Source organism: Mycobacterium sp. D16R24, from assembly GCF_002013385.1.
Taxonomy (GTDB): domain Bacteria; phylum Actinomycetota; class Actinomycetes; order Mycobacteriales; family Mycobacteriaceae; genus Mycobacterium.
This window is the reverse complement of record NZ_MAEV01000001.1, coordinates 115343-171636: the sequence shown is the minus strand read 5'-3', so window position 1 is coordinate 171636 and position 56294 is coordinate 115343. Positions and strand designations below refer to the sequence as shown.

Sequence of the window (56294 nt, the reverse complement as noted above, 5' to 3'; positions counted from 1 at the left end):
CGTGCGCGAAGTATCGGGCACTCTGCCCTGGCAAACCACCCTGCGCACGGGGCAGCTCACCATCCCCACCGGCGTGGTCGCCCAGTCCACCACGGGCCAGATGTCTTGCAGCATCACGATCAACGGCGAGGTCCGCGACGAAAAGTCTTCCGACTCATCGGCCGTCTCCTGCCAGGTGGTGGTGGCGTGAACTCTCAGAACAACCTCGCCGGAAAACGCCGTCCCCTGCTCGCCCGGCTCATGTACCGGTTCTCCTTGCCCGTCATCGTGCTGTGGCTCGCCGCCGCCGGAGCACTCAATCTCGCAGTCCCCCAGCTAGAAACGGTGATCAAAGGGCACGCCCGCTCATTCCTGCCCGATGATGCTGCCTCGGTTCAGGCGATTGTCAAGATGGGCAACTACTTCGGCGGGGCGGGCACCAACAACTTCGTCTACCTGCTCCTTGAAGGCGATGCCCCGCTGGGAACCGAAGCACACCAGTATTACTCGTCGATTCTGGACCGGATCAACCAAGACAAGAAGCACGTCAACTCGTCCATGGACCTGTGGTCCAACCCGCAGTTCGCCCCGGCCAATGAGAGCGCGGACGGTAAGGCCGCCTATGTCCTGATCAACCTGTCCGGCAACATGGGTACGGCGCTGGCCATGGAATCCACCCAGGCCATTCGCGACATCATCGCTGAATATCCTCCACCCAAAGGGATTACCGCACACCTGACCGGACCCTCCGCGGTGGTCAACGACGAGCTGGTCTCGATCAACGATTCCATCCTGCTGTTGTTGATCTCGTGCGGCCTGTTGGTTGGCGCCATTTTGCTACTGGTGTATCGCAACCCGATAACCATCGCCATGCCACTACTGGTCGCGGGCGCGGGGCTCGGCGTCGGGCGTCCCATCGTCGCGTTCCTCGGCGAGCATCAAGTCATCGGGGTGTCGATCTTTGCTTCCGCACTCCTGGCAGTGATCGTGCTGGGAGCCGGAATCGATTACGGCATATTCCTTCTCGGCAGATACCAAGAAGCGCGCCGTGCTGGGGAGGATCCGGAATCCGCCTACTACTCGGCATTGGCCGGGGTCCAGCACATCATCATTGCGTCGGGGCTCACCGTCGCCGGGGCCACCGCGTGCATGTTGTTCACCCGCTTGGCGATCTTCAGCACCTCAGGGCTGCCGTGCACCATCGCGGTCATTGTCACGTTGGCCGCGGCACTGACTCTCGGGCCCGCGCTCCTGGGCCTAGGCAGTCGGCTCGGGTACTTCGAGCCGCGCCAAGAGAAGTCCCAGCGCCGGTGGCGACGCATCGCCACCTATGTGGTGCGCTGGCCGGGCCCGGTGCTCGCGGGCAGCTTGGCCGTGCTCGCGCTCGCGCTGTTGGTCATTCCAGGATTTCGGCCCAGCTTCAACGAGCAGGCCGCGCAGCCCAGTGACTCTCCCGCGAATCTCGGCTTTGCCGCGTCGGACCGCCACCTACCGCCAAATATCATGGCCCCCAGTCTCTTCTTGATCGAGTCAGACCATGACATGCGCAATTCAGGGGACATGATCGCGCTGGCGAAGCTGTCCAATGCGGTGCTGAACATCCCCGGTATCAACAATGTGCAAGGCATCACCCGCCCGCTCGGCGCCCCGCTGGAGCAAGGGGCGCTTACCTCGCAGGCGGGATACATCGGTGGGCGGCTGACCCAGATGACCAATCTGCTCAACCAGCGCATCACCGATCTCACTGCACTCAGCGGCCGGGTTGGGCAACTCTCGCTCACCGTTAAGGGCCTAGAACAGGCGCTGCAGAACGGGACCCGCGGTGCAACCCAGATCCAAGCGGGTGCAACCGAATTGCGCACCAGCCTGGCCGCCGTTGTACAGAAGGTGGACACCCTGCGCCAGACCGCCAGGCCCGCCGAGGACTTCGTGGGCTCGATTCCGAACTGCCGGGATAACGAGTATTGCCAGGCCGCACTCACCGGGTTCTCACTGTTCGATGACTTGCACCGTTTCGACAGTCTCGTTGGCAATCTGGTGAACGGAACCGGGGCCCTGGCACAGACGTTGCCTCAACTCGGTGCTCAGCTTTCGGGATTGAAGGCCTTCATCGCGCAAGTCAATGCGGTTACCGTCCCGCTGCAGAGCACGTTGCAGGTCTTGGTCCCGCAGGTCACCGAGATCACGCAATTCACCGACGAGCTCAGCAAGAGCTTCGCGGCGGGTGACCCGGGGTCGTCGTTCTTCCTGCCCAGTCAGGCATTTGACAATCCACTCTTCAAGAACGCGATGCCGTTCTTCTTCTCCACCGACGGCAAGGTGACCCGGATGATCGTCACACCGGACATGGAAGGGTTCAGCCGAGAGGCAATGGACCTGAGTGCCAAGATCATTCCGACCGCACTGCAGGCCATGAAGAACACCTCGCTGGCCGGGAGCACGGTGAGCATCGGTGGCCCGGGTGGCACCCTGCTGAACATCGAGGCATTCACGCGCGAGGACTTCATCACCAGTGTGGTGGCCGCATTCGCCTTCGTGTTCTGCGTAGTGCTGATCCTGCTGCGCAGTCTCGTTGCCGCGGTCGCAGTCATCGGCACAGTGGCGCTGTCTTACCTATCTGCGTTGGGCCTAGCCATATTCGTCTGGCAGGACATCATCGGCAATCCGCTGCACTGGTCGGTGGCACCGCTGTCGTTTGTCTTCCTTGTCGCGGTGGGTGCTGACTACAACATGCTATTGGTGGCCAGGTTCCGCGAGGAGATGCACGCCGGGATCAAGACAGGCATCATCCGCTCGATGGCCAACACCGGCGGTGTGGTCACCATCGCAGGATTGGTGTTCGGATTCACCATGTTCGCGATGATTGCCGGCTATGCACATAACATCGCCCAGCTCGGCACGACCGTCGGTCTGGGGCTGCTGCTGGATACGTTGATCGTGCGATCGTTCGTGATCCCTTCCATCGCAACACTGCTGGGGCGTTGGTTCTGGTGGCCCCTGGTGGTACACGACCGAGCCACCAGTCGCGACGCGATACCGCACAGCACTGACTCCGCGGATGTGCCTGATCATGGTCGGCTCGTGACCGCCGGCGGCAGGTGACCCGCACATGTGCGGCTTTGACCCCCTTAAGGTTTGCGTCCTCACACCGCACGCTTCGAATCGCGGGTAACTGCCATGCCCACGGGAGCCGGGTTCGCCGCAGTGCTTCTGTTTTTGGTGGTGGTAGCGCTGTGGGCGGCTGGCGGTAACGGAGGGTCGATGAGCTACTACCAGCGCGAGGTAGACCGCATGATGCGCAAGCAATCACGGCAGGAAAAGGCGAGTCTGGCAGCGAGAACCCGCCCCACCCGACGACGACACTGGACAAGTCAAGTCAATCCCACCCGGATCTGCCGATGGAGAAAGAAGCCACGCGATGCCGCGTGACCCCGTTACGCCCGCGGGTGTGCCTGATCGTGGACGGCCCGTAGACGCGCCACGGTGACATGGGTGTACAGCTGAGTGGTGGCCAGGGTGGAGTGCCCGAGTAGCTCCTGAACCACACGCAAGTCCGCGCCGCCCTCGAGCAGATGCGTTGCAGCGCTGTGCCGTAAACCGTGTGGGCCGATATCGGGGGCACCGGGCACGGCGGACATAGTCTGGTGCACCACGGTGCGGACCTGGCGCGGATCGATGCGCCGCCCACGCGCGCCGAGGAGAACCGCCGCACCAGAACCCGAGTTGGCAAGATGTGCTCGACCGCGGTCCAACCAGGCGGTCAGAGCATCGGCGGCTGGGTCCCCGAATGGCACGGTGCGCTCCTTGTCGCCCTTGCCCAAGACGCGCAACACTTTTCGCGACCTGTCGATATCGTCGATATCCAGGCCGCACAGCTCGCTGACGCGGATCCCCGTGGCGTAGAGCATCTCGACGATCAGCCGATCCCTCAATGCCATCGGATCGTCTTGTTCCGCACCCGAATGCGCTGCTTCCATCGCCGCGACGGCCTGATCTTGTCGCAGCACCGCGGGCAACGTACGGCGAGATTTAGGCTGTTGCAGGCGAATCGCGGGATCTGTCTGCAACAGCCCACGGCGGGTCGCCCAGGCGGTGAAGATCTTCACCGCCGAGGTGCGCCGTGCGACGGTGGAACGTGCCGCACCCTGCCGGGCCTGAGCGCCAAGCCATGACCGCAGCACCGGCAGCGAGAGATCAGCCAGGGTCGCTTCCGGATCGACCGCCGAGAGGTGATCGAACAATGAGGTGAGATCTCCCCGATAGGCGCGCTGCGTGTGCACCGACCGCCCGCGCTCCAGCGCCAGATACTCGGCGAACTCGTCGAGAATCGCGGTCAGCTGCGGTGTCACTCCCTCACGGTAGCTTCGGTAGCTGCCAGCTCCTGTTTCCACACGCGGAAAGACTCCTCGGTACGACCGCGCCGCCAATATCCCGAAATCGAGGCGGCCCATTTTGGTGCGACCCCACGCTCCTTGCGGATGTATGGCCGCAAACTGTGCATGACGGTCTGAGCCTCGCCGTGGATGAACACCTGTACCTGCCCGGGCAGCCACTCCGCAGAGCGCACTGCGTCGACCAATGGGGCGTTATCGCCCGCCAGGTTTTCGTCGACCTCGTCGGCACCCGCGCCGCGGTGGACCCAGATGATCTCGACATCACCGCGGGTATCGAAGGTGATCTCGTCCTGCGGACCGGCCACCTCGATGAACACCTTGGCGCGAGCACCCTTCGCAAGTGCCTGCAGCGCGACGGTGATCGCCGGGATGGCCGACTCGTCACCTGCCAGCAGGTGCCAGTCCGCAGCGGGATCGGGCGAGTAAGCGCCGTGCGAATCGGTGACGTAGAGCCTGTCTCCGGGCGTGGCCCGCGCTGCCCACGGGCCGGCCACACCGGTGTCACCGTGCACTACGAAGTCGATGGCGATCTCGCGACGGTCGATATCCACAGAGCGGATGGTGTACGTGCGGACGGTGGCCTGCATGTCGCGCGCCTGGTCAATATCCCGTGGACCTGGCCCTTCGTGGCCCTGCGGAAGGAATATCAGCTTGGCATAACTGTCGGTCTCTGGGGTGGCCTCAAAACCATCAAAACCGTTACCGCCGAGCACCACCCGGGTGATATGCGGAGTCACCCGCTCTGTCCGAACTACCTGCAACTCATGTAGCGGGCGTGCCATATCGCCTCCTGCGTCGAATCCTCTATGTCAATTGCCTTGACTATACGGAGGAACAGCCGCCAATGGGCGCCCCCGTCACGGCAACATGCCCCTGACGATCAGCTCAGCGGCGGCTTCGGCGTGAGCCTGAACTTGCTCTGGATCGAATACAGCATCCCCGAACACGGCACGTGCCAGCGCTCCGCTGCTGAACAAGGCGGCGGTGCCGGACGTGATGAGAAAGAAGCTGGTCTGGAGCGGTACATCACGCAGCTCCCCCGCCTTGACCGCCTCCTCGTAGACCGGGCCGAGCCGTTCCTGCATGGGAATGACGTAGGCCTGACAGATGTGCTGCAGCCGGTCGCTATCCTGGCCCGCCTCGATGTCCATGATGCGGATCAACTCGGGATGTTCAGCGGCGAAGATGACAAACATCTTGATGAATCGTTTGATCCGCTCGGAGGAACTCAAGCTCTCATCGTCGTCTGCGAGAACCTTCTCGACGATCGCCTGGAAGCCCCAGTCAACGGCGGCGTACCAGAGCTGTTCCTTGGACGAAAACCGTTGATGCAGCAGGTTATGGCTCACTCCCAGCTCACGGTTGAGGGTGCGCATCGACATGCCCTGATAGCCATGGGTGGCGAAGGCTTGTAGCGCCGCGGTGAAGATAGCGTCGGCTGACACTCCTTCCCCGCCTTTGCGCGGCCGGCCACGAGGGCGCCGCGTCAGCTCACTGGCATCAGTCACGAAATCCGCCACATCCTTCCTCCTCAACCATCATCCCCCCACCTACGGGCAATCGCGCTGAGGACTTCCGCATACCGGTCATGATCTTTATCGGGATCGCCGAACATCACTGTTACGGCCGGGCATACTGACGCGATGGAGACCTGGTTGTGGATCAGTGCCGGCGTGCTCGCCGCGGTGCACCTCGGCGCGGGTGCGTTCAAACTGCTCACCCCGTACGAAAAGATCGCAGCCAATCCCAACCTCGCCTGGGCCACCGATTTCACTCCCAACGTCGTCAAGGCGATCGGCGGATTGGAAGTGCTCGGCGCAATCGGCGTAGTGCTCCCCCACGCAACTGGGATCGTCCCGGTGCTCAGCCCGCTTGCGGCTGCCGGACTCGCGGTGCTGCAGGCCGGAGCCTTCGGTGTTCACGTGCGTCGCAACGAATGGAAGTTGACTCCCGTCAACGTGATCCTGATCGTACTTGCGGTGTTCGTCGCGTTCGAGTGGTACGGCTGATCGACGGCCGAGCAGCGACTACGGCGCGCCCACGAGATTGCCCTCGGCGCCGCATAATTCGCTGACATATGCGGCGAAGGCCTCCGCTTCCAGCGTCGCACCCTTTACCCTCCACACAAGTGCGAGGCGCCCTCGCATCACCCGATCAGATATGTCAATCTGTCGGATTCGGTCCAGACGGTCGGGTGAAAGCCCGGGAGCTACGGCGACGCCGAGGTCCCGAGTGACCAGGTGGCCCATCATGTCCACTGAGCTCGTCTCAAAAGCGATGTGTGGTACGAATCCCGCTGCCATGCAGGCCCGATCGAGGATTGTCCGAATCCCGGACCCCTGCGGATGACTGATGAGCGCACGGTCCCGCAGGTCCTCGACAGTGATCGACGCGCGGCCCGCGAGAGGGTCGTCGCCATGGACTATCGCCACGATGTTCTGCGGGGCGAGGAGCTGCTCGCACAGCTGCGGGGGCAACGTCGCGGCCCGCCCGACCACAGCCATATCGAGTTGGCGTTCGAGCACCGCCGCGATGAGTTGGTCAGATCTTGCTTCGGTCAGGGTGATTGATACCGCGGGGTGAATCAGATGGAACGCAGCCAAAGCGTCCGCAAGCAGAGGCAGCGGGTGAGCCACCGCCCCTATTGCCAAACGCCCGCACAGCTCTCCTGCCATGGAGTCGGCGGCCAACCGAATCTTGTCGACGGTCTCCAGTGCCATTTCGGCGAGCGGTCGCAACGCCTTGCCGAACTCGGTCAGATTGAGCGCCCTACTCGAACGATCGAACAGCTCGTGGCCGAGTTCGCGTTCCAATCGCCGGACCTGAGCGCTCACCCATGGTTGGGCGACGTGCAGAGCTTCGGCGGCGCGCGTGAAGCTCGCGTGGTCGGCCACCGCGCGAAAGTACTCGAGCTGCCTCAGCTCCACAGCGGATCACCCACGGCCTCAACAGAGGAGACAGTGCTTACCAACGCAATCGTCAGTAGTTGACGAGCCAGAGAGGCCCGAACTTGGCTATCCCCAAACCGATGAACAGGACCGCAATGATCGTCGCGGTGGCGAGGTCGTTCATGTGCTCGATGGGACTGTTCGACTCAGCCTTGTGGGGCTCGTAAATCTGAAATCCGGGCTCCATGACGTGCTTCCTTCCCTACTTTGATTGAACAACTGTTCTGAAAACATCGATCTGGTGATGCAACCGGCAAGGATCGCCACACCACTCAACCGAGAATGGTCTTTCGGTCGGAGTGGAAAAAGGTGATCAGAGTTGTTGCACCGCATATCAACCCGACGGTGAGTATCACCTTGGACCCGCTATAGAGCGAGGCTATGCCCCCACCGATGGCAGCGCCCAGGATGAAGGACAGGTAAAGCATGGCGTACCCGATCCATTCAAAAACAGAACCCTTGCCAAAGAGATGCCGCTCGAGACCCTGGCCCAGTTTGACGACTGTCCCCGTGACATAGCTCAACGGAATGGCCGTCTCGCCCTTCTTCACGAACGACGTGTTCAAGGCCCCGATCGCGAAGGCCAATAAGAGGATTGGTGTGAAGTGCACGTCGATGTTCGCCGTGAAACTCCGGTCCTGATAAAAGTCGACCGCCGCAGCAGCGAGGAGACCCACAGTGGTCAGTACGGTCGCCCCGTGCGGGTGATTCTTCCAGAATTTTCGCCTGCAATAGGACGCCACCATGACCCCGAACAGGAAGGCACCGATCATCGAGATAGCGGCAATCGGACCCGCACCGGCCACTTGCTGTTTGTCGGTGACCTTGAACCATGTCAGCACCGCGCGCTCGGTGTTTCCGGTCATGAATGTCACGAAATAGCCTGCGCTGTGCAGGAAGGCGACCGCACCGACCATTCCCGCGAGCCCGGAAAGCAGCCAGGAAAGCCGAGCCTCGCTGCCGATCGCGGCCTCACGAGTTATGACCGCGTCGGCAGATTTGGATGCCGCGGCATCACCACTGCGATTATCGAGTTCCATGTCGTCCTGGGATCTGTTCTCTACAGCCACGGAACCGCTACCGCTCTTCCTGTTCATGACGGCCAACTCAGGGCTTATCGATGTCGCCGACGTGGCCGTGCAAGACAACGAGCCCGTCGGCAAGTTTGTAGGTCAGGTACACGATGGCCAGCGTGTTGGCCTCGACGGCATCGGCCACCACCTGCGAGCGCTGCAGCAGTTTGATGCCCGTCTCTTCCACATGGCGGGCCTCGAACTCATCAATCCGGGTCAGGCCGTCCTTACGACCACCCAGTATCGAAGGCATGACCCGCACCACCAGATCCCGGATGTACCCGCCCGGCACCTCACCGGTGTCCAGAGCCTGCACGGTGGCACCCACGGCGCCACAGGAATCATGGCCAAGGATCGCGATCAACGGCACACCCAACACCGCCACCGCATACTCAATGGACCCCAGCACCGCCGAGTCGATCACCTGACCCGCAGTGCGCACGATAAACATGTCGCCTAGGCCCTGATCGAAAATGATCTCCGCGGCGACCCGACTATCGGAGCAGCCGAACAACATCACCTGCGGGTTCTGGCCGTTAGCAAGTTCTGTCCGACGCGCCACGCTCTGACTCGGATGCTGCGGAAGACCGCCGACAAAACGCTGGTTACCCTCTTTGAGTGCCGTCCACGCGGACTTCGGATCAGATCTCATATTTCCTTCATACCCTACCGGGGTATAGCATAGCTGTGAACTTCAACACACAGTTGACTTAATTCAACCATAGGTTGACTTCCGAAGCGATCGGAGCACTTCCCGTTGCGCATCGAGACACGGACTGCTGGAAGCGAATACGTCGGATCGCAGATTCGATAGCCGACAGTGACAGCCCTGGCAGATCTCTCCGATGGGCGTCGCAGTCATTGAAAGCACCCGAGTCCAATATGCCTGGAATCAGTGGATGCCGCAACGCCAATCCGCAATCAGTTGGCAATCATCCACCGCCACAACACACTCGAATGCCCCTCACCTCGCTGGACTACGGATACCCCCCATCACCGAACGGCGCAGCAGCGCAGGCTATTTCACCTTCTGGCTGGTGCGACGATGCGCAGGGCTGAGTAAGCCCAAATATTCACAGGAAATGCTCAGACTGTGCCACTTCATAACAAATCGTTCTAGCTGCCAGACAAAGTCGATGATGGCATTGGCAACCCGCTTCGCTGCACCATGGAAGGAGCCACCGGATTTGCAGCTCCACGGAGACGAGAGATAAGTGAAAATGTCACGCACACAAGAGGAATCGATGGTCAATATCCACTATGGGCCGCTGTGGAAGTACGAAGGAAGAACCGGATACGCCGAATACGTGGAGACCAGCGCCGTGGCAGGCACTCTCTACATATCAGGCCAGGCCGGGTACTCATCGTCCGGCGAGCTCCCTAAAAAGGACATGCGCGCCCAAATCCGCAATACGTTCGCGAACATCGCGGGGCTGCTGAAAACCGCCAACTACCCCACCAACCAAGTGATCAAGATTCACATCTATGTCACCGATATGGAACGTGCGCTGGAGGCCTACGACGAAGTCACCGAGGGCCTTCAACAGTGGGGCGCGGCACCGACATCGGTCATGACAGAGGTCAGCAGGCTGGCGTCAGCTGACATGCTCTGCGAAATCGAAGCGGTGGCCGTCAGATGAGCAATCCCCCGCTTATCGATGTCCATCACCACGCCCTACCCGTGGTGTACACCGCCGCACTTGCGCAGCACGGCATCACCGAGGCAATACCCGGGCAGGAGTTCCCGGCCTGGAGCCCGGAACTAAGCCTGCGATTCATGGACGCTCACAATATTCAGAAGGCGTATCTATCGGTCACGGCACCGGGATTCGCCGGACTCACCGGCCGCGAGGCGATCACGCTGGCACATGACGTCAATGCGTGGCTGTCCACGTTGTCGAGCGAATCGACCGGCCGGTTCGGGGCGTTCGCGATGATCCCGCTCGACTCTGCCGACACCGCCCGTGCGGCAGCCGTGACTGCGATTGAGGATATGCAGCTCGCCGGTGTGGGCCTGTACACCAGCACTGCGGGGCAATACCTGGGCTCATCGGATCTAGACCCCCTCTGGGAGTACCTTGAGGCACAGCAGGTTCCGGTGTTCATCCACCCTGTGGTGGGCCCGGGTGGGGTCCCCAATTTTGGCCTTCCGGCTTCAATCCTCGAATTCCCCATCGAAACGGCAAGGGCCGTCGCAAGCTTTCTGTTCAGCGGAAGGCTCGATCGGTTTTGCAACCTCAAGCTGATTTTCACCCACGCCGGGGGTGCGTTGCCGATACTCCTACATCGGTTGAGCCTGCGATGCAGCGTGGATCCGGCGCTGGCCGCCAGACCCCCAATAGACCTGATGGCCAGCATTGGTCACCTGTACTTCGATCTGGCGATGTCGGCGGCACCGGGGAACCTGGAAGCCTTGCGTTCGTTGATATCCGCTGACCAACTGCTGTTCGGCAGCGACTTTCCCCTGCAGGACGAGTTCTATGCCGGTGAGAACGCCGATGTCGTCTACTCCATGGATCTGGCACGCAGTACCACCGCCAATGCGCACGCTGTCTTTGCGCGCCACCTGGCCAGCCCAGCATGAACTTTGACAGCCAACCAACCGGCCCGATTGTCGTGCTGGGTAGCTCGGGGCAGACTGGGCGCGGAGTCGCAGACATGCTTGAGGCGCGAGGCTGCGTAGTTCGGAGGGCCTCCCGACGGTCCCAATGGATGTTCGACTGGGATGACGAGAGAACATGGGCACGCGTCCTCACTGGTGTCCGTCGCATCTACGTTGTGTTACCCGAACAGCGTTTTGACTGGACGGGATTCCTTGGGGCGGTGTCGTCTTCGGGGATCGAAAGTGTAGTGATACTCACCGCCCGCAATCCGGGTGCCAGCGGTGACGGCATCGCTGACGGCGCCGAGGATGCCTTCGCCGAATCATCACTTGACACGACGTTTGTCCGACAGTCCTGGTTCAGCCAGAACTTCATTGCCGGCCTGTTCTCACGGCAGCTCGATGCGACCGGCGAACTGCGCCTCCCCGTTGGTGACGGTAAGGAGCCATTCATCGACTACCGAGATATCTCTAATGTTGCCGTCCATGCGCTGCTTGCCAAGGACTCCACGCCCCACAGCATTGAGGTGTCCGGTCCAATTACTCAGCTTTGATCAAGCCGTCTCGATAGTGGGTAATGCCACCGGCCGCGAATTGTCTTATGTGCCAATATCCCTCGATGAATGGCGCCATAATGCTAGGTGGGCGGGGATTCCCAGTCCATTCGTCGACGCCCTCGCCAGCCTCTTTCAGGCGATCGCCGAGCATCGCGACGAGTACCTGTCACCCGGGGTCATGGAACACACCGGAAGCCCGCCGCGTTCATTGCGCCAGACCATCGCCGATATGACCACCGAGCCTCAGCTCTGCAGCCCCCTGCCACGGTGAGTGATCTTCCAGTCACCGCCCACGTCCGCTCCCGGGCTCACTAACGCGGCAAATAGTTGCTTTGATGAGCCCGTGCTGGCCGCACCCATCACGGCCGCCGGACGAGCCACCTAAAGCGGATATCCTGCGAATCCCGCACTGTTCCTCCCTACTTCGCGCACAGTGCCGTAGCGCTTCACAACCGGTGGTCGACCCCTCGACGGCCACCGGCACCCACAACCCCACGTACTCCCATCCGACTGTGGTCGCGAAGCTCACCCGAGTCAGAAATATCAGTTTCCATCCAGTGCGTCAAGGCGAAACTCAAAGCTGACAGAGCATGTAACTGACCAGCTCGTCGACGATGGGCTGGGGGTGCGGGGGATTCGAAGTACTGTAATGTCAGTTTCCGTCAGGACGGTTGGACCGAAACTGGGGGTTGATGGGAATGAGCGGTTCCGCACACCCCGGCGGCGAGATAGACGGCTCTGACCTCGCCGCAAAGGTCAATGAGTTGTTCGACACGATGCATAAGAAAAGCAAGGCTCAGCTGTCGAACTATGCCGCGGCCAAGGGCATTGAGGAATTAACCAAGGTATCGATCACCCCGCAATACTTGTCTCAGATCCGCGCGGGCGAGAAGACCAATATTTCGGTCGTCAAGCTTCGAGCGATCGCCGAGTACTTCGGTATCCCGGCGAGCTACCTCATTGAATCTGGCACTGACGAACGGATTAAGTCTCAGCTAGAGATGCTGAGAGTCTTCCGTGATGCGGGTGTCGTCGATATCGCCACTCGGGTTGCCGGACTGTCTCCGCAGGCCCTTGTGAACGTCGCGGCGATCGCCGACGGTTTGCGGGCTCTTGAGGAGCTCCCACCTGTAGAGCCGCCTGGCAATTCGGGCTCATCTGAGGGTCTGTGACATGACTCTGTCCGCTGAGGAAATGCTCGAAAGAGCCCGGAAGCTGCCAATCCCTACGCCGTGGGATCTGAACCAGTTCATCGCTAACATTGCTGAAATGCGCGGCCGTCCAATACATCTCATCGGCACAGATACTGTCACCGCCGCGGGAAGCCCATGCGGACTGTGGTTGGTCCGCCCGCATGACGACGTGATCCTCTATGACCAGAACACCTCGGCTTATCACATAGATCAGATTGTCCGCCACGAGGTTGGGCATATGGTCTTAGGCCACGATCTGGCACTCACGGATCAGACCGTGCCAGAAGCGGCCTCCGAGGTGTTCCGTAGTGTTCTGCCCGATATCAACGCCGACACCATCCGAGCAGTTCTGGGACGCACAGACTTCGCCAACGAGCAGGAGCGTGAAGCGGAGACTTTTGCGAGCTTGATCATGTTGGCGGGCCGCGAACAGGAGAAAAAGGCGCCGCGACCCGTGGTGCGTAGCGTGTTCTTCCCCAACGAACGATGACATCGTCGGTTCCTGGTTGGCTCGCGTGGCCCCTGATCGCCGCGATGGCGGCGGCAATCGCGGTGCGCTACCGCTGGTTCAACACCACACTGCCGGAGAACTACTTCAACAACACGCTGCTGCTCATGCTCACGGCTCAGCTATTGCGCGAGCATGCCGTGGAGGAGTTTCTGGCGCGCACAGCGGTGATGACGATCACTATGGCCCAGCACTTGTCGTTAGTGTTGGTGTTCTTCATGGCCGCGGAGTTCATGGGGTTCATCACCTTGTGGGCGCAGCTGTCTCCGGAGGAGACGCGACGCCGGCACCGCTATCACCGTGCTGCTGCTGTCATCCTTTCGGCAGCATTCTTCGCTGTCACCACACGGGCCCGCGTGGACGGTCAGCTGCTGGAGGTCTCAGGCGGGTGGGACAACATCATCGCCTGGGGCCTGTACGCGGTATTGCCGGTTGCCCTGGGTGTGCAGATGGTCAGAATGAGCAGCCGAGAATTCAGGCGACCCGGCGTGAAGCGCCGCGAACTTATGACCGCGGGGTCCATTGCCGTGATCGGAGCGGCGATCGGGGTCACGACGTTGATCGCGATGCTCCTGGAGCTTTTCGAGGAGCTCGGTTGGGTTCACTCGCTGGACTACCGACTCAAGACGCATGCCTACATCTTTTTCTGGGAGGCGATCGGCGCCACGGCTGTCTCAGCCATCCCGATCTCCTTGGCGATCGGGACTTACCTGGGATGGGACTCCTACAGTCGGGATTGGCGACAGTTGCAAGCTCTGCGGTCAGACATGACGACAGCGCTGCCCGACGCGATATTCAAGATCGAGCACACCCAGTCGCGGCGGGCGAACACTGAGTTGAAGTTGCACCAGACGACCATCCAGATCCGCGATGCAATCCTGCAGCTGCGTCCCTACTACGCCGACATCTCCCCCGAGGCCCAGGAGCGGTTCATTCAGAAGCACGCCGTCCCTGATAGCGCCCGCACCGGCGCCATCTACGCCCTACAGCTCGCCGCCGCGGTGCTCGGCAAGGAATCCGGCGCGCCTGCCTCCCCCGATGCCCCACAGATCGTGCGGTCCGAGTCGACGAACCTTGTCGAAGACGCCGCCGAGTTGTTGGCCTTGGCGCGCTGGTGGCCGACATCACGGGCCTACATCTCGCAGCTGGCCGCTGCCCAGCCAACCCCGAAGACTCCTGAATGCGAAAGCGGACAACGATGACTGAAACTCGTACTGGCTCGCAACCTGCTCAATCGTTCCCTCATCCGAAGGGACGGCTTTGGGTCGTCGGGGATCTGCTCAGCGTTGACTTCGCCAGACCTGTGCAGGGCCTCACCCGTGAGGGGCGCCGCCACAACGGTATTTTCGAGCAGCGTATCGGCGACTTCCCCGTCGTCGTGGTGTCTGGCCCAGAGTTGATCGAGGAGATCAACAACGAGCAGTACTGGGAGAAGAACGTCGGCCCGACACTGCACAAGGTGCGCAGCCTTGCCGGCGACGGCATGTTCACCGCTTACAACACCGAAGAGAACTGGCGAAAAGCCCACGACATCCTCGTCCCCGCCTTCACCAAAGAGGCGATGACCAACTACCACGCCAGCATCGTCGACACCGTTCACGAACTCGTCACCGCATGGGGCACCCACGCCGGCAACAAAATGTGGATCAATATCCCCGACGAAGCCAACCGGCTCACCATCGAAATCATCAGCCGCGCAGGGTTTGGATACACCTTCAACAACCTGCGCGACTCCAGTGAAAACCCCTTCATCACAGCGGTTTTGCGTGAATTGCAGTACGCCAACCGACGTACCGACTCTATCCCGTTCTACGAACAGCTCTTCGGCAGTCGTCGTCGTCGGTCGCATGATGCCGACAAGAAATTCATCCGTGCAGAAGTCGACAAGATCATCGCTGCCCGCCGCGACCAGCCCCGTATCGGACAGACTCCCGACATGCTCGACATCATGCTCACCTCCACCGATCCGGTCACCGGTGAGACACTCGACAACAACAACATCGGCAACCAGATCATCACCTTCCTAGTCGCCGGTAGTGAAACCTCGGCCAACGCAATCGCATTCGCGTTGCACTTCCTGTCCGTCCACCCCGACATTGCCGACAAGGTCCGCACTGAGGTCGACCAGGCGTGGCCCGGGCGCACGTTCCCTGATTTCCAGTTCGACCAGATCGCCAAGCTGCGCTACCTGCGTCTAGTCGTCGAGGAGACTCTGCGTCTGTGGCCGGTCGCCCCGGGCTATTTTCGGCAGGCCAAGCAGGACACGACTATCGGCGGCGGACGGTACGCCTTCAAAAAGGACGGCTGGGTGTTCGTGAATCTGGTGGCCGCGCACACCGACCCGTCCTGGGGGCCTGATGCTGACCTGTTCGATCCCGACCGAATGACCACAGAGAACCGTCGCAAGCTGGGTGCGCATATCTATCGCCCATTCGGGGTCGGAGTGCGTCAGTGCATCGGCCGCCAATTCGCCCAGCACGAGATCGTGATCGCACTCGCGGCTATCCTTCATCAGTTCGACCTTGAATCACGTCCCGGCTACAAGCTGCAGGTCGCAGAAACGCTCACTCTCAAGCCCTCGGACCTGCAGCTACGTCTCGCCAAGCGCACCTAGCCGGTGCTCGCCTCCTGCCGGTGGCGCCTATTGGGGAATGAGAGCGCCCGGCAGAGTGACGGGGTGCAGTCCACCGGGGGGTCGTGGGCTGTACTCGAATCAATCTGCCGGGCACCCTCAACTGTAGCGTCGCGCCGCCGGGTATGTGGAGGTTGAAACCTCGCACGACGGAGCGGTGTACAGCGCGTAGCTTCCGTTTGTCAGACAACGCCGGTCGGCGGCGCGTCCGCCGCGCTCATTGCGCCAGAACATCGCCGATATGTCCACCTAGCCTCAGCGCTGCCGCCTCCTGCCACGGCGAGTGATCTTCCAGTCACCGTCCGCGTCCGTCACCAAGTCCTCGAGTTCCAGGATCGCCAACGCACCCTGAACTCGGCTGGTGCTCAACCCCGATTCGACGACCAGCTGTTGGACTGAGGCGCAACCACGGCCGGGCAGCGCCTCGTAGACACGCTGCTCGTCCTCACCGAGCCCGTCGACGACATTGGTGGGCCTTTCCGGGACAGGCGCGAACTCGCCCAATCGACCCGCCAACTCGATCACGTCCTGGGCGCAGCCAATGAGCCGCGCGCCACGCTCGGCTATCTCAATATGCGTACCCGCCGACGCAACCGAGGTGATTGGGCCGGGTACCGCACCAACAGGCCGCCCAAGCCCACGCGCCCAGGCGGCGGTATTGGCGGCTCCGCTGCGTATGCCGGCCTCGACCACCACAGTCGCGCCGGAGAGCGCCGCCACCAACCGATTTCGGGTGAGAAATCGGTATCGCGCGGGCCGCACGCCCGGCGGGTACTCGCTGATCACCATTCCGTGGCGGGCAATTCGGTAGAGCAGCCCAGAGTGACCGGCTGGATAGGGTACGTCCACACCTCCCGCGAGTACTGCGATGGTGATGCCCTCGCACGCCAGTGTCGCCCTATGCGCGACGCCGTCGATCCCGAACGCGCCACCGGAGACCACTGCTACGTCACGGGCCACCAGACCCGTCGCGAGTTCGGCTGTCACATGTTCGCCATAGCCTGTACAGGCACGCGTACCCACGAGTGCCGCGGCCCGGGACGCAACCTCTGGCAGGGAGTGCTCACCAATCACCCAGAGTGCGAGCGGTGCTCGACCACTCGGCATCCGCTTCGTGTCGACCATGGCGAAACTCTGGAACTGCCACTGCGGCCATTCCGGGTCATCGGGTGTCACGAGACGCCCACCAAGGCGACACAAGATCTGCAGATCCTCGCGACTGCGGTCGATATCGTGCCGGGCCCGCACGATGGCCCGCACCCGGTCCGGTACATCCAAGCGCCGGACGCGTTCGGCGGTCTCGTGTGCGCCGAACACCGACACCATGGCCTCGAGTTCCGCACTGGGTGCCTCAGCCACACGTGACAAGTAGGCCCAATCGGCCGGGTCGCCGCTCATCGCTTATCGCGGAAGGTCAACGCGAGCTTCACATCGTCGGCGCCCGGCAGATCACGCCCGGCAAGATCGGCGAGAGTCCACGCGACACGTAGGCAACGATCCAAAGCCCGAACGCTAATGAGCCCGCGTTCCATGGCGTTACGAAGGGGCTCCATGACCGTCCGCGACGGCCGGAACTCCTTGCGCAACAGCGGGCCCGGAGCATCGGCGTTCACGCGAAATCCGTACTCCGACCAACGGCTCGCTGCGCGTTCGCGGGCCAGGACCACGCGCTCACGCACCAGCGCCGTGCCCTCAGCGGCTTCGTTGAGAGCGGTTTGACTGACCGGGTGCATCCTTACCCGAAGATCCACCCGATCAAGAAGTGGCCCCGACAACTTTCCCAGGTACCGACGACGCACCGACGACGGACACGTGCAATCCCGTGGATTCGCCGGTGCACAGGGGCATGGATTGGCTGCCAGCACCAGCTGAAAGCGGGCCGGGTACGCGACGACACCGTCACGTCGCGCCAACCGAATCTCCCCATCCTCCAACGGCGTACGCAACGCCTCCAGCGCAGGGGTCGAGAGTTCAGCACATTCGTCGAGGAACAGCACCCCGCGATGGGCTCGGCTTACAGCGCCAGGTTTGGCCGTGCCGGAGCCGCCGCCGACGAGCGCGGCGACACTCGAGGTGTGGTGCGGCGCCACGAATGGGGGTCGGGTGATCAACGGCTGCTGTGCCGTCAACAGGCCCGCCACCGAGTGGATGGCCGTGACCTCGAGCGCCTCACCGTCCGTCAGCGGCGGCAGCAGACCCGGCAGGCGTTGCGCCAGCATGGTTTTACCGATTCCGGGCGGTCCGGTCAGCATGAGGTGATGTGCGCCCGCCGCCGCCACCTCGACCGCGAATCGCGCATCACCATGCCCGACCACATCCGCCATGTCCGGAATGTCGTTCTCGCATTGCACGTCCAACCGCACTACTGGGTCCAGCTCACCGTCGGAACACAGCCAGGCCGTCAGTTGCCGCAAGGTCTGGGCACCCAACACCTCGATACCGTCGACCAGCCCCGCCTCCCCCAGATTCGCCTCGGGTACCACCACGGTCGGCCACCCGTCACGTTTGGCCGCCAGCACCGCCGGGAGTACACCGCGGATCGGGCGCACCCGCCCATCAAGGGCCAACTCCCCTAGGAGCAGTGTCTTTTCCAACCTTGTCGGCGGGATCGCCTTACTAGCCGACAACACGGCGGTGGCGAGAGCGAGGTCGTACACCGAACCCATCTTCGGCAATGTCGCCGGTGACAAGGCCAAGGTCAGACGCGATGCCGGCCACGTGAACCCGCAGTTGGTGATCGCCGCACGTACACGATCACGAGATTCCTGTAAGGCGGCATCGGGCAGCCCGACAAGGTGTACTCCGGGGAGTCCCGCGCTGATGTCGGCCTCGATCTCCACCGTCTGTCCGGTTACCGCCTTGACCGCAACGGAATACGCTCTCCCCAGTGCCATCTCAGCCCACCCCGTGAATGTGGGTGATCTCGGGCACGGGTCCGCTCAAGCGGATCTCGATGACATCGATACGCACGGCCTGCCACGAACCGCCCTGGGCAGCCAGCCAGATGCCCGCAAGCCTCCGCAGCCTACGCAACTTGGTGTGCGTCACCGCCTCTGCGGGCGTCCCGAACGCGCGGCCGGTGCGGGTCTTCACCTCGACAAAGACCAACACCTCGCCCTCGGTCGCGATGATGTCGAGCTCTCCGTACCTGCACCGCCAATTGCGATCGAGGATCGTGAACCCGTCGCCGCTCAGGTATTCAGCGGCCAGATCCTCTCCGCGGCTACCGATCTGTGCGCGTGTGGTGGTTGTCATGTCGTCACCATCCGCACAGGTACCGACACGGGCGCAGCCGAGGTACCTCAGGGATGAGGGCTATCCACATTCCGGCATTCATCCACAGGATCCGGCCGTGACCGCGCCAGATCAGGCGTATCACAAGGCCAGCATCGTCGAACTAGAGCAATACATTCAGCGCATGGTCGAGCGCCTACTGCGTTAGCGCACTAACCCCACATCTTGACCGGATGAACCACCGGCGCAACCTTGCCAATCGCACCCGACGCGGGCCCCGGCAGGTCCTTCGAGTTGGGAGCTGACTTGATCTCGACATCGTCCCTCGCGGTGCAGACAGCGCTACTCGACTTCGACGGCGCACAGTGCGCCTGCGGCTCGGACACGACCGCACCTGGTGAGTCCACCGGCAGGGCAACGACAATCACCGGTGCGATCATCGCCATCGCCCTCATCAGCAAAATGCCCATCGGCAGAGAATGGGCCACGCACACCACATTCGCAACTCGAACGATGTTCCGCTGGACAGTAATTCCCATCACAGTGCCCAGAATCTGTCAGGTCTAGACAGATAGCAGCAAGGAAATGCCACCACGACCTAGCGCGGTGCGTTGCCCTCAAGCCGATCGAGCAGCGATTCGAGTGCCTCTTCGAACTCTGTCGCGCTGTGATCCTCGCTGAGCTGCTTCTGCATCCGTTGCAGGTTCGGATAGTTCGACAAACTCCGCAGCGTCTTCTCGGGCAGCTCGTCCTCCACCGGGCTCAACGAGACTCCGCGCGCTGACACCTCCAGCAGGAGCTGGCCCAGCAGGAATGTGGTGTACGCGCGATAGGCGGTCACCGCACCGCGATCGTCGAAGCCGTAGGAGATCAGTGTGTCCAAGAAGGTCTCCATCCACTTCATGCTCCGCAGCGGTGGCCGGACCCACGGAGCCTCCGGTGGCCGAGTCGCCAACGTCGGGAAAAGATGCGGATGCTCGATCGCAATCGCGCGCACCCCGTGCGCAAGTCTGACGAGATAGTCCTGCCAACCATCTTCTTGCCGACGCGCGGCGAGTTGGTCGTCGTAGAGCCTCTCGACCAAGTGGTCGACAATTCCACCGAGCAGGTCCTGGCGGCCGTGGACGTGGCGGTACAAGGCCATCGCCTCGACACCGCAGGCGGAACCAAGCCGCCGCATGGTCAGCTGATCCAACCCGTCACGGTCTACCAGGCCGATCGCGGTATCCAGGATCTCAGCACGCGTCAGCGATCGTGGCCGGCGCCCCTCGGGGTTACCTGCACTTGTTCGGTTTTCCGTCTCTTCCACTGCGTCCGTCACTCCCACTGTGCATTTCTGGGCTCAGGCAATGACGGCGTCGCCGTGGCGGCTTCGCCGTCCACACGACGGTACCTCTGCCAGCTAAACGCCTGGCCAGCACCTATTTGTTTACAAAGTAGTTTACGTAGTACACAACCCTTGCTACGGTGGATTTGTCACCTCACGACGAGGTGACATCGAGCGGTTGCACCGCACACGCGCTGAAAAGGAGCGGACACATGAGCGATGACAACAGGGACAGCGGTATCGAGGCCGGCATCAAGGGCGTCGTCGAGGACGTCAAGGGCAAGGCCAAGGAGGCCTTCGGCAAGCTCACGGACGACGAGTCACTGGAGCGCGAAGGCCAGGCACAGCAGGACAAGGCCGAGGCCCAGCGTGAGGTAGCCGCCAAGGAAGCCGAGGCAGAAAAGGCGCGCGCCGAGGCTGCCGTGCACCAGGCTCGCGAAGACGCCGAGAAGTAGCACAGATCGTCATAGCAGCCCGCCCCCACTCCAACGAGAATCAGGAAACCACAAATGATTTCACCTATGGCCGCTGATGTTGCGGCAGCCCACCTTGGCTTTGGCATCGGCTGGATCGGATGGATCGTCATCGGCGGAATCGCCGGCTGGGTGGCCAGCAAGATCATGGGCACCGACGGCCAGCAAGGGCTCCTGCTCAACATCGTGGTGGGGATCGTGGGCGGGCTGCTAGGCGGATTCCTCCTGAACCTGCTCGACGTCGGCACCTATGGCTTCGGCTGGGTTCTGACCTTCGTCACCGCACTGGCGGGCGCATGCATTCTCTTGTTTCTCGTGCGTCTCGTCAGCGGCCGGCGATGAGTGACAAGAGATTCCAGCAGTCCACAACCGAAGGGGCCTTAGTGATTTCGTCCATATCTAAGAAGCTTGCAGTAGCCGTCGGCATGACTGCGACCATCTCGCTGGCGGGCTGTTCCAGCGTGATCAACCAAGGTGGTGACACCACGTGCAAGGAGTACCTCACCCAGGATGAGAGCACGCAGAACGAGGCCGTCATCAAGATGCTGAAGGACGAGAACCAACAAGACCCCACCGGTCTGCAGTCCACTGCAGCACGGACGTCCGCCTTGGCCTACTGCAAGACGCTCGGCAACGAGAACAGCAAGATCAAAGAGGCCCCCCACATCTAGATCGGAAGTACCGGATGAGAACACGAACAGTTAAGCCCACCAAGGTCTTTGCCGGATGTGCCATCGTGCTCGGCACAGCACTGGCCGGATGCGGCGCCAGCACCGACAACGGACCGACAAGCAGCAGTACGACGACGACCACTACGACAACCACCACGACGACCGTCCCCGCGCCCAGCGGCGCACCGGAAGGCACCCCGGCACCCGGCCCGACCGGTAGCGGCGGACCAGAGGGCGGATCCGGCGCCATCCCCGGCGGCCCGACCGGAGGCGGCGGACCCGGAGGCGGGAGCGGCAGCATCCCGGGCGGTCCCACCGGTGGTGGCGGACCCGAGGGCGGCGGAGGCAATATCCCCGGCGTCGGCGGCGGTCACGGCGGCCCGGGTGGCGGCAGTGGATGCGTCGACAACGTCGGTTGCGTCAGCATCCCGTAAATCACGTTCGGCCGAGCTGCGTCTATCGGAGATCTACTCCGGTAGGCGCAGCTCTGGTTTGTCGACCTCTTCAATGTTGACGTCCTTGAAGGTGATCACGCGCACGTGTTTGACGAAGCGCGCCGGCCGGAACAAGTCCCACACCCAGGCATCGGAAAGCCGCAGCTCGAAGTACACCTCGGAGTCGGTGTTCCGCGGAATCACCTCGACGCTATTGGCCAGGTAAAACCGTCGCTCGGTCTCCACGACGTAGCTGAACTGCCCGACGATGTCCTTGTACTCGCGATACAGCGAGAGTTCCATCTCGGTTTCGTACTTTTCGAGGTCTTCAGCGCTCATAGACTTTCCATTATCCCCCCTGTGCTCGATTCTCTTCGCGCAAGCGGCTCATCAACGAACTTTCCCTGCGCCGCATTGCGCACGTTCACGAACGACTGTCGATGCTGAACTGACGGCCCCAGACGCTGCAACGCCTCGGTATGGACCGCCGTGCTGTACCCCTTGTGCACCGCGAATCCGTATCCGGGGTGATCGGCGTCCATGGCCACCATCACCCGGTCCCGGCTCACCTTCGCCAACACACTGGCCGCAGCGATGCACGCCGCCGAGGCGTCACCGCCGATTACGGGCAGAGAGGGCACCGGCAATCCCGGCACCCGGAATCCGTCGGTCAGCACGTAACCCGGCTTGCGGCCCAGACCTGCGACCGCGCGGCGCATTCCCTCGATGTTGGCCACATGCACACCAATGCGGTCCACCTCTTCGGCCGGCACCGACACCACGTGATATGCCTCGGCATACCGGCAGATGAGGGGAAACAACGTCTCGCGCATCTTCTCGCTGAGTTTCTTCGAGTCATCGAGCGCAGCAAGGCTTTTCCGTTGACTTGAGCCCAGCACGCAGGCGGCTATCACCAACGGCCCCGCACAGGCCCCACGTCCTGCCTCGTCGACACCAGCGACCGGCCCCAAACCCACTCGGTCGAGCGTCAATTCGAGGGTGCGCAATCCGGATGCCTTGCGAATCACCGTGCGTGGCGGCCAGCTGGTAGTCATACCGCTAGGGCTACGTCTGGGGATTCACCGATGTGACGCCGCCCCACCGTCCGGGTGGCCAAGCGATGAATCGCGCCTTGCCGATGACGTTATCCACGGGCACGGTGCCGATGTTCGGGTCTCCGGTGCAGTAGACCCGCTGACGTTCATCCATCCCTGGCCTGGCATCTCGTTCGAGACTCTGGCAGTGCGCACGCGAGTCTCCACTGTGCGTCCGGTTGTCCCCCATCATCCACAGCTTGCCCTCCGGCACCTTGACGGGGCCGAACTGGAAACTCCAGCAGGCGTTGGTGGGGTCGATGTCGCTGCCGGGACCGATGGTCTCCGGATCCAGATACGGCTCGTTGAGTTTCTTGCCGTCAACCGTCAGGCCCGTGTCCCAGCGGCATTCCACGGTCTGTCCCCCGGTAGCGATGACCCGTTTCACCAGGTCGTTCTCGTCGGGGGGGACCACACCGATGAAGGACAGGGCGTTCTGCAGGTATCGGACGGCTGTGTTGTCTGACCGGATCGACCGATAATTGCCGTTCCACTCGGACGGGCCCTTGAACACCACAACGTCACCGGGCTCTGGATTCGAGAATCGGAACACCACCTTGTCGACCATGATCCGATCGCCGGTGCAACCACGGCAGCCGTGCAAAGTCGGCTCCATCGACTCCGATGGAATGAGATACGGGCGGGCGATGAAGTTCTGCGTAATGCAGTAGAGCACCAGGGCGATCAGCAGCAGAACGCCGACCTCTTTGAGCATGCCGGAGCCGCTGTCTTCGTCATCGGATTCGTCTTTGGAGGCTTCCGCCGAGTCCCCGGCGTGCTGCTTCTCGGTATCGTCGCGAACGGTCTCGAACTGCCCGAACGCCGCCCGGGACTCATCCAAGGTCACATCGGAGAAAAGCTTCTCGGCCTGCGGATCCCATGCACTCAGCCCGGTCTCTTCTTCGATGATTTTCGCCAACCGCATCAGATGCTCGATGCGTGAGTCGAAATCCGACGATGTTGCCGCGCCATAGGAAACACCCATACCTACGCCGTCAGGTGCGTAATTCACCTGCGCGGTGGTGATCGAGTCGGTGAGCTCCCACTTGCCGTCCGACCCCTCGAACACGTCGGGGGTATTCATATCGGAAATGAGCCGGGAACGCAGATCCGGCGAATCCTTCAGCGGATGTTCGTTCTCCGAAACGTCCTCGTAGCCTTCAGGAGGATGCTGACGTACAAAGTAGACGTCATAGGACACTATGGACGTCCTCTACCGGGGTCGGGACGTGTCCCGACTCGGTCAGCGCTTCTCCTTGATCTTGGCCTTCTTGCCGCGCAGCTCACGCAGGTAGTACAGCTTGGCGCGACGGACCGCACCACGGGTGACGATCTCGACGTGGTCGATGTTCGGGGAGTGCACCGGGAAGGTGCGCTCGACGCCGACGCCGTAGCTCTCCTTGCGGACGGTGAAGGTGGCGCTCACGCCACCGCCGGTGCGGCGCAGCACGGCACCCTTGAAGACCTGGATGCGCTCCTTGGAGCCCTCGATCACCTTGACGTGCACGTTGACGGTGTCGCCGGGACGGAAGTCAGGCACATCCTGGCGCAGCGAAGCCTGATCGACAAAGTCCAACGTGTTCATCGGTGTACTTCCCTCTTGGTCTCTCGACTCAATCGCGCGGCCGGGTCGCATACGGGGCATGCACCTCGGCCGATCAGTAATTGCTTAGTTCTGTCTGGGTTGTGGCCAAGCGGCAGCAGACAGCTAGTCAATTGTGCCAGACAGGGGCCCTTCCAGTGAAATCGCCCACCCGAGCACCCCTTGGGCAGCGACTATCCAGACAGTACTAGTAAGCTACCGAGACCGGAACACCTGCCACACAGGTAACAAAATCAGAGTCTGACCGCATAGGGGGTCTACGTGATGCGCGGCCAGCACCTCTTCGTGGGCTTGACGCTCACCGCGGTGACCACGCTGACCTCGGGATGTGTGGCATCGGTGCGCAGCGATCCGGCCACCCCGGTGCTGGCGGTCGTGAGCGCCCCCGCCGAACCGGCGCCGGTCTTCGAGGTGGAAAGCCCCCCTTCCTTCGAGACCCTGCCCGAGCGCACCACTGCGGCAACCGCCCAGGCCAAGAGCGCCGGCGCCGTGCTCACCGCGGTGATCAAGGATCGCGCTTCCGGCGCCGTGGTCTCCAACGGCAACAACAGCACCATTGCCATCGCCTCGGTGGCAAAGCTGTTCATCGCCGACGACCTGCTGATGAGGGAATCGACTGGCGACGTCACCCTGACACCCGCAGATCGCATCTCCTTTGACCGGATGCTGCAGTCCTCTGATGACAGCGCAGCCGAGATCTTCTGGCAGCGCGGCGGCGGAAACTCGATCATCACCCGCGTCGCCGCGCGGTACGGGCTTGCCTCCACCAACGTGCCCTCCGACGGCATGTGGTGGAACACCATCAGCACCGCCAACGACCTGGTCCAGTACTACGACATGCTGCTCTCCGGCGCGGGGGGCTTACCTCCCGAGCGCGCGAACATCATCATGGACGACCTTGCCCGCTCGACGCCCAATGGCATCGACGGCTACCCCCAGCGTTTCGGGATTCCGGACGGCATTCCCGGTGAGCCCGTCGCGGTGAAGCAGGGCTGGATGTGTTGTGTCGGATCCGCATGGATGCACCTTTCGACGGGCGTGGTGGGCCCCGATCGGCGATTCATCGTGGTGGTGTCATCCCTGCAGACCGCCAACGATGCGACGGCGCGCAACACGCTAACTCAGGCCGTCGCCGCCATGTTCCCCGGCGGACGAATCGAAGCCGAGTAGGTCAGGGCGCCGCTGCGCCGTCCGATCGCGTGACTGTTCGGCCCGCCAGGCCGCAATCTTGGCGTGATCACCAGAGAGCAGCACCTGCGGTACATCGATCCCCCGCCAACTCGGCGGCCGGGTGTATGACGGCCCCTCCAAGAGCCCGTCGGAGTGTGAATCTTCTTGCGCGGAAAGCGCATTGCCCAGCACGCCGGGAACCAGCCGCAGTACCGCCTCGATGATCACCAGCGCTGCTGATTCCCCGCCATTGAGCACGTAATCCCCGATCGACACCTCGCGCACCCGCATCCGGGTCGCGGCGTCGTCGGCAACCCGCTGATCGATTCCCTCATAGCGTCCACACGCGATCACCAGATGGTCTTCGGTGGACCAGTGCCGGGCGGTCTCCTGCGTGAAGGGATATCCGGCCGGCGTCGGCACCACCAAAAGCGTTTCCGGTGTGCAGATCTCATCCAGCGCATCACCCCAGACGGTCGGCTTCATCACCATGCCGGGCCCACCGCCATAAGGCGAATCATCGACCGACTTATGCACGTCATGTGTCCAGCGCCGCAGATCGTGCACGGCGACATCAACCAGCCCTGCGTCGATGGCCTTGCCAGGCAAGGACTGCCGCACTGGCTGCAGATAGTCCGGGAAGATCGTGATGACGTCTATCTTCATGCCGGGCTTCTCACGACAGGTCCAACAGGCCTTCTGGCGGATCGATCACGATCACCTTGTCCGCCAGGGAGATCGACGTGACGATCGCGGAGACGAACGGCACGAGAATCTCGGGCTGCTTGTCGCTGCTCGGAGGCTTCACCGAAAGGAGCTCACCACCTGGGGTGTGCAACACCTCAGAAACGGTCCCGATGTCCGTACCGTCCTGAGTCCGCACCGTAAGCCCCTCGAGCTGATGGTCGTAGAACTCATCGGGATCCTCGATGGCAGGCAGATCGGCGGTGTTCACCGTGAAAAGGGTGCCGCGCAACGCATCTGCCGCGTCACGATCAGACACTCCGGTAAATCTGATCAGCAGCCGCCCGCTGTGCTCACGCACCGATTCGATGACAAACTCACGGCTGCCGCCACCACGGGGCAGTCGACCGTTCAGCACCGAACCGGCGGCGAAACGTTCGTCTGGATCGTCGGTGCGGATCTCCACCGCCAATTCGCCGGTGACGCCGTGCGCCTTGGCGATACGCCCGACCACAAGCTCCATCGGAGCTACCGGTCTGTATCCACCACGTCGACCCGGATGCCGCGGCCACCAACACCCGCGACCAGGGTGCGCAGCGCAGTGGCGGTACGCCCGCCCCGACCGATCACCTTTCCGAGATCGTCGGGGTGGACGTGAACCTCTACCGTGCGGCCGCGACGATTCGTCACCAGGTCAACGCGTACATCGTCGGGGTTATCGACGATTCCTCGTACCAGATGCTCGACGGCGTCGACCACGACAGAACTCATCCGAGGTCCTATTCGCTTGCGGCGTCAGCAGATTCGGCAGGAGACTCGGCGGCTTCCGCGGCCGGAGCCTCGGCATCGGCGGCCTCAGCCTTCTCGTCTTTCTTGGGGGCCTTCTTCTTTTTCTGCTGAATGGCCTCGCCAGTGGGGGCGCCGTCGGCCTCGGCCAGGGCGGCGTTGAACAGCTCCAGCTTGCTGGGCTTGGGCTCCTTGACCTTCAGGGTTCCCTCGGCGCCCGGGAGGCCCTTGAACTTCTGCCAGTCACCGGTGATCTTCAGCAGAGCCAACACCGGGTCGGTCGGCTGCGCGCCAACGGACAGCCAGTGCTGCGCGCGCTCGGAGTCGATCTCGATGAGGCTGGGCTCTTCCTTCGGGTGGTACCGGCCGATCACCTCGATGGCGCGACCTTCACGGCGGGTGCGCGCATCGGCGACCTGGATGCGGTACTGCGGGTTGCGGATCTTCCCGAGGCGGGTGAGCTTGATCTTGACAGCCATGACTACAACTTCTCCTTGAGGTATCACGCGGCAATTCGGCGATACGTGCGGACATGCACGATCCGGTTTTGCCTCGCGTGGGTCTGACCGCCGACGGCTGGCGATGAGCGCTTACGCGAAGAGCATCAACACTGCCGTGCAACGGACGGTTTGCCATTGTGCCAGAGCATGGCCTACCTGCCCAAATCTCACCGGCGGGCCTAGACCAACCTGTTGAAGCACTTCGTCTCGACGCGCCGCGTCAGCCGCCAGCCGTGCCGTGTCCGCACCACCGTGTCGTCGTACCAAAGCCCAAGGAAAAGCACCTGTTCGGTGTCCCCGCCCGGAACCATCGGGTTGAAACACAAGCTGCGCACGGTGGCCGAGCTCCGCTCAGCGCCGCCTTCGGAGTCGAAGCGGATCGAGATGTTTCCCAGCATGTGTGCGTACATCGGGAACGCCGGCAGCACCTGCGCCAACCACGCCTTGACGTCCGGATAGTCGCCATCGACGCCACCCATCGCGCGGTAGTCGATGTACGCGTCATTCGTGAACACCTCGTCCAGATCGTCGAACTGACGGGTGTCGATGGCGGTCGCGTAATCGACCAACAGCTGCTGGATCTGCAGGCGGTCGGAAACTTCGTCGAGGGTCCAAGCGGATGTCATAGCTTGTGAGCATGCCCACTCGGACCGAAATCATCACGCAATTCGTCCCGAACTCCCCGCTGTGTCAGCATCTCGGCATCGCCCTGACCGAAATCGGCAGCGATCGCGCGGTGCTGAACATGCCATTCAAGCCCCAGCTGGCAACCATGGGCCACACCGTGCACGGCGGCGCGATCGCGACCCTCGCCGACACCGCGGCTATGGCGGCGGCGTGGGCCGACGATGCGGTACCCGAAAAGCTCGGTGGCTCAACGGCTTCGTTAACCGTCAATTACGTCGCTGCCGCCGACGCCGCCGACCTCACCGCGGTGGGCCAGGTGGTCCGCCGCGGCAAGCGGCTCTCCCATATCGAGGTCACCGTGTCCGATGCCGCCGGCCGGGTGATTGCAAAGGCCTTGGCCACCTACAACTTCGCTTAGGCGGCTCCAAGCTCGTCGCTGGCCAGCAGCTTCCGAACGCGGGGAATGACCTCGGTGCCGTACAACTCGACGTTCTGCATGCCCAGCCCTGGCTGCGCGGCCTGGTACACCATGCTGAACCGGTCAGCACCGAGACCGCGAATGGTCTTGGCCATCTTGGCCGCCACGGTGTCGGGCGAACCGACATACAGCGAGCCGGACTTCACTTCGGCCAGATACTCCTCGTAACGCGGGGGCTGCCAGCCACGTTCACGCCCGATGGTGGTGCGCAATTCCCGGAATCCCGGCCAGTACTGCGCGATCGCCTCCTCATCGGATTCGGCGATATGCCCGGGACTGTGAATGCCCAACGGCATCGGCTCGGTGACTCCGAGCTGGTCCTGCGCACGCCGGTAGAGGTCCACGTAGGGCTCGAATCGCATGGGATTGCCGCCGATGATCGCCAGGATCATCGGTATGCGATACCGCACGCTACGAACCACCGATTCCGGCGATCCGCCCACACCCACCCATGCCCGCAGACCATCGGCTGTTTTCGGGAACACATCCACGCCGTCCAACGACGATCGCAGCTTCCCCGACCAGGTCACCGGATCGCCCGGCAGCAGCTTGGCCAAGAGATCGAACTTCTCCTCGAAGAGTTCGTCGTAGTCGGCCAGGTCGTATCCGAACAGCGGAAAGGAATCCGTGAACGATCCCCGACCGAGCACGACCTCAGCACGGCCATTCGAGATGCCGTCGAGGGTCGCGAACCGCTGATACACCCGCACCGGGTCGTCGGTGCTGAGCACTGTGACGGCGGTCGCGAGCGTGATCCGCTCGGTACGGGCGGCAATCGCGGCCAGCATCATCTCCGGGGACTCCCCAACAAATTCAGTGCGGTGATGCTCCCCGATGGCAAAGATGTCAACGCCGACCTCGTCGGCACGCACCCCTTCCTCCACCACGGCACGGATTGCTTCCGGATTGGTCATCCCCGCGGGGACGTCGGCGAAGGTGTCCAAACCCAACTTCACTTCATTCGTCATAATGACATAAACGGACCGCAGTCCGGTTATGTTCCCGATACTCGCCGCGCTAGTGTCGGAGCCGATGTCTTCCTTGCCGCCGCCCCTTGGCTACCGCGTATTCGCCGTGCTCAGCGCCCTGTTTCTCGCCCTCACGATCCCCGGCCTGGCCCACGCGGATACGGCTGCACCGCCACCTGAGGGTCCGGCGCAGGCATGGTTGGTCGCAGATCTGGACTCCGGCCAGATCCTCGCCGCCCGCGACCCGTACGCCACGCATGCACCCGCGAGCACCATCAAGGTTCTCCTGGCCCTGGTGGCACTCGACGAGTTGCCCCTGGACGCCACCGTGGTCGCAGATGCCGCCGACTCCCACGCCGAATGCAATTGCGTCGGTATCAAGGCCGGACAGGTCTACACCACCCACGATCTGCTCGCGGGCGCGCTGCTGGAATCCGGTAACGACGCCGCCAACACGCTCGCCCACATGCTGGGCGGCCGCGAGGTGGCCGTCGAGAAGATGAACGCGAAGGCAGCGGCGCTCGGTGCGACCGGGACACACACCGCCTCCCCCTCCGGGCTCGACGCACCGGGCATGGACATGCGTACCACCCCACACGATCTGGCCGTCATCTTCCGTGCGGCACTGGCCAATCCGGTGTTCGCGGAGATCACCCACCAGCCGGCGGCCGACTTCCCCGGTCGCGTCCTGCACAACCAGAACGAGCTGATGTATCGCTATCCGGGAGTGATCGGCGGTAAGACGGGCTTCACCGATATCGCCCGCAAGACCTACGTTGTGGCCGCCGAGCGCGACGGCAAGCGACTCGTCGTGGTGATGATGTACGGCCTGGTGCACGAGGGCGGCCCGACCTACTGGGATCAAGCCGCCAGCCTCTTCGACTGGGGCTTCGCCAACGACGGTCAGGTCACCGTCGGTTCGCTTTAAGCCTTGGAATTGAGCACCTGAAGCACTGTTTCGCCCGCGCGCACCCGGCACATGGCAATCGCCAGCGCGACGGCGTCCTTGGGTGAGATCTGGGCCACCGCATTGCCACCCGCGGCCGCTTCCTGAACCGCCGCCAACTTTCCGGCGTCATCCATCGTGTTGAAGTCCCCGCAGAGAGTGTCGGCGTGAGCAGTTGCCGGAATCGCAACCGACAGAACCAACACGGTCACCAAAACCCCCACGGTTCGCATGGCCGAACTCTAGCGAATCTGACCGCGCAGCACGACGAGATCAGGTCGCGACAGCACATGCGGACCGGTGCGCGGGTCTTCGTGATATCCGACAAGATCGGCGGGTGCGCCGTGCTCCAGTCCCGGCCGCCCCAGCCATTCCCGTGCCCGCCACGACGCCGCACCCAGCGCATCGGTGGGGCTCATGCCAATGCGTGTGAGCGCCGCGACCTCATCGGAGATGCGACCGTGTGCAATTCCGCCGCCGGCATCGGTGCCCGCGTAGATCGGCACTCCGGCGTCATACGCGTTCCCGAAGGTCGTGTGCAGCCCTGCGTACAGGTCGCGCATGTGTTGGGCGTAGACCGGGTACTTCGCCGCGGAGTCGGCGATTCCAGGGAAGTTCTCGATGTTGATGACGGTCGGAACGAGCGCGGTGCCGTGCTCGACCATCAGGGCGATGGTGTCATCGGTGAGTCCGGTGCCGTGCTCGATGCAGTCGATCCCGGCGCGAATCAAACCGGGCAGCGCGTCCTCACCGAAGACGTGCGCGGTGACGCGCGCGCCGTGGGCATGCGCGGCCTCAATGGCCTGTTCGAGAATCTGGTCCGACCACAGTGGCGCCAGGTCGCCGACGGAGCGATCGATCCAGTCCCCCACCAACTTCACCCAGCCGTCGCCCCAACGCGCTTGCAGGGCCACGGCTTCCGGAAGCTGCGATTCGTCCTCGATATCGATGGGTAATCCGGGGATGTAGCGTTTGGGCTTGGCCAGGTGCCTGCCCGCGCGGATGATGCGCGGCAGGTCTTCTCGCTCGTCGAAACTGCGGGTGTCCACCGGGGATCCTGCATCGCGCAACAGCAGTGCGCCCACATCACGCTCGGCTTCGGCCTGCGTAACCGCCTCTTCCAGCGAGGTGGGGCCGTGCGGCCCGACACCGACATGACAGTGCGCGTCGACAAGTCCGGGCAGCAGCCAGCCGCCGTCGAAGATGGTGTCGGCACCCGAGATCGGTTCGCGGCTTATGACGCCGTCGTACACCCACAGATCGATCTGCTCTTCGGACGGAAGAGTTCGGCCCCGCAGGTGCAAGCGCATCGGCTCAGTTCTTGGGGAACTTCAGCTTCGAGATGTCGATATCGGCCAGACCGGGTGGCAATTCGCCGAGGCCCTCCGGCATCCCGGAGAGATCGGGGAATCCGGCCGGCATGCCCGGAGGCATCCCCGGGAATCCGCCCCGAATCTTCGGCTGTGTCGGACCCCGTGAGCCCTTCTTGCCCTTTTTGGCGTTCTTGGCGCCCTTGCGGTTGCTCTTGCGACTGATGGCGCCCATACCCATCCGACCCGCCATCGACGCCATCATCTTGCGCGCCTCGAAGAAGCGGTCCACAAGCTGATTGACCTCCGAGACCGCGACCCCGGAACCGTTGGCTATCCGCAGTCGCCGCGAGGCGTTGATGATCTTCGGGTCGGTTCGCTCGGCGGGTGTCATCCCGCGAATGATGGCCTGCACCCTGTCGAGCTGCTTGTCGTCGACGGCGGCCAACGCATCCTTCATCTGGCCGGCGCCGGGCAGCATGCCCAGCAAGTTGCCGATGGGTCCCATCTTGCGGATCGCGAGCATCTGCTCCAGGAAGTCCTCGAGCGTGAGCTCTCCCGAGGTGATCTTCTCGGCGGCGGCCAGGGACTGTTCGGCATCGAAATGCTGTTCGGCCTGCTCGATGAGGGACAGCAGGTCGCCCATGCCCAGGATGCGGCTAGCCATCCGATCGGGGTGGAAGACGTCGAAGTCCTCCAGCTTTTCGCCGGTCGACGCGAACAGGATCGGGGTGCCGGTGATCTCACGCACCGAGAGGGCGGCACCACCGCGGGCGTCGCCGTCGAGCTTGGTCAAGACCACACCGGTGAATCCGACACCCGCGCGGAACGCCTCGGCGGTGCTCACCGCGTCCTGACCGATCATGGCGTCGAGGACGAAGAGCACCTCGTCGGGGTCGACGGCGTCACGGATGCGTGCCGCCTGGTCCATCAGTTCGGCATCGATACCGAGACGGCCGGCGGTGTCGACGAGCACCACATCGAAGTGCTGAGCCTTGGCGTGTGCGAGACCGTCGCGGGCCACCGCGACCGGATCGCCGACAAGTGAGCCGACCTCTAACCCGCCGGGCGCGGCACCCGGGTGCGGTGCGTAGACGGCGACTCCGGCGCGCTCTCCAACCACCTGCAGCTGGTTCACCGCGCCGGGGCGCTGCAGGTCGCAGGCCACGAGAAGTGGCGTATGCCCTTGTCCCTTAAGCCATTTCGCGAGTTTACCGGCAAGGGTCGTCTTACCGGCACCTTGCAGACCGGCGAGCATGACAACGGTCGGCGGGGTCTTGGCGAAGGCCAGCTGACGGGTTTCCCCGCCGAGGATGCCGATCAGCTCCTCGTTGACGATCTTGACGACCTGCTGCGCCGGGTTCAGCGCACCGGAAACCTCGGCTCCGTTGGCGCGTTCCTTGATGCGACCGATGAAGGTACGCACGACGGGCAGCGCGACATCGGCCTCCAGCAGCGCCAGCCGGATGGTCCGGCAGGTCGCCTCGATATCGGCGTCGGACAGACGTCCCTTACCCCGTAGGCCAGCAAGGGCATCGGTCAACCGGTCAGACAGCGATTCAAACACGTCGACCAGCCTAGCTGGCGGCCCCTTCGGCTCCTGCGCCTTACCCGACGGCCGGAGGTTGCGGGCGCAGTCGCGGAATGAGGATGCCGACGAGACCGCGCAGGCTCCACCCTATGAGGCTGAGGTAGTCGATGCTGTCCTGCCAGAAGACGACTTTGTCATCGACGAACTTCATGGTGGCCTTGATCCGGAACCGGACCCACAATGGCCCCAGCTTGGCGATGTCGACGCGGTCGCTGATCACTTCGTTGCCCTGCTCGACGACGCTGAGCGGCGACACGGTGAGCCCGGAGACACACGCCTGGAAGCCGCGCGCCAACGCAGGTCTGAGATTCTCCTTGCCCTTGATCTTCGGAACGGGTGCGAGCACGTGCTCGACGTCGTCCGAGAAGAACATCAGATAGCCGTCGAGATCCAGCTCCGCCATCGTGGCGAAGGCGTCTTTCACAAGCTCTACGCGTGTCTGCGCGCCCGGCGTGTGCCCACCGCACTTTCGATCCTCAAGAAATGCCATGCCCCGACAATCCCCTGTGACCTGCTGCCATCACTATCCTCAGCGCTGCCAACCACTGCCACACCGCTTGTGTGAGCTAGCTGGCCGCCTTCTTCGGCTCGGGCGCCGCCGCCGGCAGCACCGAGGCGATGGCCGCCTCCAGCACCGCTTGCTCCGGCCCGGTGCTCAGACAGAAGGTGTCGACCACCGAGGAACCCAGCGTGTTGACTCTGGCCCACGCGATATCCACGCCGTGCCGCTCCAGGGTCGCGGTGATGCGCGCCAGCAGCCCGGGTGCATCGGAGGTGCGGATCTCCACGATCTGCTGATCAGCGTTGCCGGCCGGCTCGAACCAACGGATGCGCGGCGGCGCGGGCGCGTAATTGGTGGGGACCGCAGGTGTCGCATCCCCCACGAGGCCGGTTCCGAACTGCGCGGACTCGCGTTCGCGCTCGTCGAGTGCCGCGATGATGTCGGTATCGCCGTCCAGAGCCGAGATCAGCTGCTGACGCAGCAGACCGGCCGCCGGAGGCGAACCGAACCGCGGTGAAACCTCGAAAGTGTTGATGGCCGATCCGGCATGGCTCGCCACCGAGGCCGAGTACACGCGCAGTGAGTTCAGCGAGAGCACCCCGGCGGCCTTGGACAGCAGCCCGCGCTGATCGGGCGCGATCATGCTCACGGTGTACATATGGGGCGATCCCGCGGGCAGCAGCCGTACCTGTACTCCCCCATCGGTTGCCAACGAAAGTAATTCCGGGTCAATAGGATCGGGTTCGGGAAGCTGTTCACCGCGCATCACCATCCGGCATTTGCGCACCAGCTCCCCGATCAGCGACGACTTCCAATCGCCCCACACCCCGGGGCCGGTAGCCAGCGAGTCCGCCTCGGCGAGCTGTTGCAGCAGCTCCAGGAGCAGTAGATCACCGCCGAGCGTGTTGACCACGGTCTCAATGGTTTCCGGGTCGGCGAGGTCACGCCGGGTCGCGGTGTTGGGCAGCAGCAGGTGATAGCGCACCATCTTGGACAGCAGCTCAACGTCGGAGGGCCACAGACCCAGCCGGGTGCCGATCTGCACGGCCAGATCCGCGCCGACGACGCTGTGATCACCGCCGCGGCCCTTGCCGATGTCGTGCACCAGCGCACCGAGAATCAGTAGATCGGGTCGAGAGACTCTGGTGGTGAACGCGCTCGCCTGCGCGACCGTCTCGACCAGATGCCTATCCACGGTCCAGATGTGCACGATATCGCGCGGCGGCAGGTCTCGCACCGGGCCCCACTCGGGGAAAAGCCTGCCCCACAACCCGGTTCGATCCAGTGCCTCGATGGTGGCCACCGCATGACGACCGGCCTCCAGGAGCACCAGCAGATCCTTGAGCGCCTCCCGAGGCCATGGTGCACGAAGTTCGGGAGCGGATTCGGCAAGACGACCCAAGGTGGACGCGGAGATCGGTAAGCCGGTGGTCGCCGACGCCGCTGCCACACGCAAGATCAGCGACGGGTCACGCTCCGGGCGGGCGTCACGTGCAAGCACCACCTCGCCGGCATGCTCCACCACCCCTTCGTCGATCGGACGTCGGACCGTGCGCCGCAGCACCGAAATACCCCGTCGTGGAATTGCATTGGCGGCTACCCGCAGCCCGACATCCACCGAGTAACTGATGGTGCGGGCCGCGTCGGACAGCATCCTGGCCAGGTCGAACCGATCGCCAACACGCAGCGCCGCACCGATTTCGTCGGCGAACTGAGCCAGCAGCTGATCGCGCTCTCGCCCGGCGACCCGATGTAATTCGGTGCGGACATCCAGGATGACCGAATGTGCGCCGTCAAACGACTTCGCCAGACCGCTGTCGGTGAGCTGAGCAATGGCCAACGCGCGCAATAGCTGAACATCACGCAGACCGCCGCGGCCGGACTTCAGATCCGGCTCGGCCCGGTGTGCGATCTCGCCGCTGCGCCGCCATCGCGCTTGCGTGTATTCGATCAGTTCGTCGAGTCGAGTCCGGATCTGCGAACGCCATTGCTGGCGGACGCCGCCGATCATCAGGCTGGACAGCTGCGCATCCCCGGCGATGTGCCTGGCATCGAGCAGCGACAGCGCCGCTGACATCTCCTGCCCGGCGACATGCAAGGTGTCGGCGACCGTGCGGACACTGTGATCGAGCCGAATATTGGCGTCCCACAACGGATACCACAAGCCGTCGGCGACCTCACTGAGAGTCTCCGGCGCGATGTTCTCGTCGTGCAGGAGCACCAGATCCAGATCCGAGTGCGGCAGCATCTCGCGTCGCCCCAGGCCGCCGAGTGCCACGATGGCGAATCCACTGGAGTCGGTGATGCCGACCTCGGCGGCCTTGGTCGTCAGCCACAGCTCATTGAGGTCGGTCATCGCCTCACGAATCGCACCGGCGTTGAGCCGGCCGCTCTCACCGAGCAGCTGCGCCCTGGCGGCCACGAGGTCCGTTGCGGCGCCCATGTGATTACCGTCCTAAGCGGTTAGAGGGCCCTAGCCCTACAAAGCGTCGGTCCCCCGCTCGCCGGTGCGTACCCGCACCACCGAGTCAACCGGGCTCACCCATACCTTGCCGTCGCCGATCTTGCCGGTGCGTGCGGCGGTCACGATGACCTCCACCACCTTGTCGACGGCGCTGTCGTCCACCACTACTTCGACACGAACCTTCGGCACGAAGTCCACCGAGTACTCGGCGCCGCGGTACACCTCGGTGTGACCCTTCTGCCGGCCGTAGCCCTGCACCTCGCTGACCGTCATGCCGAGGATGCCGGCCTGCTCCAGACCAGTCTTGACATCTTCCAGCGTGAACGGTTTGACGATCGCGGTGACCAGCTTCATGTCCCTCATTCCTCCCTGCCGCTGCTGTGGCGGCCGATGACCGAACCACTTCCCAGTGCGACAAAGTCGTATGCGCCTTCAGCGTGTTGGGATTCGTCGGCGCCTGCCGCCTCTCCCTCGTCGCTGATGCGCAGGCCAATGGTGTACTTCACGATGACAGCAACGATAGCGGTGCCTATCGCCGAATAGAGCAGAACCGCCCCCGCGCCAACGGCTTGGCGCCACAGCTGTTCTAGTCCACCGCCATAGAACAGACCGGCCACAGCCGCGCCGGTCTGGGGCGCGGCGAACAAACCGATGAGCAAGGTGCCGACAATACCGCCGACAAGGTGCACACCGACAACGTCGAGCGAATCATCAAATCCCAGCTTGTACTTCAAACCCACCGCCAAAGCGCACAGAATGCCGGCGATGACGCCGATAGCAAGAGCGCCAAGCACATTCACCGAGGAGCACGACGGCGTGATGGCCACCAGGCCGGCCACGATTCCCGAGGCCGCACCCAGTGAGGTGGCGTGCCCATCACGGATGCGCTCAGTGAGTAGCCAGCCGAGCATCGCCGCGCCGGTGGCCACGGTGGTGGTCACAAACGTCGAGCCCGCCAAACCGTTGGAGCTCGTTGCCGACCCGGCGTTGAACCCATACCAACCGAACCACAGCAGACCGGCACCAAGCATCACGAACGGCAGATTGTGCGGGCGCATCGGCGTACCGGGCCAGCCCTTGCGTTTGCCCAAGATCAGCGCCAGCACCAGACCCGCGGTACCGGCATTGATATGCACCGCGGTACCACCGGCGAAGTCGATTGCCTTGAGCTGGTTGGCAATCCAACCGCCCTTCTCGGCGGCCGCGCCATCGAATGCGAAAACCCAATGCGCCACCGGGAAGTACACGACGGTGACCCACAGGCCCGCGAACAGCAGCCAGGAACCGAACTTCAACCGATCGGCCACCGCACCGGAGATCAGAGCAACGGTGATGATCGCGAACATCAACTGGAAAGCCACGAACACCGTGGCCGGAATGCTACCCACCAACGGGATGTTGACCGCAGCGACCGCATCAACGGCATTGGCCGGGTCGGCCGCCACCGCCTCGGCCCCATTGCCGCCGATCAGACCCTTGAGCCCGAAGAATTGCGTCGGGTTACCGAACAGGCCCGACACGTCGTTTCCGAACGCCAGCGAGTACCCGTAAAGCACCCAGAGCACCGTCACCAGACCCATCGCACTGATGCTCATCATGATCATGTTGAGCACGTTCTTCGCGCGGACCATGCCGCCGTAGAAGAAGGCCAGACCAGGTGTCATCAATAACACCAGCGCGGCGCTGGCCAGCATCCACGCAGTGTCCCCAGTATTCGGGACACCCATTGTTGGGAAACCATCCACTAGCGGCATTCCTCTCGGGGATCTTGAAGCTTGAACTCTGCCCATGCAGAGTGCGCAGCGGATGTTTCCGAGAGGGCGCGCGTGTGTTTCGCGTCTGTTACCGGTTTGGGCGGGCTGGAGGAACCTCCCGCTCGCGGGGGCAACCCAAGCGACCCGGGAGGAACGGCGAGCTATCCCAGCAGTGCGTCAACGAAGGCAGGCGGCTCGAACGGGGCGAGATCGTCCGGCCCCTCCCCGAGGCCAACAAGCTTCACCGGGACGCCGAGTTCGCGCTGCACGTGAAAAACGATGCCGCCCTTGGCTGTTCCGTCAAGCTTGGTGAGCACCACACCGGTGATGTCCACCACGTCAGCGAACACACGTGCCTGCGCCAGACCGTTCTGCCCGATGGTGGAATCGAGAACCAGTAGCACCTCGTCCACCTCGGCGCGACGTTCCACGACGCGTTTGATCTTGCCGAGCTCGTCCATGAGACCGGTCTTCGTGTGCAGTCGCCCGGCGGTATCGACCACCACGACGTCGGCGCCCTCCCGGATCCCGGCGTCGACGGCGTCGAAGGCGACCGACGCGGGATCGGCACCCTCGGCACCGCGCACCACCTGGGCACCCACTCGCTGCCCCCAGGCCTGCAGCTGATCGGCCGCGGCCGCACGGAAGGTGTCGGCGGCCCCGAGCACGACCCGGCGTCCATCGGCGACCAGCACGCGGGCCAACTTGCCGACGGTGGTGGTCTTACCCGTGCCGTTCACCCCGACGATGAGCAACACCGACGGTTTGTCGTTGTGTGGCAGCGCCTTGATCGACCGGTCGAGGTCCGGCCGCAGCTCGTCGATGAGTACCTCGCGCAGCAGTGCCCGAGCCTGCGACTCGGTGCGCACGCTGCGTGCCGCCATCTCGCTGCGCAATCTGTCCACGATCGAGGTGGTGACTGCGGTGCCGAGGTCGGCGATCAGCAGGGTGTCCTCGACCTCCTCCCACGATTCCTCATCGAGGTCTCCGGCGCCCAGCAACCCGAGCAGACCCCGACCCACGGCGTTCTGCGAGCTGGCCAGCCGCCCCCGCAACCGATCGAGTCGTCCCGCCACCGGCGCGATCTCATCGAGTACCGGCGCGGGCTCCAGTTCCGGCTCAGGAGCGGGCTCGGGCTCGGTGACCGGTTCCGGTTCGGGCTCAGCCACCGGTTCAGGCGCCACGACGGGCTCCGGTTCCGGGGCCGGCTCAGGTAGCTCGACATTGGAAATACTGCGCCGGGGCGCGTCCCGCGGAACTTCGGCGTCATCGCCCACGCTGGGCACGGGGGTTGCTTGCGCACCGCCCTCGCTGAAGGTGATGGTGGAGCCGGCGCTGTACCCGCCGGAACGGTCGGCCGGTGTGGCGCCCTCGGTGATCCCCGTGTTTTTGTCGGAACGTGTCAGGCTGATACGACGGGAGCGGTAACGCACCAGTCCGAAAACCAATGCAGCAAAAACCACGACGGCGACGATCGCTATGGCGATCCACACTTCAAGAGGCACCAGGGCATTGTTACAGGAACGCAAGAAGCGCCACATTGACGCCTGCCTGAGCGATCCAGTGCAGTACGTCACCCGAACCACCGGCCTGGAACGACTCGACCTGCCGTATATGGCGTTGCCGAACTCCAACCTGGCCCGGGTTGACCTGTCCACCGAGTTCCTGGGCAGGCGATTGGCCGCTCCGGTCCTCATCGGCGCCATGACGGGCGGCGCGAAGCTTTCGGCCACCATCAATCGCAACCTCGCGGCCGCCGCCCAAGAGCTGGGCATCGGCATGATGCTCGGTTCTCAACGGGTGATGCTGGTCGATCCCGCGAGCGCCGACACCTTCGCCGTGCGCGAGGTGGCGCCCGACATCTTGCTCATTGGCAACATCGGGCTCGCACAACTCGGCAACATTGCCGCTGCCGCGCAGCTCACCGACCTGGTGCGGCGGGTCGGAGCGGACGCGCTGGCGGTGCACACCAATCCGCTGCAAGAGGCCGTGCAGCCCGACGGCGATACCGATTTCACTGGCCAGGTGTACCGGCTCGCAGAGCTGACCCATGCGGTTGATTTCCCCGTGCTGCTCAAGGAGGTCGGTCACGGAATCAGCGGGGCCGCCGCGCGGCGCCTCGGCGGATGCCGACTCGCGGCCATAGACGTCGCGGGTGCCGGCGGCACGTCCTGGGCCCGGGTCGAGCAGTTCGTTCGGTTCGGCGCCATTGCCTCGCCCGAGCTCGCCGAATGGGGCATCCCGACGGCTGAGGCCCTCGTCGAGGTGCATGCCGAGCTGCCGCATCTGCCCCTGATTGGCTCAGGCGGAATACGCACCGGCATGGATGCCGCCAAGGCGATCGCGCTGGGAGCGAGCGTTGTGTCCGTCGCGCTCCCGCTCCTGGCGCCAGCGGTGCAATCGCCGCAGGCCGTGATCGCCTGGTTCGAACACTTCCTCGACGAGCTGCGCATCGCCATGCACTGCGCCGACGTCAACACGATCGCGGATCTGAGTCGAATTTCACTGCGTCCCCGTCCAAGCCCCCGCTAAACCGAAGACACCCGTCATACACTGCGGGAGTCACATCTCGTCCCAGGAGGTTCTTGGCATGAATATCCAATTCGGGGGACGTAACAAGTTTCGGGCCCAGAAGGTTCGGACACTGACGAGGACCCTTGCGGTCGCCGTCGCACTGTTGTTGATATCGGCCGGCATCGTCCGGGCGCCGGCGGCGCGCGCCGATTCCCTACTCGATTTCACCGGTACCACCGTCTCGGGCACACCCTTCAACGGGGCCAGCCTCAAAGGCAAGCCGGTCGTGCTGTGGTTCTGGGCTGCGTATTGCCCGTTCTGCAATGGCGAAGGACCGCATGTGAGTGCGGTATCGGCGGCGAACCCCCGCGTCACTTTCGTCGGCATCTCCGGCCGCGGTTCCGTGGGAGATATGGAGGGATTCATCTCGCGCTACAACCTCCACTTCACCAATCTCAATGATGCCGACGGTTCGCTGTGGCGGCAGTTCGGAGTGCCCTGGCAGCCGGCGTACTTGTTCATCAACTCCAACGGAACCTCAGACTTTGTGAACAACCCGACGTCATCGATGTCCGAGCAGGAGCTCAGCGACCGGGTGAAGGCACTCAGCTGACATCTCTGGCTTTTGCGGCCGGGCTCATCGCCGCGCTCAACCCGTGCGGTTTTGCCTTGCTCCCGGTCTATCTCGCACTCGTCGTGCGCGGACCTGGTGCCGATATCGGGAAGTCGCGGGCGCTCGGCCGCGCCGTCATCGCCACTGTGGTGATGGCGGCGGGGTTCGTCGCGGTCTTTACCGTCTTCGGGTTGTTGACGGTGTCGGTCGCGTCCGTGGTACAGCGTTATTTGCCTTTTGTAACAGTCGTTTTCGGAATCGGGCTGGTGATTCTGGGGCTGTGGCTGCTCTCGGGCCGCGACATCATCGCGCTCATGCCCAAGGTGCTCGATGCGAACGCTCCCACCACCCGGCTGGGTTCCATGTTCGGCTATGGCGTGGGATACGCGGTCGCGTCACTGTCCTGCACCATCGGCCCGTTCCTCGCGGTGACCAGCACGACCTTCGAGAGTGGCTCTTTGTTCGACGGTGTCATGGTCTACCTGGCCTACGCCGCCGGTATCACCCTCGTGGTGGGCACGCTGGCCGTATCCACCGCACTGGCAAGCACGGTGCTGTTGAACGGCATGCGCCGCGCACTGCCGTACTTGAACCGGATCAGCGGTGGCATCCTGCTTATAGTCGGCGCTTACGTGGGCTATTACGGCAGCTACGAGGTCAGGTTGTTCCACGCCAATGGCAACCCGGATGACCCGATCATCAACGCGGCCGGGAGGATTCAGCGCGCGATCTCTGGCTGGGTGTATCTGCACGGTGCCTGGCCGTGGTTGTTCATCCTCGGCTTAGCGGCGGTCGGTGCGGCTATTTGGTGGCGCAATACCGCCAAGGAATAGCACCCCGGGCGTAGGATATATGCATGACTAGCAATGAGACCGTCGCACCCGAGAAGGCAGGGGCTTGCGACAACCCGAACTGCACCTGCACCGACTGTCAGTGTGGATCCAGCTGTTCCTGCGGTTCCGACAAGTAGCCCTCAGGGAATACCGGCGGCGGGTGAGCGCGTTCGCCGTGAGGTGACCACACCGGAGTTCACCCCGTACGGATTCTTCACTCACTACGAGACGGTGGACGCAGATCTTTTGCGGGCCATCGAGGACCTCGGTTTCGATACCGCATGGCTGGGCGGCTCGCCTCCGGCCGATCTGCCATGGGTTGAACCTCTCCTTGCCGCCACTGAGTGCATCCGCATCGTGACCGCGATCGTCAACATCTGGTCCGCGCCCGCGCGGGAAGCCGGTCGATCGTGGCAGCGCATCGAGACGGCTCACCCCGGGCGCTTCATTGTCGGTATCGGTGCCGGCCATCCCGAAATCGACAGTGGCGTTCCCTACAAGCCGTACTCCGGGCTGGTCGAATATCTCGACGTGCTCGATGAGGTGGGAGTTCCCAGGGAAGGCCGGGGCCTGGCAGCGCTCGCGGAGAAGTCACTCAAGCTTGCCGCCGAGCGCTCAGCGCTCGCGCACCCGTATCTCACCCCGCCATCGCATACTCGCTGGGCCCGTGAGCTCCTGGGACCCGATGCGATCATCGTCCCCGAGCAGAAGGTGGTGCTCACCACCGATGCCGATGAGGCCCGCGCGATCGGGCGTCAGGCCCTGGACATGTATCTCGGCCTGACCAACTACCTGACTATGCTGGAGCGGTTCGCGGGCAGTAAAGAAGATTTGGCCAGGCCCGGTAGCGACAAACTGGTGGATTCCCTTGTCGCTTACGGCACTCCCGAACAGATCGCCGCCCGACTGCAGGAGCATCGGGATGCCGGCGCCACCCAGGTGGCAATCCAGGTACTCGGTGATCCCGCCAAACGCGCTGAGGCGCTAGGTGTTTTGAGTCGCGAGCTGGGTCTCTAGCCCACGCATACGCTGCGAGACAACCTGCGTGATGCCATCATCGCGCATGCTCACACCGTAGAGCGCGTCGGCGACCTCCATGGTCGGCTTCTGGTGGGTAATGACGATGAGCTGCGACTTCTCCCGCAGCTGCTCGAACAGGCCGATCAGGCGCTGCAGATTGACATCGTCGAGGGCGGCTTCTACCTCGTCCATTACGTAGAAGGGCGAAGGCCGCGCTCGGAAAATCGCCACCAGCATGGCAACTGCAGTCAGCGACTTCTCGCCGCCGGAGAGCAGTGACAGGCGCTTGACCTTCTTGCCGGGCGGGCGCGCCTCTACCTCGATACCGGTGGTGAGCATGTCATTGGGGTCGGTGAGCACCAACCGGCCTTCGCCACCGGGGAACAGCGAGGAAAACACCCCCTTGAACTCGCGCTCCACATCCGCGTAGGCCTCGGTGAACACCTGCAGAATGCGCTCGTCTACGTCGGCAACCACGTCGAGCAGATCCTTACGGGCGGCCTTAACGTCCTCCAGCTGCGTGGATAGGAAGTTGTAGCGCTCCTCCAGCGCCGCGAACTCTTCCAGGGCAAGGGGATTCACCTTGCCCAGCTCGCGCAGATCCTTCTCGGCACGCTTGGCGCGACGCTCCTGGGTGTCCCGGTCGAACGGCATCGGCTGTGGGGCACTCACCTGCTCCCCACGCTCACGAGCCTGCTCGTATTCGTCCATCTCCTGCTGCGTGGGCGGCAACTCGGCATGCGGGCCGTACTCGGCGATCAGGTCGTCGGCGGCCATACCGAACTGTTCAAGCACCTGTTCCGAGAGCTGCTCGATACGCAGCGCCGCTTGGGCTTTGGCGACTTCGTCGCGATGCAGCGCATCGGTGAGACGAGCCTGGGCGGCAGTGAGTTCGCGGGCCTGGTCGCGCACAGCGCCGAGCGCCGATGTGTGCTGCGCGCGGGTGGCACCGAGTCGGTCCCGACGCGCGGACGCTGCGGCCACCACATGTTCAAGACGCGCGGCCACCAGCCGTCCAGACTCGGCCACGGCGGCCGCGACCGCGGCCGCCCGCATCCGCGCGGCGGCTGCCCGTTCGGACCGCGCTCGCGCCTCGCGCTCGGCCGTCGCGGCACGGCGCATCGAATCAGCTTTACCGCGAACCGAATTCACCCGCTCTTCGGAGGTGCGTACCGCTAGCCGCGCCTCGATCTCGACCGAACGCGCCTCTTCCAGCTCGATGGCCATGTCGTCGCGATCGATGGGCTCATCGTCGAAAAGGTTGGGCGCCTCTTCGGCATTGCGCAGCCGCGACTCGACCTCGGCCAGCTCCTCCATGGTCTTGGCGCGGCCAAGCTCGAGTTGATCGCGTTGCAGGGTAAGTTTTCTCACCTCGTCAGCGGCGACACGGGCGTCTTGCCCGACGCGGCCCAACTGCTCATACACCGCGGAGATGGCCGCATCGGACTCGTTGAGAGCGGCCAGGGCCTGCTCGGCGGTGTCCTGACGCGCCGTCTGCTCGGCGAGCGCACCGGACAACGCGGCAGAGATCTCGCCCACCTGAATCTCGGTGGCCCGCAGCTCTTCTCCCGCAGCCTCGATGGCGGCCTGGATCTCCAGGGTGCTCTGCTTCTTGTCGGATCCGCCGGCAACCCATCCGGCACCCACCCGGTCACCGTCGATGGTCACGGCGCGCAGCAGCGGGTTGGCCAGCACCACCTCGATCGCGGCGCCGAGCTCATCGACCACCACCACCGAGGCCAGCATCGCCGACACCGCCGTGGCGAGCCGCTCGGGCGCCTCGACCAAGTCGGCCGCCCAGTGCGCACCGGCAGGCAGACTGATCGCGGGGCGCACATGCGTGTGCGCGGGCCACTCGCCGAACACGATTGCCGCCCGCCCGCCATCGGAGGCTTTCAACGCGGCCACGGCCGCCTGCGCAGCAGCGGGATTCTCCGCGGCCACCGCGTCGGCGGCCGGTCCCATCGCCGTCGCGATGGCGCCCTGGTAGCCGGGCCGCACCTTAATCAGCTGTGCGATCGATCCAAAAATCCCAGCACCACTGCGGTTCTCGGAGAGCCACGCCGAGCCGTCCTTGCGCTCCAGGCCGATGGCCAGTGCGTCGATACGCGCCTTGAGCGAAGCGATCTGCCGTTCCGCCTGGCGCTCGGCCGACAGCAATTCAGCGACGCGTTCATTGGCGATCGACAACGCCGATACCGAACGCTCGTGGTGTTCGTCCAGCCCGACCTCGCCCTGATCCAGCTCGGCCACACGCGCCTTGACGGCGTCGAACTCGGTCTGCGCGGCCTCGCCACGCAGAGTCGCCTCCCTGATCGTCTCGGTGAGTCGCTGCGCCTGGCCGTCGATCGATTCCAGTCTGGTACGCATGGTGTCGACCTGGCCGGTGAGCCGGGCCAGGCCCTCGCGGCGATCCGCTTCGGCGGCCACGGCGGCCATATGTTGCCGCTGCGCCTGGGCGACCTCGGCCTCCTTGGCGGCGAGCTCAGCCTTCGCCAAGGTCAGCTGCTCGGTGACCGTTTCCAACTGTGCGATCAGCAGTCGCTCCTGCTCGGCGACGCGCTCCGCCTGTACCTCGAGCTCCTCCGGGTCCGGTCCTGTCGGCGCGGCCACCACCTCATCGAGGTGGCTGGCTCGCTCGCCGGCGATCCGGACCGTGGCGCTGACGCGTTCGGCGAGCGCCGAGAGCCGGAACCAAGTCTGCTGAGCCAGTTCGGCCTGCGGCATCAGCTCGTTGAGTGCCGTCTCATGCTCGGCCAGCAGCGTGGTTGCCACGTCGAGCTTCTCGGTGATCTCCGCGTGTTGCTTGCGCAGCGCGGTCTCGGCATCGTTGGTTCCGTCGAAATCCGCCCGGCGGGTAACCAGGTCATCGGCGGCCAGGCGCAGTCGCGCATCTCGCAGATCGGCCTGCACGGTGGCGGCGCGACGCGCGACCTCCGCTTGGCGGCCAAGGGGTTTGAGCTGGCGGCGCAATTCGGTGGTGAGGTCGGTGAGCCGGGCCAGATTCGCGGCCATCGACTCGAGCTTGCGGACCGCCTTTTCCTTACGCTTGCGGTGCTTGAGCACACCAGCAGCCTCTTCGATGAAGGCGCGGCGATCCTCCGGCCGAGATTCCAGGATCTGCGAGAGCCGCCCTTGTCCCACGATGACGTGCATTTCCCGGCCGATGCCCGAGTCGGACAGCAGCTCCTGGACGTCCATCAGCCGACAGCTCTGACCGTTGATCTCGTACTCGCCCGCGCCGTCCCGGAACATCCGGCGGGTGATCGAGACCTCGGAATACTCGATCGGCAGCGCATGGTCGGAGTTGTCGATCGTCAACGTGACTTCGGCGCGGCCCAGCGGGGCGCGAGTCGACGTACCCGCGAAGATGACGTCTTCCATCTTGCCTCCGCGCAGGGCCTTGGCGCCCTGTTCGCCCATCACCCAGGACAGGGCGTCCACCACATTGGACTTACCCGATCCGTTAGGGCCGACCACACAGGTAATACCGGGCTCCAGGCGCAGAGTCGTCGGCGAAGCAAAGGACTTGAAGCCCTTCAGCGTCAGACTCTTGAGGTGCACAGCGGGCCAGAATACCGGTCTTAGCGCTAACGCTCGGTAAACCCGGAGATGGGCTCGCCGGACTCCAGCCAGCTATCCACCACAAGATCTACGCGACCTGGCGTTTCACCGCTGTTCAACTTGGCAAGCAGCTGTTCACACGCGGCCTTGTCCCCCTGCGCGACGACATGCACCCGCCCATCACGTGCGTTGGCCGCATATCCGGTCAGGCCGAGTTCAAGGGCGCGGGATCGCACCCACCAACGGAACCCGACCCCTTGGACGTGGCCGTGCACCCACGCGGACAAGCGGATGTCCGACATCTGCTATCGGTCTTCGTGCGAGCGGTCGTCCACCGCGAAGTTCACCTCGGCTCCCGCCTTCAAGGTGCGTCCGACCGTGCATACCTGGTCGACGGCGCGTTCCACGACGGTGAGCACCCGTGCGCGTTCCTCGGGAGTAAGCGCACTCAGGTCGATAACCATCTTCTCGTCGAGAACCGGGTAGCGCTCTTGCTCCCGATCGGCGGGGCCGCTGACGTCGATACGCACCTGATAGTCCTCGCCGAGGCGGCGGGCGAGAGGCTGGTCGCTGGACATTCCGCTACAGGCCGCAAGGGCGATTTTGAGGAGCTCCCCCGGGGTGAACACCCCGTCGACGGTCTCCGACCCAATCAGCACGTGCGCACCCCGGGAGCTGTGCCCCGTGTAGCGGCGATTGCCCGTACGCTCTACCCATAATGACGTCACGCCCGCAATGTTATGTAATCGCCGCCGCCATGATGGCCGCGGCGATTGGCGGTGCTTCATTTTTCTCGGCGCCAACCGCTGCGGCGGAGCCCGTGGTGACGCTAGAGTCGCTTCTGCTGCGTCCGTACAGCGAGGTACGGGCGCAGTTGTTGTCTGGTTCCTGGGCTCCTCGCATCGAGGAGCTGGTGTACATCCCGCCCGGTGAACCCAAGATCGTGCCGACATCGGCAATGCGCCAGACCTTCACCGTGGTCGACACCTGCTTCACCAAACGGATCACTCCGATGGGTATCTACCTTCTGCTGGCCTCACCGGAAACCGTTGAGAAGGTCGGCGCCGACAATTTCCGGGCCACCTACGGGCAGTTGGTACCCAAGTACCGTCCGGGGTGCGATCCCGACGTTCAACAGATCGATCTGGGCCGCCCGCCCTTCTGACCTATCACTCTTGAAAGCGGTATCCCATACCCGCCTCGGTGAGCAGGTGTTTCGGATGAGCCGGATCGATCTCCAGCTTGCGTCGTAGCTGCGCCAGATACACACGTAGATAGTGAGTTTCGGAGCTGTACGCCGGGCCCCAGACCTCATGGAGCAGTTCCTTTTGCCCGACAAGTTTTCCGCGGTTACGCACCAGCACTGCCAGCATCGACCATTCGGTAGGCGTCAGATGCACTTCCCTGCCGTCGCGAATCACCTTGTGCAAGGAGAGGTCTACGTCGAAGGTCTCAGTATGGACCACCGGTTCGGCGCTGTCCGGAGTGCCACGGCGCACCGCGGCCCGCAGCCGGGCCAGGAACTCATCCATGCCAAAGGGTTTGGTCACGTAATCGTCGGCACCCGCATCGAGTGCTTCGACCTTGTCCGCCGAATCCGTGCGCGCCGAGAGCACGATCACCGGAACCTCGGTCCATCCGCGCAGCCCGGCCAGCACCTCGGTGCCATCCATATCGGGCAACCCGAGGTCTAAAATTACCACCTCGGGCTGGGTCTCGGCGGCCGCGCGCAGGGCGCCCGCCCCTGACGAAGCGGTCACCACCTCGTAACCGCGCGCCGACAAGTTGATCCGCAGCGCGCGCAGAATCTGCGGCTCGTCGTCGACCACCAGCACCCGCGTCACCGGATCCCCCCGACAGGGGAGGAACCAGCACTGGGTAGATCGACGATCATGGTCAGACCGCCGCCGGCCGTGTCGGTCGCGTTCACCGTGCCCTCCATTGCTTCCACGAAACCCCTCACCACCGAAAGACCAAGCCCCACACCGACTGTGTTATCGCGATCGCCGAGACGTTGGAAGGCATCGAAGGCCGCACCGCGTTTTGACGCTTCCAGGCCCTTCCCGTGGTCGGCGACGATCACCAGTGTGCGGCCCTCCACCTCCTCGTAGTTGACCCGCACGTCTGCTTGTGAGTATCGCAGCGCATTGTCGACAAGGTTGGCCAAAACGCGTTCCAGCAGGCCCGGATCTGCCCGAACCACCGCACCGTTCAAGTCCAGGTGCACCCGCTTGCGGTCGTTCTCGGTGGTACCCAACAGGGCCCGGTGCGCGATTTCCTCGACGTACACCGGCACCGCACGGGGTTTGACGACCCCCGCTGCCAGCCGCGACGAGTCCAGCAGGTTGCCCACCAGAGCGGTGAGTTGATCGGTCGACTCCTCCACGGTGGCAAGCAGTTCGGCGGTGTCCTCGGGTGAGAACTCGATATCGGGACTGCGCAGGCTCGACACAGCGGCCTTGACCGCGGCGAGCGGTGTACGCAGGTCATGGCTCACCGCCGACAACAGCGCCCGGCGCAGCCGATCGGCCTCGGCGAGGGCCGTGGCCTGCGACGCCTCCTCGGCCAGGCGTGCCGAACGAACCAGACCCACCGCCGTTCCGGCGACCACCTGCAGCACCCGCGCGTCAGTGGACGGCACCGGGGGCCCGTTGAGCGCCAATGCGTACGCACCATCGTCGACGCGGAACACTGAGTCGGCCTCCGATTCCCGCGTGGGCGGCTGCTCCCCCACGCTCGCCACAGCCGGCCCCTCCGCGCACAGCAGACTCACCGCCGACTGGTTGTAGGTGGTGCGCACCCTTTCCAGCAGGGCCGAGAGGTCCGAGTTCACCAGGACTCCACCGGCGAAGAGCGCCAGTAGTTCCGCTTCACGGGCGGCCCGCCGGGCCTGCCGTGCTCGGGTGGCAGCCGCGTCGACCAAGGCCGCGACGGCGACGGCGGTCACCATGATCATCAAGATGGTCAGTGCGTTATCGGTCTCACCGATGGTGAAGCTGTATCGGGGTGAGACGAACAGATAGTTGAGCAGCAGACCGGAGATAATCGCGGATATCAACGCGGTCGATACACCACCAAGTAATGAAACACCCAGTACCGCAATGAGAAACAGTGCACTCTTGCTGCCCAACCCGAGAGCGGCATCGAAGAAGTGAATGAACAATGCGGTGGCCGCGGGCACCAGGATCGCCGCGAGCCAGTTGATGACGAGCCGCTTTCGCCCCTCGGCCGGTATCGACCAGTTGCGCAGCGGAGCCGACCGGGTCTGTCCGTGCGTCACCATGTGCACGTCGATGGCCCCGGAATCGCGAATGACGGCCGCGGCCACGCCTTCGTCGAAGATGCGAGCCCATCGTGAACGCCGAGAGGTGCCCATAACCAACTGTGTGGCATTGACGCCGCGGGCGAAGTCCAGCAGCGTCTGCGGCACATCGTCCCCGGTGACAGTTTGCACCGAGGCGCCAATGTCGTTGGCCAGCCGACGCACCTTGCCCATGACGGCTGTCGAGGCGCCCACCAGGCCGTCACCGCGCACTACGTGGACAACCAGCAGTTCGGCACTCGACTTGGCGGCAATGCGGCTTGCCCGGCGTACCAGGGTCTCGGACTCAGGACCACCGGTAACCGCGACCACCACACGCTCGCGAGCCTCCCAAGTCTTGGTGATTCTGTTGTCCGAGCGGTATTTGGCGAGTGCGGCATCCACCTGGTCGGCGAGCCACAGCAGCGCGAGTTCACGCAAGGCCGTGAGGTTACCAGTACGAAAGTAGTTGCTCAGTGCCGAACCGACCTTCTCCGGCGCGTAGACGTTGCCATGAACCATTCTGCGCCGCAACGCCTCCGGCGTGATGTCAACAAGCTCCACCTGCTCGGCACGGCGCACCACCGCATCAGGCACGGTCTCGCGCTGCGCAATCCCGGTGATCTGCTCAACGACATCGTTCAGACTCTCCAGGTGTTGCACGTTGATCGTGGTGAGCACATCGATCCCGGCATCGAGAATCTCATCGATATCCTGCCAGCGCTTGGGATTCCGGCTGCCCGGCACATTGGTGTGCGCCATCTCGTCGATGAGCACCAGGGCCGGCTTGCGCTCGATCACCGCGTCCACGTCCAGCTCGTACATGGCGGTTCCGCGGTACATCATCTCCTTGGGCGGGATGAGCTCCAAACCATCGAGCAATTGTGCGGTCTTGCTGCGGCCGTGGGTCTCCACGATCGCAGCGACCACATCGGTGCCGCGGCTAGCCCGGCGGTGTGCCTCGTTGAGCATGGCGTAGGTCTTGCCTACTCCTGGCGCGGCCCCGAGATAGATCCGCAGTGTCCCGCGCGGCAATGTCTCTCCTTCATCGGCAGGGCGGGCCGGTGAGGCCCAATGCCACGTTCAGCGTGGGCACGTTGACCCGCGGCCCTCCCAGAATGCCCCATTGCCGTGACGACGTGTGCGCATCCACGAGCTCTTTCACCCGGGCCTGACTCAGCCCGGTCGCCGCCGCGACCCGCGGTATCTGCAGCGCGGCGTACTCCGGGGTGATATCGGGGTCCAGACTCGAACCCGAGCCGGTGACCGCGTCGGCGGGAATCCGTGCGGGATCGACGCTCTCGCGTGACGCGATGGCCGCGCGACGCCCCTCGATATCTGTCTTCAGCTTCTCGCTGTTGGGCCCCTGGTTCGAGGGCAACCCCGCAGCGGGATCGCCGCTGGTGCGAGTATGGAAATAGGGGTCAGTAGCGCCCGTTGTCGCTTGCGGATCCACTCCGATGAGCGAAGATCCCACGACACAGCCGTTACGGTCCTTCAGTGGCGAGCCCTCGGCGGCCGCCGAGTCGATGCGCCCGAACACCCATACCGTGGCCGGGTAGGCGATACCGAGGACCACAGTCAGGCCCAGCAGCACCACCAGGCCGGCCACGCTCTGGCGCAGCCACGCGATCACAACCTTGTTCACTAGATCACCCAATTCCCGGTAAGAAACGCACGACCAGATCGATCAGCCAGATCCCCACAAAGGGAACAATCACGCCACCGAGGCCGTAAATCAACAGGTTTCGCCGCAGCAGCTCCCCGGCGCCCACCGGTCGATAGCGGACGCCCTTGAGCGCCAAAGGAACCAACGCGATGATCACGAGAGCATTGAAGATGACCGCCGAGAGAATCGCCGATTGCGGAGTAGCCAGTCGCATGATGTTGAGTGAATTCAGTTGCGGGTAGATGCCACTGAACAGCGCGGGCAGGATCGCGAAGTACTTCGCGAGGTCGTTGGCCAGCGAGAAGGTGGTCAACGCGCCCCGGGTGATCAGCAGCTGCTTGCCGATGGCCACCACGTCGATGAGCTTGGTGGGGTCGGAATCCAGGTCCACCATGTTCCCGGCTTCCTTGGCCGCCGACGTGCCGGTGTTCATGGCCACGCCCACATCCGCTTGTGCCAGCGCCGGAGCGTCATTGGTACCGTCACCGGTCATCGCGACCAGGCGCCCGGCCTTCTGTTCCTTACGCAGCAGCTCCAGCTTGTCCTCCGGAGTGGCCTCGGCGACGAAGTCGTCGACACCGGCCTCGGCGGCGATCTGCTTGGCGGTCAAGGGGTTGTCGCCGGTCACCATGATGGTGCGGATACCCATGGCTCGCATCTGAGCGAACCGTTCGGCCATACCGGGCTTCACCACATCAGAGAGCCGAATCACTCCCAGCAGGCGGGTGCCCGTGCTGTCATGGTCGGCGACCACCAGCGGCGTGCCGCCCTGACCGGCCACGTGGTCAGCGGACTTTCGGACCGCGACCACCGCTGGGTCGTCTTCCTGGACGCCGGAAAGGCTGGCGACCCAGGTGAACACCGCATCGGAGGCACCCTTACGGATCTGCCTGCCCTCGACGGTATCTAGCCCACTCATCCTGGTGGCTGCGGTGAAGGCCACGAAATCGCCCTCAATCGAACCCTCACCACTTCTTTCAACCGTCGCTTCGCTCGCCCCGGCGGCCAGTTCCACAATGCTGCGACCCTCCGGGGTCTCGTCGGCGACGCTGGACGCCCGCGCCGCCTGGGCAAGGGTGTCATGCGAAATGCCTGGCGCCACAATGAATTCAGTAGCCTGCCGATTACCGAAGGTGATGGTGCCCGTCTTGTCCATCAGGAGGACGTCGATATCACCGGCGGCTTCTACCGCACGCCCCGACTTGGCCAGGACGTTGTGTTGCACCAGCCGGTCCATGCCCGCGATGCCGATCGCCGACATCAGGGCGCCGATGGTGGTGGGGATCAGGCAGACGAGCAATGCGATGAGCTTGATCGGATGCTGTTGTTCCCCAACATAGTTGCCCATCGGACCCAATGCGACGACTGCCAACAGGAAGATGATGGTGAGCGAGGCCAGCAGGATGTTGAGCGCGATCTCGTTCGGAGTTTTCTGGCGCGAGGCACCCTCGACGAGCGCGATCATCCGGTCGACGAAGGACTCACCCGGCGCCGCGGTGATCTGCACGATGATCCGGTCCGACAGCACGGTGGTGCCGCCAGTGACGGCACACCGGTCGCCACCCGATTCCCGCACCACGGGTGCTGATTCACCGGTGATGGCCGACTCGTCGACGGTGGCGATGCCTTCCACCACGTCGCCGTCACCGGGGATGACCTGTCCCGCCTCGACCACAACCCGGTCCCCCGGTCGCAGCGAGCTGCCGGGCACCTCTTCCTCGATTTCGTTACCGTTGCCGTCTCCCACCAACCTGCGGGCTACGGTGTCGCGCTTTACCTCTCGCAGACTCGCCGCCTGCGCCTTCCCACGCCCCTCGGCGACAGCCTCGGCTAGGTTCGCGAACACCACAGTGAACCACAGCCAGGCGGTGATGGCCCACGCGAAGATCGACGGATGCAGCACCGCGAGCACGGTGGTGGCCACCGACCCGACGGTCACCACGAACATCACCGGATTGCGGGCCATGTGCCGGGGATCGAGCTTGCGCACGGCAAGCGGTAGCGCCTTGACTAACTGAGTGGGGTCGAAGACTCCGGTACTGACTACGGTCTTGCTCACAGGACTGCCTCGGCGATCGGTCCCAGCGCCAGCGCCGGGAAGAAGGTGAGTGCGGCCACCAAGAGGACTGTGCCGGTGTGCAATCCGGCGAACATGGGGCCGTGGGTGTGCAGGGTTCCGGCCGATTCCGGCGTCCTCTGCTGAGTGGCAAGCGATCCAGCAAGCGCCAGCGTGAAGATGATGGGCAGGAAGCGGCCCAACAACATCGCCACACCGAGCGAGGCCTGGAACCAGTGGCTGGTCACCGTGAGGCCACCGAAGGCGCTGCCGTTGTTGTTGGCGGCCGAGGCGTAGGCGTACAACACCTCGGAGAAGCCGTGAATAGACTGTGGGGTGCCCGGATCACCACTGTTGCCTTGATATCCGGGCGTTGTCGACAGGGCCACCGAAATACCCGCGCCGATCAGCACGAGCGCCGGCATGACGAGCACGGACAGTGCGGCCATAGTGATCTGGCGCCGGCCGATCTTCTTGCCGAGGAATTCCGGTGTGCGGCCTACCAACAGGCCACCGACGAACACCGCGATGATGGCCAGCACCAGGATGCCGTACAGACCGGTTCCGACACCACCGGGCGCGATCTCGCCGAACAGCATGTTCAGGATGAGCGCGCCACCGCCAGCAGCGGTAAAGCTATCGTGAGCAGAATCCACTGCGCCCGTAGAGGTTCCGGTAGTGCTGACCGCAAACAGCGTGCTCGCAGGGATGCCGAACCTGACTTCCTTGCCCTCCATCATGGCGCCGGCCGCCTGCGCCGCGATACCACGCGGGCTGGACTCCGCCCAGGTGACGACGGCCAGCATGCCGCCGTAGAGGGTGGCCATCACCGACAGGACGGTCAGACCCTGGCGCCTGTCACCCACCATCGTCGAGTAGGTGCGGGTCAGGCAGACCGGGATAATAAGGATGGCGAGGATCTCGACAATATTGCTCAGCGGTGTCGGGTTCTCGAAGGGGTGTGCGGAGTTGGCTGCCAGAATGCCACCGCCATTGGTGCCGACCTCCTTGATGGCCTCCTGCGAGGCGACCGGAGCCAGGGCGATGTGCTGTGCGGTACCGTCCAGACCGGTGGCGGTAAAATGTGAGTGCAGAGACTGAATGGCGCCCTGCGACAACAAGATCAGTGCGACGATGAACGAAATCGGCAGCAGGATCCGCAAGCTCGCCCGCACCAGATCGACCCAGAAATTACCGAGCTCTCCCCCGGCCGACGTCCGCACGATGCCGCGGATCAGTGCGACCGCGACCGCGAGCCCCACCGCGGCAGAGACGAAGTTCTGCACTGCGAGCCCGACCATCTGCGTCAGGTTGGTCATGGTGGTCTCGGGTGTGTACGACTGCCAGTTGGTGTTCGTGACGAACGAAACGGCCGTATTGAAGGCCACCGCTGGGCTCACCGCGCCCAGGTCACCCGAGAGGGGCAAGACTCCCTGGATGCGTTGCAGCAGATAGAGGAAGATCACGCTCGCGAACGAGAAGCCCAGCAGTGACAGGGTGTAGCCCACCCAGGTCTGCTCGGTATCCGGATCAACCCGTCCCGTGCGGTAGATGAGACGCTCGACGAAGGAGTGCTTGACGGTCGATGATCCGCTTGCGCGAAGGGAATGAGGACCTGTGAAGACGCGCGCCATGTAGTCCCCCAGCGGGACATAAGCGATGGCGAGCACCAAGATGACGAAGCCGATCTGAAGACCGGCCGCCAGAGCGGAATTCACCGTTAGAACCTTTCCGGGTCGAGCAGTGCGACCACCAGATACACGACGAGCGCGGCCGACAGGACAATCAGCACAATGTTGGTGATGACATCGACGGTCACGAATGCGCCTGCAATCCACGTACGACGGCCACGCACAAGGCGAAGCCCACCACGGTCAGGACCAGGTACCAGAAATCAACCACGCAGGAATCATGATCCCCGCTAGCTGCACTACCTGCGTTCTTTACGCGTCCCTGACGGGCCCGTCGGGGCTCTTGACGCGCTATTTACGGGCTTCAACCAGCCGTTGACAACTCGGGCAGAAGAACGACGACCGGTTCATGAAAGCCTCCCGGCGCATGGCTCGACCGCAGCGGCGGCACGGCTCACCTTCGCGTCCGTACGCCTCCAAAGAGCGCTCAAAGTAGCCGGATTCACCGTTCACATTCACGTACAGATCGTCGAACGACGTGCCTCCCTGCGCGAGCGCCAAACGCATGACGCCCGCCGCGCTATCGAGCAC

The 56294-nt window shown here is 63.7% G+C and carries 63 protein-coding genes and 1 pseudogene (2 of these 64 running past the window's edge); 24 read left to right on the top strand and 40 right to left on the bottom strand.

The genetic code is table 11. The features are described from left to right. From B4383_RS00855 to B4383_RS00845, 3 genes are all read left to right on the top strand, one after another. Positions 1 to 190, top strand: the final stretch of a protein-coding gene (locus B4383_RS00855; RefSeq protein WP_078287562.1) for an MmpS family transport accessory protein. 218 nt of this gene lie to the left of the window's left edge; the window shows 190 of its 408 coding nt (coding positions 219-408); the start codon falls outside the window, past its left edge; it ends in the stop codon at positions 188 to 190. A gap of 50 nt (positions 191 to 240) precedes the next feature. Then, complete coding sequence (locus tag B4383_RS00850; RefSeq protein ID WP_286150509.1) at positions 241 to 3081, top strand: RND family transporter; 2841 nt, start codon at positions 241 to 243, stop codon at positions 3079 to 3081. A gap of 75 nt (positions 3082 to 3156) precedes the next feature. Beyond that, positions 3157 to 3408: a hypothetical protein gene (locus tag B4383_RS00845; RefSeq protein ID WP_078287560.1), complete on the top strand. Its 252-nt coding sequence runs from the start codon at positions 3157 to 3159 to the stop codon at positions 3406 to 3408. A 5-nt stretch (positions 3409 to 3413) separates the two neighbouring features. Here the strand turns inward: B4383_RS00845 and B4383_RS00840 are convergent, their stop codons facing one another. From B4383_RS00840 to B4383_RS00830, 3 genes are all read right to left on the bottom strand, one after another. Further along, complete coding sequence (locus B4383_RS00840; RefSeq protein ID WP_176138379.1) at positions 3414 to 4316, bottom strand: tyrosine recombinase XerC; 903 nt, start codon at positions 4314 to 4316, stop codon at positions 3414 to 3416. A gap of 8 nt (positions 4317 to 4324) precedes the next feature. Then, complete coding sequence (locus B4383_RS00835) at positions 4325 to 5155, bottom strand: siderophore-interacting protein (protein ID WP_078287558.1); 831 nt, start codon at positions 5153 to 5155, stop codon at positions 4325 to 4327. 75 nt (positions 5156 to 5230) lie between these two features. After that, complete coding sequence (locus B4383_RS00830) at positions 5231 to 5818, bottom strand: TetR/AcrR family transcriptional regulator (RefSeq protein WP_078287822.1); 588 nt, start codon at positions 5816 to 5818, stop codon at positions 5231 to 5233. 198 nt (positions 5819 to 6016) lie between these two features. Between B4383_RS00830 and B4383_RS00825 the strand changes: the two genes are divergently transcribed. Then, positions 6017 to 6382, top strand: coding sequence for a DoxX family protein (locus B4383_RS00825; protein WP_078287557.1), 366 nt, complete (start codon positions 6017 to 6019; stop codon positions 6380 to 6382). Between the two features lie 18 nt (positions 6383 to 6400). Here the strand turns inward: B4383_RS00825 and B4383_RS00820 are convergent, their stop codons facing one another. From B4383_RS00820 to B4383_RS00810, 4 genes are all read right to left on the bottom strand, one after another. Then, positions 6401 to 7300 carry a LysR family transcriptional regulator gene (locus B4383_RS00820; protein ID WP_078287556.1) on the bottom strand — a complete coding sequence of 300 codons (900 nt, stop codon included), beginning with the start codon at positions 7298 to 7300 and terminating at the stop codon, positions 6401 to 6403. A gap of 52 nt (positions 7301 to 7352) precedes the next feature. Further along, positions 7353 to 7508 carry a hypothetical protein gene (locus B4383_RS26125; RefSeq protein ID WP_139360466.1) on the bottom strand — a complete coding sequence of 52 codons (156 nt, stop codon included), beginning with the start codon at positions 7506 to 7508 and terminating at the stop codon, positions 7353 to 7355. Positions 7509 to 7593: 85 nt separating this feature from the next. Beyond that, positions 7594 to 8418, bottom strand: a complete 825-nt coding sequence (locus tag B4383_RS00815; protein ID WP_078287555.1) for a YoaK family protein — start codon at positions 8416 to 8418, stop codon at positions 7594 to 7596. Positions 8419 to 8428: 10 nt separating this feature from the next. Next, the gene (locus B4383_RS00810; RefSeq protein ID WP_078287554.1) at positions 8429 to 9046 is read right to left on the bottom strand and encodes a carbonic anhydrase; all 618 of its coding nucleotides are present in this window, start codon (positions 9044 to 9046) and stop codon (positions 8429 to 8431) included. A 568-nt stretch (positions 9047 to 9614) separates the two neighbouring features. Here B4383_RS00810 and B4383_RS00805 point away from each other — a divergent pair. The 8 genes from B4383_RS00805 (at position 9615) to B4383_RS00770 (ending at position 15868) form a co-directional block, all read left to right on the top strand. After that, positions 9615 to 10034: a RidA family protein gene (locus tag B4383_RS00805; protein ID WP_078287553.1), complete on the top strand. Its 420-nt coding sequence runs from the start codon at positions 9615 to 9617 to the stop codon at positions 10032 to 10034. Next, positions 10031 to 10978 carry an amidohydrolase family protein gene (locus B4383_RS00800; protein WP_078287552.1) on the top strand — a complete coding sequence of 316 codons (948 nt, stop codon included), beginning with the start codon at positions 10031 to 10033 and terminating at the stop codon, positions 10976 to 10978. The genes B4383_RS00805 and B4383_RS00800 overlap by 4 nt, the downstream gene beginning before the upstream one ends. 128 nt (positions 10979 to 11106) lie before the next feature. Then, on the top strand, positions 11107 to 11550 hold the full coding sequence (locus tag B4383_RS00795; protein ID WP_078287551.1) for a hypothetical protein: 444 nt from the start codon (positions 11107 to 11109) through the stop codon (positions 11548 to 11550). A 16-nt stretch (positions 11551 to 11566) separates the two neighbouring features. Then, positions 11567 to 11824, top strand: a complete 258-nt coding sequence (locus B4383_RS00790) for a hypothetical protein (protein ID WP_078287550.1) — start codon at positions 11567 to 11569, stop codon at positions 11822 to 11824. 427 nt (positions 11825 to 12251) lie between these two features. Beyond that, positions 12252 to 12725, top strand: coding sequence for a helix-turn-helix domain-containing protein (locus B4383_RS00785; RefSeq protein ID WP_237161172.1), 474 nt, complete (start codon positions 12252 to 12254; stop codon positions 12723 to 12725). Positions 12726 to 12822: 97 nt separating this feature from the next. Then, entirely contained in the window at positions 12823 to 13236 is a 414-nt protein-coding gene (locus B4383_RS00780) for a hypothetical protein (RefSeq protein WP_286150486.1), read from the top strand. After that, a complete protein-coding gene (locus tag B4383_RS00775; RefSeq protein ID WP_078287547.1) occupies positions 13233 to 14456 on the top strand; it encodes a DUF6545 domain-containing protein in 1224 nt (407 codons plus the stop codon). Before B4383_RS00780 ends, B4383_RS00775 begins: the two co-directional genes overlap by 4 nt. Next, positions 14453 to 15868: a cytochrome P450 gene (locus B4383_RS00770; RefSeq protein ID WP_078287546.1), complete on the top strand. Its 1416-nt coding sequence runs from the start codon at positions 14453 to 14455 to the stop codon at positions 15866 to 15868. The genes B4383_RS00775 and B4383_RS00770 overlap by 4 nt, the downstream gene beginning before the upstream one ends. Positions 15869 to 16141: 273 nt before the next feature. Here B4383_RS00770 and dprA read toward each other — a convergent pair whose 3' ends face one another. From dprA to B4383_RS00740, 5 genes are all read right to left on the bottom strand, one after another. Beyond that, positions 16142 to 17284 carry a DNA-processing protein DprA gene (gene dprA, locus B4383_RS00765; RefSeq protein ID WP_078287545.1) on the bottom strand — a complete coding sequence of 381 codons (1143 nt, stop codon included), beginning with the start codon at positions 17282 to 17284 and terminating at the stop codon, positions 16142 to 16144. Beyond that, positions 17281 to 18780 carry a YifB family Mg chelatase-like AAA ATPase gene (locus B4383_RS00760; protein WP_078287544.1) on the bottom strand — a complete coding sequence of 500 codons (1500 nt, stop codon included), beginning with the start codon at positions 18778 to 18780 and terminating at the stop codon, positions 17281 to 17283. Before B4383_RS00760 ends, dprA begins: the two co-directional genes overlap by 4 nt. Position 18781: 1 nt before the next feature. Further along, positions 18782 to 19141: a YraN family protein gene (locus B4383_RS00755; protein WP_078287543.1), complete on the bottom strand. Its 360-nt coding sequence runs from the start codon at positions 19139 to 19141 to the stop codon at positions 18782 to 18784. 191 nt (positions 19142 to 19332) lie between these two features. After that, the gene (locus tag B4383_RS00745) at positions 19333 to 19590 is read right to left on the bottom strand and encodes a hypothetical protein (RefSeq protein WP_233146447.1); all 258 of its coding nucleotides are present in this window, start codon (positions 19588 to 19590) and stop codon (positions 19333 to 19335) included. 128 nt (positions 19591 to 19718) lie between these two features. Continuing rightward, positions 19719 to 20429 carry a TetR/AcrR family transcriptional regulator C-terminal domain-containing protein gene (locus tag B4383_RS00740; protein WP_078287820.1) on the bottom strand — a complete coding sequence of 237 codons (711 nt, stop codon included), beginning with the start codon at positions 20427 to 20429 and terminating at the stop codon, positions 19719 to 19721. 230 nt (positions 20430 to 20659) lie between these two features. Between B4383_RS00740 and B4383_RS00735 the strand changes: the two genes are divergently transcribed. From B4383_RS00735 to B4383_RS00720, 4 genes are read left to right on the top strand one after another with little or no spacing between them, the layout of a single operon-like run. Further along, positions 20660 to 20902: a CsbD family protein gene (locus B4383_RS00735; RefSeq protein ID WP_078287541.1), complete on the top strand. Its 243-nt coding sequence runs from the start codon at positions 20660 to 20662 to the stop codon at positions 20900 to 20902. A 54-nt stretch (positions 20903 to 20956) separates the two neighbouring features. Beyond that, complete coding sequence (locus B4383_RS00730; protein ID WP_078287540.1) at positions 20957 to 21262, top strand: GlsB/YeaQ/YmgE family stress response membrane protein; 306 nt, start codon at positions 20957 to 20959, stop codon at positions 21260 to 21262. A 41-nt stretch (positions 21263 to 21303) separates the two neighbouring features. Then, positions 21304 to 21591 (top strand): hypothetical protein, encoded by a 288-nt coding sequence (locus B4383_RS00725; RefSeq protein ID WP_078287819.1) that lies wholly within the window; start codon positions 21304 to 21306, stop codon positions 21589 to 21591. Between the two features lie 14 nt (positions 21592 to 21605). Continuing rightward, a complete protein-coding gene (locus tag B4383_RS00720; RefSeq protein ID WP_078287539.1) occupies positions 21606 to 22025 on the top strand; it encodes a hypothetical protein in 420 nt (139 codons plus the stop codon). Positions 22026 to 22058: 33 nt separating this feature from the next. Here B4383_RS00720 and B4383_RS00715 read toward each other — a convergent pair whose 3' ends face one another. The 4 genes from B4383_RS00715 to rplS are packed head-to-tail and all read right to left on the bottom strand — an operon-like array spanning position 22059 to position 24704. Next, on the bottom strand, positions 22059 to 22364 hold the full coding sequence (locus tag B4383_RS00715; protein ID WP_005056986.1) for a DUF2469 domain-containing protein: 306 nt from the start codon (positions 22362 to 22364) through the stop codon (positions 22059 to 22061). Then, positions 22361 to 23080 (bottom strand): ribonuclease HII, encoded by a 720-nt coding sequence (locus B4383_RS00710; protein ID WP_078287538.1) that lies wholly within the window; start codon positions 23078 to 23080, stop codon positions 22361 to 22363. The genes B4383_RS00715 and B4383_RS00710 overlap by 4 nt, the downstream gene beginning before the upstream one ends. A 10-nt stretch (positions 23081 to 23090) precedes the next feature. Further along, complete coding sequence (gene lepB / locus B4383_RS00705; protein ID WP_078287537.1) at positions 23091 to 24320, bottom strand: signal peptidase I; 1230 nt, start codon at positions 24318 to 24320, stop codon at positions 23091 to 23093. A gap of 42 nt (positions 24321 to 24362) precedes the next feature. Continuing rightward, complete coding sequence (gene rplS / locus B4383_RS00700) at positions 24363 to 24704, bottom strand: 50S ribosomal protein L19 (RefSeq protein WP_078287536.1); 342 nt, start codon at positions 24702 to 24704, stop codon at positions 24363 to 24365. Between the two features lie 282 nt (positions 24705 to 24986). Between rplS and B4383_RS00695 the strand changes: the two genes are divergently transcribed. After that, complete coding sequence (locus B4383_RS00695) at positions 24987 to 25892, top strand: hypothetical protein (RefSeq protein ID WP_078287535.1); 906 nt, start codon at positions 24987 to 24989, stop codon at positions 25890 to 25892. Here B4383_RS00695 and trmD read toward each other — a convergent pair. From trmD to B4383_RS00670, 5 genes are all read right to left on the bottom strand, one after another. Continuing rightward, positions 25839 to 26501, bottom strand: coding sequence for a tRNA (guanosine(37)-N1)-methyltransferase TrmD (trmD, locus tag B4383_RS00690; RefSeq protein ID WP_353615621.1), 663 nt, complete (start codon positions 26499 to 26501; stop codon positions 25839 to 25841). The genes B4383_RS00695 and trmD overlap by 54 nt on opposite strands. Before the next feature lie 67 nt (positions 26502 to 26568). After that, positions 26569 to 27099, bottom strand: coding sequence for a ribosome maturation factor RimM (gene rimM / locus B4383_RS00685; RefSeq protein ID WP_078287533.1), 531 nt, complete (start codon positions 27097 to 27099; stop codon positions 26569 to 26571). A gap of 5 nt (positions 27100 to 27104) precedes the next feature. Beyond that, positions 27105 to 27347, bottom strand: a complete 243-nt coding sequence (locus B4383_RS00680; RefSeq protein WP_005081564.1) for an RNA-binding protein — start codon at positions 27345 to 27347, stop codon at positions 27105 to 27107. An 8-nt stretch (positions 27348 to 27355) separates the two neighbouring features. After that, positions 27356 to 27841 carry a 30S ribosomal protein S16 gene (gene rpsP, locus B4383_RS00675; RefSeq protein WP_078287532.1) on the bottom strand — a complete coding sequence of 162 codons (486 nt, stop codon included), beginning with the start codon at positions 27839 to 27841 and terminating at the stop codon, positions 27356 to 27358. A gap of 200 nt (positions 27842 to 28041) precedes the next feature. Beyond that, entirely contained in the window at positions 28042 to 28488 is a 447-nt protein-coding gene (locus B4383_RS00670) for a nuclear transport factor 2 family protein (protein WP_078287531.1), read from the bottom strand. 11 nt (positions 28489 to 28499) lie between these two features. Here B4383_RS00670 and B4383_RS00665 point away from each other — a divergent pair, with 11 nt between their 5' ends. Beyond that, positions 28500 to 28907: a PaaI family thioesterase gene (locus tag B4383_RS00665; RefSeq protein WP_078287530.1), complete on the top strand. Its 408-nt coding sequence runs from the start codon at positions 28500 to 28502 to the stop codon at positions 28905 to 28907. On the opposite strand, the gene B4383_RS00660 is transcribed toward B4383_RS00665, so the two are convergent. After that, the gene (locus tag B4383_RS00660; RefSeq protein ID WP_078287818.1) at positions 28904 to 29923 is read right to left on the bottom strand and encodes an LLM class flavin-dependent oxidoreductase; all 1020 of its coding nucleotides are present in this window, start codon (positions 29921 to 29923) and stop codon (positions 28904 to 28906) included. The genes B4383_RS00665 and B4383_RS00660 overlap by 4 nt on opposite strands. A 64-nt stretch (positions 29924 to 29987) precedes the next feature. Here B4383_RS00660 and B4383_RS00655 point away from each other — a divergent pair, with 64 nt between their 5' ends. After that, a complete protein-coding gene (locus B4383_RS00655) occupies positions 29988 to 30863 on the top strand; it encodes a D-alanyl-D-alanine carboxypeptidase family protein (RefSeq protein ID WP_139360470.1) in 876 nt (291 codons plus the stop codon). On the opposite strand, the gene B4383_RS00650 is transcribed toward B4383_RS00655, so the two are convergent. From B4383_RS00650 to ftsY, 8 genes and pseudogenes are all read right to left on the bottom strand, one after another. Then, complete coding sequence (locus B4383_RS00650; protein WP_078287529.1) at positions 30860 to 31114, bottom strand: hypothetical protein; 255 nt, start codon at positions 31112 to 31114, stop codon at positions 30860 to 30862. The two genes, B4383_RS00655 and B4383_RS00650, sit on opposite strands and share 4 nt — an antisense overlap. 9 nt (positions 31115 to 31123) lie before the next feature. After that, a complete protein-coding gene (locus tag B4383_RS00645; RefSeq protein WP_078287528.1) occupies positions 31124 to 32191 on the bottom strand; it encodes an amidohydrolase family protein in 1068 nt (355 codons plus the stop codon). Positions 32192 to 32195: 4 nt separating this feature from the next. Continuing rightward, a complete protein-coding gene (ffh, locus tag B4383_RS00640; RefSeq protein WP_078287527.1) occupies positions 32196 to 33758 on the bottom strand; it encodes a signal recognition particle protein in 1563 nt (520 codons plus the stop codon). A gap of 40 nt (positions 33759 to 33798) precedes the next feature. Continuing rightward, positions 33799 to 34272, bottom strand: a complete 474-nt coding sequence (locus B4383_RS00635) for a limonene-1,2-epoxide hydrolase family protein (protein WP_078287526.1) — start codon at positions 34270 to 34272, stop codon at positions 33799 to 33801. Positions 34273 to 34348: 76 nt separating this feature from the next. Then, a complete protein-coding gene (locus B4383_RS00630) occupies positions 34349 to 36727 on the bottom strand; it encodes a [protein-PII] uridylyltransferase (RefSeq protein WP_078287525.1) in 2379 nt (792 codons plus the stop codon). A gap of 36 nt (positions 36728 to 36763) precedes the next feature. Then, positions 36764 to 37102 carry a P-II family nitrogen regulator gene (locus B4383_RS00625; RefSeq protein ID WP_078287524.1) on the bottom strand — a complete coding sequence of 113 codons (339 nt, stop codon included), beginning with the start codon at positions 37100 to 37102 and terminating at the stop codon, positions 36764 to 36766. A gap of 24 nt (positions 37103 to 37126) precedes the next feature. Then, positions 37127 to 38493 (bottom strand): annotated as a pseudogene (locus B4383_RS00620) (ammonium transporter); the annotation flags it as partial. A 170-nt stretch (positions 38494 to 38663) separates the two neighbouring features. Continuing rightward, positions 38664 to 40043 carry a signal recognition particle-docking protein FtsY gene (ftsY, locus tag B4383_RS00615; RefSeq protein WP_078287522.1) on the bottom strand — a complete coding sequence of 460 codons (1380 nt, stop codon included), beginning with the start codon at positions 40041 to 40043 and terminating at the stop codon, positions 38664 to 38666. A gap of 22 nt (positions 40044 to 40065) precedes the next feature. Between ftsY and fni the strand changes: the two genes are divergently transcribed. The 4 genes from fni to B4383_RS00595 all read left to right on the top strand — a co-directional run bounded on the left by fni (position 40066) and on the right by B4383_RS00595 (position 43479). Then, entirely contained in the window at positions 40066 to 41034 is a 969-nt protein-coding gene (fni, locus tag B4383_RS00610) for a type 2 isopentenyl-diphosphate Delta-isomerase (protein ID WP_286143900.1), read from the top strand. 58 nt (positions 41035 to 41092) lie between these two features. Next, entirely contained in the window at positions 41093 to 41629 is a 537-nt protein-coding gene (locus B4383_RS00605; RefSeq protein ID WP_078287521.1) for a protein disulfide oxidoreductase, read from the top strand. Then, a complete protein-coding gene (locus B4383_RS00600) occupies positions 41626 to 42462 on the top strand; it encodes a cytochrome c biogenesis CcdA family protein (RefSeq protein WP_217697280.1) in 837 nt (278 codons plus the stop codon). The genes B4383_RS00605 and B4383_RS00600 overlap by 4 nt, the downstream gene beginning before the upstream one ends. Before the next feature lie 180 nt (positions 42463 to 42642). Then, the gene (locus B4383_RS00595) at positions 42643 to 43479 is read left to right on the top strand and encodes a TIGR03620 family F420-dependent LLM class oxidoreductase (protein WP_078287520.1); all 837 of its coding nucleotides are present in this window, start codon (positions 42643 to 42645) and stop codon (positions 43477 to 43479) included. Here B4383_RS00595 and smc read toward each other — a convergent pair. The 3 genes from smc to B4383_RS00580 are packed head-to-tail and all read right to left on the bottom strand — an operon-like array spanning position 43447 to position 47774. Beyond that, a complete protein-coding gene (smc, locus tag B4383_RS00590; RefSeq protein WP_078287519.1) occupies positions 43447 to 47046 on the bottom strand; it encodes a chromosome segregation protein SMC in 3600 nt (1199 codons plus the stop codon). The genes B4383_RS00595 and smc overlap by 33 nt on opposite strands. Before the next feature lie 26 nt (positions 47047 to 47072). Then, on the bottom strand, positions 47073 to 47348 hold the full coding sequence (locus B4383_RS00585; protein WP_078287518.1) for an acylphosphatase: 276 nt from the start codon (positions 47346 to 47348) through the stop codon (positions 47073 to 47075). Positions 47349 to 47351: 3 nt separating this feature from the next. Beyond that, entirely contained in the window at positions 47352 to 47774 is a 423-nt protein-coding gene (locus B4383_RS00580; RefSeq protein WP_078287517.1) for an OsmC family protein, read from the bottom strand. On the opposite strand from B4383_RS00580, the gene B4383_RS00575 reads away from it, so the two are divergent. Then, on the top strand, positions 47765 to 48211 hold the full coding sequence (locus tag B4383_RS00575; RefSeq protein ID WP_078287516.1) for a hypothetical protein: 447 nt from the start codon (positions 47765 to 47767) through the stop codon (positions 48209 to 48211). The genes B4383_RS00580 and B4383_RS00575 overlap by 10 nt on opposite strands. A 4-nt stretch (positions 48212 to 48215) precedes the next feature. On the opposite strand, the gene B4383_RS00570 is transcribed toward B4383_RS00575, so the two are convergent. The 7 genes from B4383_RS00570 to mutM all read right to left on the bottom strand — a co-directional run. After that, on the bottom strand, positions 48216 to 48890 hold the full coding sequence (locus tag B4383_RS00570) for a response regulator (protein WP_078287515.1): 675 nt from the start codon (positions 48888 to 48890) through the stop codon (positions 48216 to 48218). Further along, the gene (locus tag B4383_RS00565) at positions 48887 to 51382 is read right to left on the bottom strand and encodes a sensor histidine kinase KdpD (RefSeq protein ID WP_078287514.1); all 2496 of its coding nucleotides are present in this window, start codon (positions 51380 to 51382) and stop codon (positions 48887 to 48889) included. The genes B4383_RS00570 and B4383_RS00565 overlap by 4 nt, the downstream gene beginning before the upstream one ends. Before the next feature lie 10 nt (positions 51383 to 51392). Then, positions 51393 to 51995 carry a potassium-transporting ATPase subunit C gene (locus B4383_RS00560; RefSeq protein WP_078287513.1) on the bottom strand — a complete coding sequence of 201 codons (603 nt, stop codon included), beginning with the start codon at positions 51993 to 51995 and terminating at the stop codon, positions 51393 to 51395. Positions 51996 to 51999: 4 nt separating this feature from the next. Continuing rightward, complete coding sequence (gene kdpB / locus B4383_RS00555) at positions 52000 to 54075, bottom strand: potassium-transporting ATPase subunit KdpB (protein WP_078287512.1); 2076 nt, start codon at positions 54073 to 54075, stop codon at positions 52000 to 52002. Continuing rightward, positions 54072 to 55790, bottom strand: a complete 1719-nt coding sequence (gene kdpA, locus B4383_RS00550; RefSeq protein ID WP_078287511.1) for a potassium-transporting ATPase subunit KdpA — start codon at positions 55788 to 55790, stop codon at positions 54072 to 54074. The genes kdpB and kdpA overlap by 4 nt, the downstream gene beginning before the upstream one ends. 2 nt (positions 55791 to 55792) lie before the next feature. Continuing rightward, positions 55793 to 55891, bottom strand: coding sequence for a K(+)-transporting ATPase subunit F (gene kdpF, locus B4383_RS26120; protein ID WP_078308960.1), 99 nt, complete (start codon positions 55889 to 55891; stop codon positions 55793 to 55795). Positions 55892 to 56054: 163 nt separating this feature from the next. Continuing rightward, a protein-coding gene (gene mutM / locus B4383_RS00540; RefSeq protein ID WP_078287509.1) for a bifunctional DNA-formamidopyrimidine glycosylase/DNA-(apurinic or apyrimidinic site) lyase crosses the window boundary here: on the bottom strand, positions 56055 to 56294 show its final stretch. Its footprint extends 615 nt past the window's final position; only the last 240 of its 855 coding nucleotides appear in the window; the start codon falls outside the window, past its right edge; its stop codon occupies positions 56055 to 56057.

Bases quoted from the DNA above. Each gene is read 5' to 3' on its own strand.
- B4383_RS00680 (WP_005081564.1), bottom strand. From the start codon at position 27,347: ATGAGTTCTGTCGTGGTCGACGCCGTCGAGCATCTGGTACGAGGAATC.
- rpsP (WP_078287532.1), bottom strand. From the start codon at position 27,841: ATGGCTGTCAAGATCAAGCTCACCCGCCTCGGGAAGATCCGCAACCCG.
- B4383_RS00755 (WP_078287543.1), bottom strand. From the start codon at position 19,141: ATGACAACCACCACACGCGCACAGATCGGTAGCCGCGGAGAGGATCTG.
- dprA (WP_078287545.1), bottom strand. From the start codon at position 17,284: ATGAGCGGCGACCCGGCCGATTGGGCCTACTTGTCACGTGTGGCTGAG.
- B4383_RS00745 (WP_233146447.1), bottom strand. From the start codon at position 19,590: ATGGGCATTTTGCTGATGAGGGCGATGGCGATGATCGCACCGGTGATT.
- B4383_RS00665 (WP_078287530.1), top strand. From the start codon at position 28,500: ATGCCCACTCGGACCGAAATCATCACGCAATTCGTCCCGAACTCCCCG.
- B4383_RS00630 (WP_078287525.1), bottom strand. From the start codon at position 36,727: ATGGGCGCCGCAACGGACCTCGTGGCCGCCAGGGCGCAGCTGCTCGGT.
- B4383_RS00775 (WP_078287547.1), top strand. From the start codon at position 13,233: ATGACATCGTCGGTTCCTGGTTGGCTCGCGTGGCCCCTGATCGCCGCG.
- B4383_RS26125 (WP_139360466.1), bottom strand. From the start codon at position 7,508: ATGGAGCCCGGATTTCAGATTTACGAGCCCCACAAGGCTGAGTCGAAC.
- rplS (WP_078287536.1), bottom strand. From the start codon at position 24,704: ATGAACACGTTGGACTTTGTCGATCAGGCTTCGCTGCGCCAGGATGTG.
- B4383_RS00605 (WP_078287521.1), top strand. From the start codon at position 41,093: ATGAATATCCAATTCGGGGGACGTAACAAGTTTCGGGCCCAGAAGGTT.
- B4383_RS00635 (WP_078287526.1), bottom strand. From the start codon at position 34,272: ATGGCATTTCTTGAGGATCGAAAGTGCGGTGGGCACACGCCGGGCGCG.
- B4383_RS00730 (WP_078287540.1), top strand. From the start codon at position 20,957: ATGATTTCACCTATGGCCGCTGATGTTGCGGCAGCCCACCTTGGCTTT.
- B4383_RS00800 (WP_078287552.1), top strand. From the start codon at position 10,031: ATGAGCAATCCCCCGCTTATCGATGTCCATCACCACGCCCTACCCGTG.
- B4383_RS00720 (WP_078287539.1), top strand. From the start codon at position 21,606: ATGAGAACACGAACAGTTAAGCCCACCAAGGTCTTTGCCGGATGTGCC.
- B4383_RS00770 (WP_078287546.1), top strand. From the start codon at position 14,453: ATGACTGAAACTCGTACTGGCTCGCAACCTGCTCAATCGTTCCCTCAT.
- B4383_RS00695 (WP_078287535.1), top strand. From the start codon at position 24,987: ATGCGCGGCCAGCACCTCTTCGTGGGCTTGACGCTCACCGCGGTGACC.
- rimM (WP_078287533.1), bottom strand. From the start codon at position 27,099: ATGGAGCTTGTGGTCGGGCGTATCGCCAAGGCGCACGGCGTCACCGGC.
- ftsY (WP_078287522.1), bottom strand. From the start codon at position 40,043: ATGTGGCGCTTCTTGCGTTCCTGTAACAATGCCCTGGTGCCTCTTGAA.
- B4383_RS00760 (WP_078287544.1), bottom strand. From the start codon at position 18,780: ATGGCACTGGGGAGAGCGTATTCCGTTGCGGTCAAGGCGGTAACCGGA.
- B4383_RS00735 (WP_078287541.1), top strand. From the start codon at position 20,660: ATGAGCGATGACAACAGGGACAGCGGTATCGAGGCCGGCATCAAGGGC.
- B4383_RS00670 (WP_078287531.1), bottom strand. From the start codon at position 28,488: ATGACATCCGCTTGGACCCTCGACGAAGTTTCCGACCGCCTGCAGATC.
- B4383_RS00650 (WP_078287529.1), bottom strand. From the start codon at position 31,114: ATGCGAACCGTGGGGGTTTTGGTGACCGTGTTGGTTCTGTCGGTTGCG.
- B4383_RS00825 (WP_078287557.1), top strand. From the start codon at position 6,017: ATGGAGACCTGGTTGTGGATCAGTGCCGGCGTGCTCGCCGCGGTGCAC.
- B4383_RS00835 (WP_078287558.1), bottom strand. From the start codon at position 5,155: ATGGCACGCCCGCTACATGAGTTGCAGGTAGTTCGGACAGAGCGGGTG.
- B4383_RS00710 (WP_078287538.1), bottom strand. From the start codon at position 23,080: ATGACTACCAGCTGGCCGCCACGCACGGTGATTCGCAAGGCATCCGGA.
- B4383_RS00585 (WP_078287518.1), bottom strand. From the start codon at position 47,348: ATGTCGGACATCCGCTTGTCCGCGTGGGTGCACGGCCACGTCCAAGGG.
- B4383_RS00805 (WP_078287553.1), top strand. From the start codon at position 9,615: ATGTCACGCACACAAGAGGAATCGATGGTCAATATCCACTATGGGCCG.
- B4383_RS00850 (WP_286150509.1), top strand. From the start codon at position 241: ATGTACCGGTTCTCCTTGCCCGTCATCGTGCTGTGGCTCGCCGCCGCC.
- B4383_RS00785 (WP_237161172.1), top strand. From the start codon at position 12,252: ATGAGCGGTTCCGCACACCCCGGCGGCGAGATAGACGGCTCTGACCTC.
- B4383_RS00715 (WP_005056986.1), bottom strand. From the start codon at position 22,364: ATGAGCGCTGAAGACCTCGAAAAGTACGAAACCGAGATGGAACTCTCG.
- B4383_RS00815 (WP_078287555.1), bottom strand. From the start codon at position 8,418: ATGAACAGGAAGAGCGGTAGCGGTTCCGTGGCTGTAGAGAACAGATCC.
- B4383_RS00575 (WP_078287516.1), top strand. From the start codon at position 47,765: ATGACGTCACGCCCGCAATGTTATGTAATCGCCGCCGCCATGATGGCC.
- B4383_RS00645 (WP_078287528.1), bottom strand. From the start codon at position 32,191: ATGCGCTTGCACCTGCGGGGCCGAACTCTTCCGTCCGAAGAGCAGATC.
- B4383_RS00780 (WP_286150486.1), top strand. From the start codon at position 12,823: ATGCGCGGCCGTCCAATACATCTCATCGGCACAGATACTGTCACCGCC.
- B4383_RS00625 (WP_078287524.1), bottom strand. From the start codon at position 37,102: ATGAAGCTGGTCACCGCGATCGTCAAACCGTTCACGCTGGAAGATGTC.
- B4383_RS00810 (WP_078287554.1), bottom strand. From the start codon at position 9,046: ATGAGATCTGATCCGAAGTCCGCGTGGACGGCACTCAAAGAGGGTAAC.
- B4383_RS00845 (WP_078287560.1), top strand. From the start codon at position 3,157: ATGCCCACGGGAGCCGGGTTCGCCGCAGTGCTTCTGTTTTTGGTGGTG.
- B4383_RS00795 (WP_078287551.1), top strand. From the start codon at position 11,107: ATGTTCGACTGGGATGACGAGAGAACATGGGCACGCGTCCTCACTGGT.